The sequence below is a fragment of the Paenibacillus sp. Soil522 genome (genome assembly GCF_001428245.1).
In the GTDB taxonomy this organism is placed as follows: Bacteria; Bacillota; Bacilli; order Paenibacillales; family Paenibacillaceae; genus Pristimantibacillus.
The window spans coordinates 1-57,671 of record NZ_LMRV01000043.1 but is presented as its reverse complement, the minus strand read 5'-3'; the positions used below and the strand labels follow the sequence as shown (position 1 = coordinate 57,671).

Here is a 57,671-nt window from a genome sequence, read left to right as displayed (position 1 = left end):
GATGCAATAGTTCTTTCCCTTTGTATATGCCAAGCACAATGTTCGTATTCCCGACATCAATGACGAGGATCAAAGCGGTTCCCCACCCTTCTTCGCATTCAAATCCAGGCTAATATCAAGCGCATGGAATGAATAAGTCAATCCGCCTACGGAAATGACGTCAACACCGCAAGCCGCAATGCCATTTATGGTCTCCAAAGAAACGCCGCCCGACGCCTCCACAATCACATGCGGAGATGCCGCTTTGATGCGGGTTACGGCTTCCTTCATCATGGCAGGAGCCATATTGTCCAGCATTATGATGTCGGCTCCGCAAGCAAGCGCCTCATCTACCTGCTCCAGCGATTCCGTCTCCACTTCAATTTTCATCGTATGCGGAATTTTGTGTCGTGCAGCTTCGACCGCCGCACGAATGCCGCCGGAGCCTTTAATATGATTGTCCTTAATCATAACCGCATCATACAAGCCGAACCGATGATTAGCTCCGCCGCCCACACGTACCGCATACTTCTCCAGCATCCGGTGTCCCGGCGTTGTTTTACGCGTATCCACCAGCCGAACCGGCAGTCCCTCAAGCGCATTAACGAAAGCGCGCGTCTTGGTAGCAATGCCTGACAGTCTTTGCATTAAGTTAAGCGCAAGCCGCTCGCCAATTAGCAGGCTATGCGTACTGCCTTCTACTGTGGCAAGCACCGTACCCTTATCCACATACTCGCCGTCCTGCACCTTTGCTTCGAACACAAGCGACGAATCCACAACCTCAAATACGAGCCTGGCGATCGGAAGCCCTGCAATAATGCCGCTTTCCTTCACATGGATAACCGCTTTTGATCGCGATTCTCTAGGGATCGTCGTCTCAGTCGTTATATCCCCGCTGCCAACATCTTCAGCGAGCCAACCGCGAATTTGCTCGCGTACTGCAACATCATAACCGCCTGCCGTCCATTCAAACATTCTCAATTCGCTCCTCCGTCAGTCCATATAGACGGTGCAACACCGTATGCTTTCTCCACATCACATCGTCGCGTACCGGGAAATCCTCCCGGTAATGCGCACCGCGGCTTTCCTCCCGCGATAGCGCCGCTTCCGTGGTCAGCATCGCGCAGGTTAGCAAATTAGCAAACTCATACTCTTCGCGCTCGGTCAAAATCGATTGATAAATCGGCAGCTGCCGCTTCAACTCCTCAAGCCCCTTCTCAAGCCCCTTCGCATCGCGGCGCAAGCCAGCATAGCGCACCATAATCTTTTGCAGCTTAAGCCTTCTTTCTACTACAGCCTGAATCGGTGTACTGCTGCGTTCTGTTTCATTATCAATAACAGGATCAACCGTATTGCCCGGAAGCTCATTAATACGCTTCACGATTCTTCTGCCGAATACGATCGCCTCGGAAAGCGAGTTGCTTGCAAGCCGGTTAGCACCATGCACACCAGTCGACGACACCTCACCGCAAGCAAACAAACGCTTAATATTCGTTTCCCCATTTAAGTCGGTTTTCACTCCGCCCATCATATAATGCATAGCGGGAGCTACCGGAATCCAGTCCGATGTTAAGTCAAGACCGTATTTCAAGCAATATTCATAAATCGTAGGAAAACGATGCTTCACCATTTCCGCCGATTCATGCGTAATATCAATATAAACGAAGGTCGATTTCGTCTCTTCCATCTCGCTGACAATCGCCCGTGCCACAACATCTCTAGGCGCCAGCTCCAGCTGCTCATGGTAACGGTCCATGAAACGCTCGCCTTTAATATTGCGAAGATAAGCGCCCTCTCCGCGCACAGCCTCCGAAATGAGAAATCTCGGTGCACCCGGGTAGCAAAGCGAGGTCGGATGGAATTGGATAAACTCCACATCCTGAATGTAAGCGCCTGCCCGGTAAGCCATCGCAATCCCGTCTCCTGTTGCAACCTCAGGATTTGTTGTATAGCGATACAGCTGTCCGGCTCCGCCTGAACTTAAAATGACCGCTTTGCCTTTGACGAATAAGCGTTGTCCGCCCGGCTTCTGTACGATTGCGCCGCAGCATACGCCATCCTGCGTAACCAGATCGATTACGAAATGATCATCCCAAACTTCAATTTTCGGATTAGCAACCGCGGTTTCCGATAAAGCCCGTACGATCTCGAAGCCGGTAGCATCACCGTTGGCATGCAAAATACGACGCTGGCTGTGCGCGCCTTCTTTCGTGAGCGCAAATTCGCCATTCTCCAAATCGAATTGCGTACCCATCTGGATCAGGCTTCGAACACCCTTCGGCCCTTCATGAACGAGTACATCAACCGCTTCATTCGAACACAAGCCGGCGCCCGCTATGAGCGTATCATCCCTATGGTAAGCAGGCGAATCCTCATCCGATGTAACGGCAGCGATACCGCCTTGGGCATAGCGTGTATTGCTGTCGAGCAGCGACTTTTTAGTAATCATAAGAACGGAATTATTTTCGCTTGCCCGTATAGCGGTAAAAAGACCGGCAATGCCGGCCCCAATTACAATAACGTCTTTTTCAATAACAGGCAGCTCACTTAGCTGCACATCGACTAAATATCTGGGAATCATCATGGCTCCTCCAAGCGTAAACGGCAAAAGCCGTCTTTGGCTGCGTTGCTTATGTTTCGCGCTGAAATATAAGCATGCTAAATAGAGATGAAACGAATTAATTCTTATATTTCATATATAGGAGCAGCGCATACTACTTCACAAGCAGCATGCGCTCCAAGGACAATCGGGCTTGATCCGCAACATGCGGCGGCACATAAATTTGAGGCTGCATCGTTTCCAAGCATTTCACAAGCTTCTTCAAATTATTAACCTTCATGTTCGGACAAACCAAATATTTTGATGCAAAATGGAATGTCTTGCCCGGACTGTCTAAACGAAGCTGATAGCCTGTACCATCTTCAGTTCCTACAATAAACTCCTGGCACTCCGATTCCTTACAGTATTTAATAATTGCGGTTGTACTGCCGACGAAATCGCCAAGCTCAACTACTTCCGGACGGCACTCCGGATGCACAACAAATTGCGCGTTCGGATATTTCGCTTTCATTTCCTCTACATCTTTAACGGTAAGCATGTCATGCGTGTTGCAGTAGCCTTCCCAGATAATCATTTTCTTATCGGTATTCTGCTGCACATAATGTCCGAGGTTTTTGTCCGGTACCCAGATGACTTCATCGCCTTCTACCGAATTGACAACCTTAACCGCATTCGCCGATGTACAGCAAATGTCAGTCTCTGCTTTAATTTCCGCAGACGAGTTAATGTACGTAACGACCTTTGCATTCGGATGCTGCGCTTTAAGCTTACGCAAGCCGTCAACGCTTACCATATCTGCCATCGGGCAGCCCGCACGCTCGTCGGGAATGATAACCGTTTTGTTCGGTGCCAAAATTTTCGCACTCTCGCCCATAAAGTGAACGCCGCAAAAAACGATAACATCGGCATCCGTTTGGGCTGCCTTCTGCGCAAGCAGGAAGGAATCCCCACGGAAATCGGCTACCTCTTGAATTTCATCACGTTGGTAATAATGAGCTAAAATGATTGCGTTCCGTTCTTTCTTCAACTGTAACAGCCGTTCACGCAGCTCTCGGTTTTGCTCCGCCTTGCGTTCCAGTGCCAGTGCTTCCACAGTAGATCCTCTCCTCTTATGAGGGATGGGGGATAATTCCCATTCCGATTTACAGCAAGCTCGACTTTGTGAATTGATGCACAAACTTAGAAAGTCGCTTACCTATAGTTTAAACCAAAAGGCATAAATTCATTTGATTAAGATTTAATTTACACGTGGTAGATGCTACTGTCAATGTATTAAAGTCCTTTTTAGGGCGGCAACTTAAAATTAATTATGAAGAGGGCAGACTCAGGGCATCGTTCGACATAAATGAGTCTTCAAAATTAAAAAAAGTGCCTCAAACCGTCATTGGAATGAGACCCTCCTGTCACTTACCGCTTTACCGGATCATAAGGCTGCCCAAGTTCCCCATGAAGTTTATTCTCCAATAAGAGGGATATAATACGTAATTTTCCACTAACGAAATACGTTCAAGGCAGCAAGGATATGCGCGGTGGAAAATATAAGCGTTGTATAATGTGCTGTCCAATGTCCGGCTAATAAGCTAAATCATAATAAAAAAGTCGTCCTGCTACTTAATTCAAGTAGCAGGACGACTTTAATTGCCATTGGCAACAAATATTTACTCGTTCTTATCCGGATCTTCCGGGTTTTCTCGCTTTTCAAGGACAGGAGCTTTAATCTCTGCGTCTTCACGAGTCTGAATGCGTACCTTAACGTCCCCAACCGTCTCAACAATCGGTTCAGAAGCCGGTTCAGTTGTAGTTGAAGCTCCATCCACTGGTGTACTGCTATCCAAAGAACCCGTCTCAACCAAACGTTTGATTTGGTCAAGTTCAAGCGTTTCTTCGCTAAGCAGCGTTTGAGCAATAATATGCATTTCCTTGCTCTTCTCCGTCAATAGCTTCTTCGCACGATCGTAGCAGCCGGAAATAATATTTTGCATTTCTTGGTCAATTTCGTATGCAATCGCATCGGAATAGTTCTGTTCATGACCAATATCACGACCGAGGAATACTTGACCTTGTGAGCTTCCGAACTGCATCGGTCCAAGCTTATCGCTCATACCGTATTCCATAATCATGCTGCGCACGATACCTGTCGCTTGTTTAAAGTCACTGTAAGCCCCTGTTCCGATCTCGCCGATAAACAGCTCTTCGGCTACGCGGCCCGCAAGCAAGCCTGTTATTTTATCGAGAAGCTCTTGCTTGGTTACAAGCATACGATCTTCTTTCGGCAGCATAATGACGTATCCGCCAGCTCGGCCGCGAGGAATAATCGTAACCTTGTGTACCATATCGGCATGCTCCAGGAAGTAGCCTGCAATGGTATGTCCCGCCTCATGGTAAGCGACAATCCGTTTCTCACGATCGCTGACGACACGGCTCTTCTTCTCCGTACCGACAATGATACGATCGATTGCATCGTCAACTTCGACCATAGCGATATCCTTCTTATTGCGACGAGCAGCCAGAAGCGCTGCTTCATTCAGTAAATTTTCAAGATCAGCACCGCTGAAGCCTGTCGTACGCTTCGCAATAACCTCAAGCTTAACATCCTTCGCAAGCGGTTTGTTGCGGGCATGCACTTTAAGCACTGCTTCACGGCCTTTCACGTCTGGACGGTCAACCGTAATTTGACGGTCAAAGCGGCCTGGGCGTAGAAGTGCCGGATCCAGAATATCCGGACGGTTCGTTGCAGCTATAATGATAATGCCTTCGTTAGCGCCAAAGCCGTCCATTTCAACGAGCAATTGGTTGAGCGTTTGCTCACGCTCATCATGCCCGCCGCCAAGACCGGCACCGCGCTGACGACCTACAGCATCAATCTCATCAATAAAAATGATACATGGAGCGTTTTTCTTTGCGTTCTCAAACAGGTCACGTACACGGGATGCGCCGACACCGACGAACATCTCTACGAAATCGGAACCGGAGATGCTGAAGAAAGGCACGCCCGCTTCCCCTGCCACTGCACGAGCAAGCAAGGTTTTACCAGTACCCGGAGGACCAACGAGCAACACGCCCTTCGGAATGCGAGCGCCTACCAGATTGAATTTCCGCGGATCCTTTAAGAAGTCCACGACCTCAATGAGCTCTTGTTTCTCCTCGTCAGCGCCAGCGACATCTTCAAATGTAATCCGCTTCTTCTCATTATCATAAAGACGCGCTTTGCTCTTTCCAAAGTTCATCACTTTGCCGCCGCCGCCCTGAGCTTGATTCATTAAGAAGAAGAACAGGACAAAGATAATGACAAACGGGATAATGGAAGTGAGGAATGTAAGCCAAATGCTTGGCTGGTCCATTTCCTTGCTCTCCAGCTTAAACCCGAACTGCTCCTGCCAAGCGAGTATCTTCTCCTCAGCTTTGACGCTTACCCTGGATACGAACTGGTCGCTGTCCGCGCCTGCAGGCTTTGTATTATATTTACCAGTAACAAAATAAGTTTGATTCTCATACTTAACACTCAGTTCCTTAACATTGCCCGATTCAACTGCAGCACGAAGCTCGTCATATCGCAATCCAACTGTCGTGTCATTTTGGCTGCTGATAAATTGAAAAATCCCAACGGTCACCAAAAAGATAATTAAATAAAAACCAGTATTACGGATGATCCGATTCATCCCCAACCTCCTCTCAGACGCTTAAAATATTTTACCATAGCATGACTTTCCATAACAATAGAGGTATACGGAGAAGGGCATGTACGGGTGAATCGCTATTATTTCTCATAAATCTGCGGTTTCAAAATACCAATGTAAGGAAGATTGCGGTATTTCTCTGCAAAATCCAGTCCATAACCGACAACAAACTCGTCCGGCAGCGTAAAGCCCTTGTAATCCGCCTCCAGTTCAACGGTGCGGCGCGCCGGTTTATCGAACAATGTTACGACGGTGACCGATTTCGCATTGCGACGCTCTAATACATCGATTAAATAGCTGAGCGTAAGCCCGCTGTCGATAATGTCCTCAACGATCAGAACATCACGGCCTTCGACCGAAACATCAAGGTCTTTAATAATTTTGACGACGCCGGACGATTTCGTGGATTGCCCATAGCTGGACACGGCCATAAAATCAAGTTCAAGCGGCACCGTTATTTCCTTCACCAAATCCGCCATGAATATAAACGCGCCTTTAAGAACGCAAATAACAAGCGGATTACGTCCGCTAAAATCCTTGCTCAGCGTTTCGCCAAGCTCTTTTACCTTATCACTAATCTGCTGCGCGTCGTACAATACTTCTTGAATATCGTTTTGCAAAGTAGAAATCCCCCTACGCCTTAACTATGTTTATGAGTGTACCCGTGCATCTTATTCGTTGCTGGCCCTTATGAATAACACGTCTTTTGTGTGCGGCTCCATAAGCGCGTGGCTTGATCTGCGAATGCCCGGAATCCAGAGCAATTTCCCTGCTGCATCGAACAGCAGCGGATATAACTCTCGCTTGAGCGGTGCGATTTTCTCATCAACGAACATATCTTGCACTTTTTTCGAACCATTTAATCCTAAAACCTGAATTCTGTCGCCTGGCAGCCGATTTCGAATGACGAGTGGATACGTCAATTCCGAAGCATCGAAGCAGGCTTCATAACGTGAAGCAGGCTTACGGCTATCTCTCACAGATGCATAGTCAAACTCAAATGACCACCCGCTTTGCTCAACTGTCAAGCGATATGTATTCCTCTCTACCTCGCACGAGTAGTCGTCTGCACCGTTTAATGCGTGCTGCGATATACGAAGCCATCGCATCCTATCGTATTCACGAGCGCAGCGAATACCGGCGCCAGCATCGATTCGCCATGTTGCTGGCGCATGAGCGGAAGCGGCAAGCCGCATCGTCTCAATCTGTTCGAAGGATATCTTTTCCGTCTCCTTAGAAAGATAACTTAATATTAGTTTAATCAATCTCCTTTGTAAAGCGATGTGGAGACCGTGCAAATCGACGCAGCTTATCGCGCATTCATTGGGGGATCGTGTAACGAGCTGTGCGAATAAGGCTTCGGTTTGTTTCTCCATCCACTCGTCTTCCGCTCCCGCTACTTCAGCAAGACGCTGAAGTGACTGGGACAACTGCGGATTATGCCGGGATAAATACGGTAAAATATCTAACCGAATGATGTTTCGGAAATAATGGCGTTCCTTGTTACTGCTATCCACGCAGTACGGGACATGATGTTCTTCGCAGTAACGCAGAAGGTCTGACTTGTTCATACGAAGCATGGGGCGAATAAGTTCCACGTTTTTTTCTCGTCTTTTGCTAACCATTCCAGCTAACCCCGTTAAGCCCGTTCCACGAATGACACGCATAAGAACCGTTTCCGCTTGATCATCCGCGTGATGGGCAAGCGCAATTCGTGACGCCCCGTAACGCTCCGCGATTTCATGCAAAAAAGCATACCGTTTCTCGCGAGAGGCAGCCTGTCCGTTCATTCGCGTTTCTTCTATATAAGAAGGCATGTCGAAAGTGACGGTCTCGCAAACGACCTCCAACTGCTCCGCGAAAGCCCGAACAACCGCCAGCTCATGTGCCGACTCCTCTACGCGGAAACCGTGATTCACATGAGCCGCTATGACCGAAATGTACCCTTCCTTCGCAATGGCAGACAGCATATGCAAAAGCGCCATTGAATCCGGACCGCCGGAAACCGCTGCCACAATGCAGTCGCCCGCTGACCAAAGCCTGCGCTCCGCCGCCGCTTTCTCAAGTTCGTTCCGCAGATTCATATGTATTTACCCTCACCTTCATTTCCCCGCTCTTGACTAACCTTACAGTACATTGCGCAGCAGCCAATATACCGAAGTCCCTAGCAGCACTGCAGATACAGCAACAAGCCCTTTCAGCCACCCTGGCGTTGCAGAAGATCTATGCGTATCCCTTCTGTGCATTAACGCACGCCATGCTGCTGACGCGTCTGAGGCGTCCGTGAATTGACCCGTGAACGCTTTTCGCAGCCAGCCGGCAATCGGCTTCAAGGCCGGACTCGACTCGGCAATTTGGATAAGCTCGCCCGCAGACCGATTTTGCGGCAGCAGCTCCATCGTCAGCTGATGCAGCCGTTTCGATTCATGCAGCTTTATGCAAAGTACGCCGAAGGAAAACAAATCATATCCGGGGTCAGCCGACCGTGAGCCTTCATTCCAGTAGCCGCGGTCATAGATCTCCGTAAACTGGCGGATTCCTTTGCCTACCCCCGTCACGCCGCCGTAATCGACGAGCTCGACACGACCGTAATCTGCGACGAGCACATTTTCCACCTTCAGATCACCGAATACCCAACCTGCATGATGGAGCTTAGCCAGTTTGCTAAGCAGGTTCAGGCCAACTAACGGAAACCATTCCGGTCCCTGCTGCTTTAAATAGTCGTCCAGCGTCGAGCCAAGCACATAGCGCATAATATAAAAAGGATATTCCCGTCCGTCCGGCCCATACAAATCGTCCACGTCAAATAGAAAAGGCTCGTGCCCGTGCTGCTTCTGCTTGGCAATCGACTGCAATACGTTAATTTCCGATTGCAGGTCGACCGCATCCATACCGACCTTCAATGCATACCAGCTGCGCTCGCGCTGTACGAGATATACTTTACCGTTTGCGCCCTCCCCAAGCAACCTCTCAACCCTGTATCGACCCTGCTTCCACTTGCCGGTAACCACCATGCCGCGGCGAAGATCAACTTTAAACGACGTAGTCACTCATCATCCCATCCGTTCCGTCTCTGCTCTGTCTACCATAATCGCCCTGGCGATAAAAATCAATTACATGCATTATCGCAGGGCCAGTCGGCGTCGTCCCGCCCATTTGCAGCCTCGGGAAAATCCCATACACGCCATTTAAGTGGCTTGTCCAGCCCAAATCCATCACGCAATCATCACCATGTCTTGAGCCTGGAAAATGAAAAACGGAAATCTCGCTTTTTCCTTGCCTGGCCTGCAGACTAAGCATCAAATCGCGAATGGCCTCCTCCACCGCTGCAAGCTTCGGCTTCATACTCGCACTCGCATCGATGAGGAGCGCTACTTGCAGGCTTGATGTCTCCCCAAGCTCATCTATCACGCGAACGACGTCAGCGCGCTTCTCCGGCGGGAGCGCCTCAATCGATCCGTTGCCAAGCACCTGCTTCAATTCCTTCTGCACCGCCAGCTGAATCGTCTGTACCACCGTCTTACGCGTCATCATCTGCACAGTCTGCGACAGCTGGCGCATATTCACCATCCTGCTTAATCCGCCGCCCGCGCGCGCAATCTCGTCAATCTCCGCAGCGCCAAGCTCGCCCACATCTCCATGATCCAATACGCCTACCACATTGACCGAAATCCCATCCGATTGCGCATGCGCAGCCGCAACCACCGGACTAAGGCCCACATTGGAGCAGCCATCCGTAATTAATAATATTTGTTTCATGATTGTTTACCCTCCTCAAGTGTTTGTGTAACAAACACCGCTTCGTAAGCATAGGCTTAATGTTTGTGTAACAAACACCGCTTCGAAAGCATAGGCTTAGTGTTTGTGCAACTAACACCGCTTCGCAAGCGTAAGGCTTCGCTACAGCCTTCTATCTAGCTTTGCCTTTTTTGAGAGGGATAAACAGCTAGACTAGTAAAAAAAATGATAAGTTGAACATATAATTCGTACTAGACCGGAGCGGATTGCGAATATCTTATCAATCGTAACAAGCTAGCGGAATGATTAACAGGAAAAGCTCAGACTGTTGAGAAAATGCTCATTCACCGCGAACTTTCTCAAGCAGTCTGAGAAATTCCAGATAAATAACGCGCGAAACCTATACATAAGCAAATTAAATGGAACTTTTCCTGTTACCTGATATGATTCCGAATACAGTCAAACGTTTCGAATACACACTGGTGTCATACCGTTACACCCTCATATCCCGCTCACCATAACGAAGCTTTGCGGTCAAACAGCAAAAAGAAGCCCTTTGGCCGCCAACTGCGAGTCGCCGACAAATAAAAGGCTTCAGCACGCTCCATGAATAATGCTGACATCCGCTCACTAACTTTAATGACCATCACTCACTTTTCCAATAATAATCGTTAGCTCACCGTCCTTGGACGCTCCATGCGCGTCACCCCAGGGAAGCGGAAGGACGCCCACTCCGGCAAATGCTTATCGATACGCGCTACGAGCACGGTCATATCATCAACGATTTCACCATCATGATGGCGAACGACCTTCTCAAGCAGCGCATCTGCCATTTCTTGCGGATTTTCCGTCGTCAACTCGCTAATCATGCGCTTCATCCAGAGCTCCTTATTAACGGCAAGCCCCGGCGCATCATAAATGCCATCGCTCATCATGACAAGCGTATCCCCGGACTGCATTTGCATAGATACGAAGTCGACGTCGATATCTTGAATAATGCCAATAGGCAAATTGTTCGCCGTTATCGGAATGACCTCACTTCCTCGTTTAATAAAGCTCGGAGTCGAGCCTATCTTCATAAACGTCGTCTGAGCCGTATACAAATCTACGATCGCCAAATCGACGGTAGCGAATACTTCATCGGATGAACGCAATAAGAGCACCGAATTAACAGACTTCACGGCCAGCTTCTCATCCATGCCAGACTGCAGCAGCTGCTGCAGCAGGGATAAAGCCGCGCTGCTTTCCTGCCGCGCCCGCTCGCCATTGCCCATGCCGTCGCTAATCGCAACGGCAAATTTACCATTGCCCAGCTCAACCATACTGAAGCTGTCGCCCGACAGCAGATCGCCTCCCTTGGCAGCGCCAGCAATGCCAGTATCCACCACATACTGCTTCGCCGAGCCAAAGGCTACCAAGGTAGGCTCTCCGTTCCTCGTTGGCGGATGCTCTGACTTGACCGCAATATGCTCGCCCAAAATATCACTAAGCAGCGGAGCGATAATTTTACGGCATTCATCAAAGCCTTGCCCAAAAGCGTGGTACACCTCTATATCCACATTCCCCTCCTCCAAGCTTACGATATCAATTCCTTGCACCGATAAGCCGAGTCCTTCCACCGCCTCTCGAATTTGCTCTTCCTGCAAATGCAGCGTCTGCCCCTCCCTTTTAATTTCTTTTGCCAAATCCTCCATCACTTGCGACACGCCCTGCAATTGGTCGGCAACAAGTTGACGAGAGTCGTATATTTGCTTCTTCCAGTGCATATTATTCTGGTAAAGCTCGTACTGCTGACTCATATCCTTCAGCACCTGGGAAGATTTTACGCAATGCGCCGACCAGGCGCGCGGTATCTCCTTAGCGGACGGAACGCGGTTTTCCTCTACCGTGGACATCATATCGGTCATCATTTTGTACGTGTGGAAAAACTTGTCCTCCCAGCAAGCGTTTTGACGGTGGCAGCTGGCGCAGCTGCGCTCAGCAACCGCATTCATAAAATGGCTAATCTCATCCTCCCTGTTCATCGTCGTTACACTTTTGTTTAGCTGGCCAAAACTTTGTGAAAGCTGCTGGAACACCTCCTTGTATTGCGATACACGGTCCGCGGTCACCTCGCGCACCCGCTTCGCATATTCATGCTGCGACTTGGCATGCTCATTCGTACCCGGCACATACCGTGAAATGGTACGGATCATGCTGCGCGGCGTCATCATAAGCAGCGTTGCCGCAGCTACTGACTCCCAGGTTGAGCTCATAACATCAGCCTGGCTTCCTACATATATGGATAAAATCGATGTCCCAAGCAACATTCCGAATGCCGCTGCCATTTTGCCGCCGTCACGCAGCAAGCCAGCAAGCAAGCCCGCAAATGCGAGTAAGCTCATTTGAACGACTGCACTAAAGTCAGCCAAGCTTAGAATGAGTCCTGCAACAACACCGACCGAAGCGCCCAGCGGAGCGCCGCCTGCTAAAGCAAAAAGCAGCAGCATATAGCGAGACATAACATGTTCTGCAGACATGCCATAAAACACCCAACCGACCGCCCCTGTCATAACGGAAGCGAGCAAAATCATTAGACAAATGATTTCTTCATTTTTGAGTGATGCTGATTTTTTGGTCATCGTTAGGACGGGAATAGCCTGTGTAAATACAAGAGTAAGCACAAATCCTAGAGCTGCCTCCACAACAACGAGCATAAAGTTGTACCAGCTAAGCTCGTCCCCAATAAATACACTGAACAACTGCACCAATAAGGTCGATGCGAACACTAGAATCGGTGCAGATGACAGCTCCGCCTTCTCATACGCCTCCAGTCCCTTCAAGAAAAGAAACAAAACCGCAATCTCCATCGCAATCCACATCGGCGCCGGATCGGCCGCCAGCCAGCTGCCAGCTACTAAGGACACCGCCACCCACGGATAAATATCCCTTCGCATAAAATAAATAACGGCGAAATAAGCGACGGCGAACGGCATAAGCGATTCGAGTATGACCGCTCTTCCAAGTAAGAAAGCTACACCTACAAGCAGAACTGTCCACTTCTTAGCCATAATGACCTGAATGAATCGACGCCCTGCCACCCACTCCCGTCCTTTCTGCATAAGCATCTTAACTAGACCTGTCCGTTTCACGCCGGGAAGCAAAACTGTGTTTTCCTTTTCCATGCACAGACACCACCATTCAGATTGTAATGTGTTTTTCATTATAGGAGGTTGTCCGTATGAAGTTTGTCAGTTAGCGTAACAGGGTTGAAAATTTTTTCCGACAAATATAATTGGCATTGCAGCCATTGTCAACATGCTGTCAAACATATGCGCCGTATAGGTTTGCCTCATCTTCACAAGTTCTCCAAACAAATTACCGACAACAAAAACCGTGCCGCCTATTTTCCAGATTATGGCGAATATACGTTAAAACCTGTCGGGAATGATGGAGGATGCGAGAAAAGTATTTTTTTTCAGTAATCGAGCCATTTATAAACGACATTGCCCGGGTTAAACATAACGCTATCCAATCATTCTCCAGCATATACGTAGGTTTAGCGTCCTGCTTCGACAGCATTTTGTAAGCGCTTTCTGTTTTTGAAGAACAACACCCATCATCCAGACGCAAAAAAAGCAGAACCGCGTAGGTTCTGCTCCATTTATAAGGTTATGACGATTCAGCTTATACTCGCTTGGCACCGCGTCCGCCGCGTTTGCCCTCCGTATTCTTCTTCAAAGAGGAGATGCGCTCTTCACTGTCTTTCAGGAACCGTGACATTTTATCCTCGAATGACGGTTTACCGTATGCCGGTCTGCCAGACGATTGCTTGTTGAAGGGACGTCCGCCACCACCACCACCGCCGCCGCCGCGGTTGAAACGTTCGCCACCACCACCACTACCGCCAGTGCTTCCACCGCCGCCTCCGCTATGACGCTCGCGTTGTTGTGGCGCAGGTTGGCCTTCCGGCCGGTCAATGGCTTGCTTAATGGAAAGTCCGATCTTTCCGTCTTTGTCCACGTTGATCACTTTTACTTTCACGACATCGTCGATTTTCAGGTGATCCTTCACGTCTTTGACGTAATTATCAGCAATTTCCGAAATGTGAACAAGACCTGTGACACCTCCCGACAAGTCGACAAATGCCCCAAAATGCGTAATGCCTGTCACTTTTCCCTCTAACTTAGCGCCCACTTCAATTGCCATAAAATAAAATGTTCCTCCCTAAAAGTTATGCGAAGCAAAACTGAAATCATCAGCATAAGCTAAAGTTTTGCGAAAACGCTATTAACGTGATTATAACCGAACCGTTCAAGTAAGGTCAACAGACGTTCACCCGATTTAAAGCCCTATTTAATCACTAAATATTAGCTGCTCACCCATCTTTACCATACCTAACTCTTTCGTTGCTAACTGCTCGATATATTCCGGATCGTTTAACCGTTCAATTTGACGATTGAGCGCTTCGGTTTCTTTAGTATACGCATCAAGCTGCCCTTGAATAGTAGTTAGCTTAACACCTGTGGCGCTCTTCTGCTGCATTTGGCCAAAAATCGTATAACCCGCCCAGCCCATAAATAGCACGATGAACATCATCCACAGTTTGAACCGGCGTTTTGTGCCAGCATTCCCTGGCGTCTTGTTTAGAGCTGCTGCCATGAGCGGTGTTACCTCCTAAACCATTTGCTCCACAATCGGGCAATTAGTAGTCCAATTCTTCGCAGCCTCTCGGCTACTTGCAACTTGGATACATAGGGCGCCAGCCAGCGTCCAATCGGACGAATGGCAGGTCGAACCATCCAAACAAGCAATTTCCAAAATGGACGAATCAATTGTATCACAATTTTTAATATGAAAATAGTGAGCGCAGACCCAAATGCGAAAATAACCATTACCAATTTATAGAGCAATAAGATCGGCTTGACAATAAGGATATCCAAGCATTTGAGCACGAACGAAATCAGCTTCCGCACCGCTCCTATGAGCCATTTTACGATTACGATAACGAGTCTGCTCAATAGCAAATAATAGATCACGATACCGGCAGCCAGTCCGATAAAAACGTACGCCCGCACCTCGCCATTGTTGCTTGCGTACAGCACCCGAAAGACGACTAGCGCCGCCGCCATCCAATAAATGACGTCAAGCACCGGCAGCCACCAGCGCGGAAACCTCAGCTCATTCGACAGGACCCGGTAGCCGTCGAACACCGTTCCCATGCCAAGGCCGGATAACAGCATGACTGCCATCGTCAACCCTTGCATACTTAGCGTCACTTAAACAGCTTCCCGAAAAGCCCTTTTGATTTCGAAGAGGTGTTATTTCCGTCCAAATAGGCGAGCGAATGGACGAGGCCCTCGATAGCTACCAAACCTTGCTCGAGGCTAAGATGCTTCATATGCAAATTATGGCCCTTAACCGCCAAGAAGCCAAGCTCTGTCTCGAGTAAAAACTCTTCGCTGTCGAAGCTTTCCACATTTAAGACTCCGGTAAGCTCCAACAGCTTGCGATTTAGCATTTTGACTTCCTGACGCTTCTGCCCCTTGCCTTGGTCAACCATAGACTCGTCCTCCGCTTCTTCGTTACATGTCTATGCGTAAACGGCTACCGCCGTCCTATGGCGGCGCGGCATACGTTTCGCTGTCAAATATAAGCAGAGTATAAGCGCGCAGCTTAGTCTGCCTCATATTTTAAGACTAGCTTATGGGGGACGGACGAGAATTAGAACCTCTTCTGCTTCATGACGATTATGTAACAGATATGAAAAAAGCTGCCTGCAAGTGTTGTGCTTGCAGGCAGCTTCGATGTTATTGCTGTTGTTCCCAGTCGAGTGTATTCTCGCGCTGGCGTTGCTCTTCTTTCACCAAGGTATACAGCTCTCCGGCTTCGTCCTTACGGGTCGTCTCCGCAATTCGCTCAACGCGTACGGTTACGATTTTTTGACCGTATTGGATTTGGAGCTCATCTCCGACCTTAACGTTGCTGCTTGCTTTCGCTTCGCGGCCGTTAATCCAAACCCGCCCCTGCTCGGAAACATCCTTCGCAACGGTACGGCGCTTGATCAATCGGGATACCTTTAGAAATTTATCTAATCGCATAAATTACTGGATTGCTTCTTTCAGCTTGTTGCCCGCTTTGAATGCAGGAACTTTCGCTTCCGAGATTTCGATTGGTGCGCCAGTTTGCGGGTTGCGTCCTGTGCGTCCAGCACGTTTACGAGTTTCAAAAGTACCGAAGCCGATCAATTGTACTTTATCGCCGCCTGCAAGAGCATCCGTTACTTCACCCAGAAAGCCGTTAAGCACTGCTTCTACGTCACGTTTAGTCAAACCGCTTTTTTCTGCAATGTTGTTGATCAGGTCTGTTTTGTTCATTATAAAATCCTCCTAATTAGTTACCGATATTTGTGGTCAACGCCGTAGCGCCGCCTTTGCCTTCAAGTTTACTCTCACGAAGAATACTTATTCTGCCTTGTAGCAAATAAATCCTGCCGCTTTTTGAAATTTTTTTGCGGCTGATGGGGAATAAAGGCGATTCATGACGAAATGAAATCTAAAAATGATGCTTAGCCTCTTCCCACCAACGATCCATTTCTGTTAAATCAGTCTGGTCAAATTGCTTCCCTCTTATACGAAGCTGCTCCTCAATATATGCAAATCTATTGCGGAATTTTTTGTTCGTGCGGGAAAGCGCCTCTTCCGGGTCGGCATGGATGAAGCGGGAGGCATTGACAACCGCAAACAGCAAATCGCCAAGCTCCGAAGCCTGTTCCTCTTCAGATTGTGAAGCTATCGCTTCGCGCAGCTCTGCGAGCTCCTCTTCGATCTTGTCCAGAACCGGGCCAAGCTCGTCCCAGTCAAAGCCTACCTTAGCCGCTTTTTTCTGAAGCTTGTAAGCTTTCATAAGAGCTGGCAGATCCGGCGGAATGCCGTCCAGCACCGATTTGCGGTCCGCATCGGTCCCTTTCATCCGTTTTTCCTCAGCCTTCATCTGCTCCCAGTTCCCTAGCGCCTCTTGCGAATTGCTGGCATCCAGATCGCCAAATACATGCGGATGACGGAAAATAAGCTTCTCGTTTAGTGATTGTATCACATCATAGACGGAAAAAGCGCCAGTCTCTTCTTCCATTTGGCTATGAAGCATAACTTGCAGGATAACGTCGCCGAATTCCTCCTGCATGCCGTCCGGATCATCGTTATCGATTGCTTCCAGCGCCTCATACAGCTCTTCGATGAAGTTTTTGCGAATCGACTGATGCGTCTGCTCTTGGTCCCACGGACAGCCCTCGGGGCTGCGAAGAATAGAAACAATTTCATGCAGCCGCTCGAAGGAGCGGTTGCGCAGCGACGCATCATCAGAGCGCGGCACCCAGATTAGCGATAGATTGCCATAGCCCGGCGTGCGATCAAGCTCGTACAGCGGAACGCGAATGATCTGCTGCTCGGAAGCAACGCCAAGGGCATGTCCAACGACAACCTCGTAATCATCGGGATAACGCTCCATAAGGGCAAGCTTAACATCGGATGCCGTAAAGGCGTCATACACCTGGCCAATCAATGTATGCAGCTGGGGCTGCAATAAGGATGGCTGCAGCTCTGCGGCATCAAGCAGCGCAAAACCTTCGATCGGATCGATGCCGAGACTGACGAAAGCTTGATCAAGGAAGCTCTCGCCGCCGATGATTTGCAGAGCAATACCCGCTTCCGGGCATTGCTCGCGCAGCAGCTGAATAGTGCGCTCGGCTACCATCGGGTGACCGGGAACGGCGTAAATGAGCGTTTCGGAGCTTGTACTCTTCGCTTCGGCAATCAGTGCCTCTGCGATCGCTTTGTACACGTCGGGAAATGACTCATGCTGCTCGTACAGCGTATCAAATGAGGTATATGCGATGTTATTTTCCTGAAGCATCGACATCGCAGGATGCTGGGCAGTGCGGACATATATGCGCTCCGCCGCCTGCAGCCTGCGCCATACGCCAAGCGTTAATTGATCCGGGTCGCCCGAGCCAAGCCCGACGATTGTAAGATGTGGAGTTGCCAAGTGGGGTGAGCCTCCTTTAAGATTGAATTTTTTTCTAGACAAGAACTTGTTGAGAGAGCATGAATGTCAAAATCATTATGTAGTTGGCCGGTTATATTACATATAAATAATAGCGAAAAAAATTTCGTTGTTATTAAAGATCACGAAGTTTCGTATGTAAATACCGAAAAATATTTTCTTTATTTTGCCATAAAAAGTAATAATGAACCAATTTTCCGAAGCATTAATAACATAGCGTAAAAATGTTGCTTTATTCAAGACAAATTAGGTTAATTTGCGAAAATAAAGAAAAAGGTTTTCTTTCTTTCAGTAAAAACATTTTGAATGGCTAGTCCTTCGCCGGCGGAATAAGCCGCCAGCGCCGTAACCGGGCGGCCAATACGCCGCCGCCCGGCAGCGCGCGCAATTCGCGCGCGCTCACAGCGCCGCCGCGCAATGCCGCGGCGCCAAAGGCGCAAGCGCCGACGGCTACGCACGTCAGCGCAAGCGCAGCTGCTGCCGCCCGAGGCGGCAGCCCGCCAAGCGCGGCGCTCAGCGCTCGCTCGGCGACAACAAGCGCCGCGGCCATGACCGCGAGCGCAAAGCCCGTGGCTGCGGCCGCGCGGCCAGGCGCCGGCCTTCGCCTATCTGCGTGCGGATACCCGCTCGCGCTTCCGGTCTCCCGCTCTTCAACACTCGCTCGATCCTCGGCCCGGCCTTCCATTCGCTTCTCCGCTTGCGGATACCCGCTCGCGCTTCCGGTCTCCCGCTCTTCAACACTCGCTCGATCCTCGGCCCGGCCTTCCATCCGCTTCTCCGCTTGCGGATACCCGCTCGCGCTTCCGGTCTCCCGCTCTTTAGCCCGCCCGCTCGCCGCAGCACCGCTCTGCCCCGCTCCCCAGCTTCCGACGAGCGAAGCTCCCGCTCCGGCAGCTTTATAGCGCACCGAAATCGCGCCAAGCAATGCGGCCGCGCTTAATGCTATGACGCCGGCAAACGCCGCTCCCTCGATGCCGTAAGCGGGCACGAGCACAATGTTAATTACGCCCTTGAGCAGCGCCGCGATAAGCAGTAATACAGCCGGAATCCGCACAGCGCCGAGTCCCTGCAGTACCGGTGCGGTCACTGCATTAACACAGCCCGCAAGAGCGGTGCAGCCAACCAAAGCAAAGGCGAACGTCCCCTTGGAATCGGCGTAAAGCATCACATTAAGCGGCTCTGCCAGAAGCGCTAAGCCAATAGCCGCAGCCGCACCGATTGCCCACGCCGCCCGTTCGGCAAGCGTGAGCTGTATCCGGAGCTGCCCGTAAGCGCCCCGAATGCGGGCGAGCGCGAGACCGGGCACAAGCGCGGCCGCAGCTGCGCCTGCAACCATAACGACCAGCTGAACAAGCGGCTGCGCCCGGCTGTATATCCCGAACAGAGCCATCGCGTCAGCCTCGGACTCTCCCCCGGCCTGCAGCAATCGCGGAACCGTAAAAGCATCCACAACCCCGAGAGCGGGGACGACAACCGCACCAAGCGCTACCGGCAGCGCAATGGCTGCAAGCTTTCTCATCTCCGCCCTAATTACGCCGGCCGTTCGGACAAACCGCTCCCGGCTGCGCTTCCGCCATAAATATACGGCAAGGATGAGCAGGGAAGCTATTGCTCCAAATGCCGACCCGCTCATAACGCCGGACGCCACGGAAGCATCCGCCCACCCGGCTGACCAGCTCATGGCCAGCACGAGCAGCATGACGCCAACGCGTATCGTTTGCTCCACGATTTGCGATATTGCCGACAGCCCCATCCGGCCCAGCCCCTGCACATAGCCCCGCAATGCGGCAACGAACGGGGTCAGCAGCAGCGCGACCGAAACCGAGCGTACGGCGGCAGCCGTTTCAACATCGCCGATCCAGCCCGCCACCTGACCCGCTCCAGCCCACATAAGGCCAAAAGAAACGATGCCCGAAAATCCAAGCAGCAGCAAAGCCGCGTATAATGTTCGCCTGATTCCCTCCGTGTCGTACCCCCTTCGCAGTCTTTCCGCGATTAGGAGGGATACGGCCGTCGGCAAACCTGCAGTTGCCAGAACGGCCGCCAGCTGATAGAACGGATATACCGCATTATATATCCCAAACACCCGGTCGCCAGCCAAATTTTGCAGCGGAATTTTTTGAAAAACACCAATTAGCTTGGACAATAGAGCCGCGCCGGCCATAAGCACAACACCATTCATCAGAAGCCGCTTCGAGCTTCGCGAAGCCTGTACGCGGCGTTGGGCCGCCAGCTCCCCCGCTGCTCCGGCCTTTTGCTTGGCCTTCGTTTGCTGAAGCGCAAGCGGCGATTCAATACCAGCGGACACCTCACCGTCCGCTACCGCTGCAGCTTTTTGTCCGCCCGCCAGTTGGGGCGTCTCCGCTGCATGCCTCTTTTCCCCCGGCTTGCGGTTCATCCTCCCACACTCCTGCCTATCCTTCGATTGCTATTGGTTTCTATTATACCTCATAATCGTAAACCTTGAAAAAGCTTCCCTGATCAAGATTTCTCCCGATCAAAGAAGCTTCCATTTATTTCTCTTCTTGTTACAGTCCTCATACCCTTACGCAATGATTTTGTACCTTCCGTTTTCACGCGGGGCTGCTCACGAGCCGTACTATTGCTCCATTTGCTTCGCCAAAAAACCCGCTGCCGTCTCGGCCATCTTCGTTTCCATATTTGCCATTTTCACCGAATCGTCCTTGCTTAGCAGTACAACGGTACCGATCGGATCGCCTCCCGCAATAATAGGCGCGATTACGAAGGAGCTGTACGTTTCCTGCGAATCCTTCACAATCTCAAATGCGCCGCCGCCCGTTTCAGCCATCGTCTTCCGGTTTTCCATACAGCTTTCCAGAACAGCGCCTACCTGCTTATCGAGCAGCTCTTTCTTAGAGGCACCGGCCACAGCTATGATGTTATCCCGATCCGTAATCAATGTAATGTGGTTCGTGCCCTCAAATAACGACTCTGCATATTCTTTGGCAAAGTCGCCAAGCTCGCCGATAGGAGAATATTTTTTCAAAATAACTTCGCCATCACGGTCTACAAATATTTCTAGAGGGTCACCCTCGCGAATACGCAGTGTACGGCGGATCTCCTTCGGAATCACCACACGCCCGAGATCATCGATGCGACGTACAATTCCAGTTGCTTTCATTTCTTGTTGCCCCGCTTTCCTAGAGGATTTTGAATCGACTGGATTCTTGCAGTTTGTTTATAACGAAGAAGAAACATCCTTCAAAGATTTTGAATCTGACCATAGTATTCATCCGCTCCCAAATTCTTATACACGGACTACAATTCCAGCCAAATGTTCCATCTCTTTGATGCCAAGGCTGCCGGTAAATCGCTCTTGCCTCGGCGTCCCCGCTTCATTAATGATCCTTTTTCAGCATTCCCCGTTTCCTCTTTTTGCTTGCACGCGCTTAAAGGTTTTTAGTCCATCCCTGCTTCATTCAGCGCTTCGGCCTTTAAACAGAAAACATCCTGCCGCTCCGGAAAGAGCTGCAGGATGCCGAAAAAACATAACGGTAACGATGATGCCGAGCGCCATAAGGAACCTCCGCCTCGTTTTCGGCAGCGAAGCTGCCCCAGCCTCTTGTTCCCCATGTATGAATGGTTCCTTCTCCATGCCAGATGCAACCATCTATTTTCCTCCTCCGTCATTTTGAAACCGTTAAGCGCTTTTACCCCAGTAGGACGCCGTTTACCATTTTCGTTTGTTCTTATTGTCTAATGCTTAAGCAGCTGTGCCAGCTCCCGCTTCAACGACAGAAAATCCGGATGCTCGCGCACCTCGGGTGTACGGCCTTCTGGGAGCTCCACGCGGTACTCCTTCAATATGCGGCCTGGACCCGCCCCCATAACGACAATGCGCTGCGACAAAAATATCGCTTCGTCGATATCGTGGGTAATGAAGAGAACCGTCGTCTTCTCCTTCTCCCAAACCTCCAGCAGCATCTCCTGCATCTCAAGCTTCGTCTGCGCATCGAGCGCGCCGAAAGGCTCATCCATCAAAAGCACCTTTGGGCGATTCGCAAGGGCGCGCGCAATCGCAACCCGCTGCTTCATACCGCCCGACAGCTGCTTCGGATATGCTTTATCGAACGATTCCAGCCGAATGACCTTTAGAAAATAATTCGATATTTTTCGGCGATCCAAAATCGGCACACCTTTGAGTTTCAAACCGTACTCAATATTTTCACGAACGGTCAGCCACGGGAACAGCGTATAGCCCTGAAACACCATGCCACGGTCGGCGCCCGGTCCGATAATGCTTTCTCCGTCTACTGTAAGCGATCCGCCGCTTGGCTCATCAAGGCCTGCCACCATCCGAAGCAGCGTCGATTTGCCGCAGCCGGACGGCCCTACAATCGTAAGAAATTCATTTTCTCCGATGGTCAGGTCGATGTCGCGAAGCGCCTCAAACCGACTTTTTTTCGAATCGTACACCTTTTGCAATCCTTGAATCTCAATTGTTCCGTTTGTCGGTTTCGCAGCCAGCATAAGAGCACTCCCCCAATTTTATAAAAAATAATGAAAAGCCCGGGAGAAAATCTCCCAGGCTTTTATCCTTCCGTGTTATACAGCCTGGGAGCCGCTTAGGGCAACCACTTGCTATACGCCGTCTCTCGGACCAGAACTCTAACCGTTTGCCCACCCCTGCTTGCTGAGTGCTGCAAACCGTTCGATCGGAACCCTAGACAGCTTGTTGTTCCCGCGATTAATCGTTGGCGAGAACCGATATTCAATTGTGATAAAACCTAACGTTTATTCGTAGTATAGTGCCGTATGTACGGGTCTGTCAATTGTTGTGTCAGGTTTTATTACACGTACATTAGATTCCATTATATTTGTCAGCAAAAAAACGGATGTCGACACCCTTCGTTAAACCGTATAGGCTTTCCGGTAGGAGGAAGGGTTGATGCCGTACATCCTCTTGAAGCTTTTGCTTAAATGATGCTCATCGGTGAATCCGCACTGCTCTGCAATATGAGCAAGCGTTAACGAAGAATTGACAAGCAGCAGCTTCACCTTGTCCATACGGAGGTTGGCAGCGTAAGCGCTCGGCGTCGTTTGAAACTCAAGCTTAAACAGTCTGGTCAATTGGACTTGGCTTATGCCAAGCTCCATCGCTATCGATTTTAAAGCAACGCCCGCTTCCGCTTGCTGCTGAAGCATATGTACCGCACGCTGCAAAATCGGATTCTCGGTATATAAAAGATCGAGCTTCCGGTTAAAGCTTTCGAACTGATAGACATACAACAGATCCCTCAGCAAATGATTCTTGTAGTCAGGCACCAGGCTGGCATTCACATAGCCGGCTTCACGAAATAGGGAAAGCGTAGAATTCATTCTTTTGTTATTCAGCAATTGAAACTTTCCTATGGGAGGAGAGGCGGAATGATTTCCGCCATTTACACTGGCGTCATTCCGCCATTGGAAGCCGATTAGATGAAAGGACAGTCCTTCTGTTTTACGGTAAAAAGTCATATTCGGCGGACAAAGCACCATATCTCCTTTTATCGCTTTTTCTTTTAAGTCCCCCATCTTAAAATCAAAGCTGCCGTCTTCAACAATGAACAAGGCCCAGTGATCATAGGTGTCCTCTTTCTTTTGAAATTGCGCTGCCCCCTTCACATAAACATGGTAAATCAGCACGGGCTCAAGAAAGTGAGTCTGGTCCACCGCCGCCACTCCTTCAGTGAAAATATATACAAGGAATTTGAAGATTTTATCCATTATATCATGCAAATTTGCACGATATAATTAAATTAATTACAAGAAGGAGGAGAGGCTAATGAAAACTGCTCCACTGGAAATAACAGAATTAATGAACCGTTTCAATGAACAAGGATATTTGATTTTACCTGACGTATTATCGCAGGATAAGGTGGACCGCTTGAATGCGGCTATCGATGAAGTGATCGCCGAGGAACAGGAAACGCTTGCTTATAATATTTATAATAGCGTTTCCAGACACCCGGAGATTGCTTCGTTGATCGATCATGAAGCGATTCTTCCCTTAATCGTTAATTTGCTCGGGCATAATATTCAGCTGCATATCTCCCATTTAACGGTAAGAAAGCCCAATCCAAACGATGTGATAACAGCTACGCACAGCTTCATCGATTGGCATCAAGACGGCCCTCATCCGCAGTTTCCGGTCATTGCAGGCTTAACGGCTACCTATTATATTAAAGTGTGCTATATTTTGAGCGATATGTCGCAGCCGAACCGCGGTAATACAAAGGTCATTCCAGGCAGCCATAAGAAGCCATACAATCCGAACCACAAGGATGTACGCCTGCAATTAGACGGAGAGGTTCAGGTGTGCGGAAAGCCGGGGGATGTATTTATTTTTGCGCAAAATCTTTGGCATGCCGGCTCTGCGAATCAATCCGAGTTCATAAGAAAACAGCTGTTTATCGGATACAGTCCGATCTGGATGCGTCCAATCGATTACCATCAGGCAGACGAGAGTCTCTTGAAGGACGCCGATCCGATCCGCCGACAATTGCTTGGACAGATTAGCGATAATAAATTTAAATATTATGTTCCTGAAGATTCGATGGTACCGCTCAAATCGATGCTGATCGGCCATTCTTGATAAAAAAAACAAGGACCGTTTACACGCAAATTGAACTGTGACCCGCAAGAGGGTCGCAGTTCAAGAGGCGCTTTTGCTGCCTTTTTTCGTTATTGCGCTATACCGTCAAATATTTGCGAATAACCTCGTCATCCAGCGACTCCAAGCCGCCTTCCCAAACGACTGAGCCCTTCTCCAGCACGTAGAAATAATCTCCGACGCTCTTCACAAACTCCAAGCTTTGCTCCACCAGAAGCACCGCCGTCTTGCCCTCCGCTTTAATCAAACGAATAACATCCCTTATATCGTCCACGATCGAGGGTTGGATCCCTTCGCAGGGCTCATCGAGCAGCAGCACCTCCGGCTTCGAGGCAAGCGCCCTTGCGAACGCAAGCTGCTGCTGCTGTCCGCCGCTCAGGTCGCCGCCGCGGCGCATGTACATCGCCCGCAGCACAGGGAACTTTGCGATCGCCTCTTCCGGAACAGCCGTTACCTTTACCCGCGAGGCCTCCAGGCCGAGCAGCAAATTTTCGTAAACCGATAGCTGGGCAAATATTTCACGCCCCTGCGGCACATAGCCGATTCCGCTTTTTGCCCGCAGCCCCGGCGCCTTCCTCGTCAGATCCGATCCGTTATAGGAAACGGAGCCTCCGCGGGCTTTCAGCAGTCCCATAATACTTTTCATAAGCGTTGTCTTGCCAACGCCGTTACGCCCCAGCAGGCATACGACCTGCCCCTGCTTTATCTTTAGCGATACGTCCCGCAAAATAATACTTTCGCCATAACCGGCCTCAAGCTGTTGAACGGCTAACATCAGCATCCCGCCTTTTCCCCAAGTACACTTCCGCTACGCGGTCATCACGTTGAACTTCATCCATCGTGCCTTCCTTCAGCAGTCTGCCTTCGTGCATGACCGTAACCTTGCTTGCAAAATTACGAACGAATTCCATATCATGCTCTACGACGACAATTGAACGCATACGGGCAATTTGATGCAGCAGCTCCCCCGTTTTATCCGTTTCCTTGTCCGTCATCCCTGCCACCGGTTCATCAAGCAGCAAAATTTCCGGTTCCTGAAGCAGCATCATGCCAATCTCCAGCCACTGCTTCTCGCCATGCGATAAGCCGCCGGCGCGCCAGCCGGCTTTATTCTCCAGACCAATCATCACGAGCTGCCCATCTATTTTCGCCCGATCCTCCTCCGCCAATTTGGCGAACAGCGTAGCGAATACGGTACGCTTCTGGCGCATGGCAATCTCTAAATTTTCAGCAACGGTCATAGAGGGAAATATGGAAGGAGCCTGAAACTTGCGGCCAATGCCAAGCTCTGCAATTTGATGCTCCTTCTTTTTTGTAATATCCACCTTGCCGCCGAATGTGATTCGCCCGGAAGTTGGCCTTACTTTACCACAAATGACATCAAGCATAGTCGTTTTACCGGCTCCATTAGGACCAATCAGAAAGCGCAGCTCACCTTTTTCCAGCTTTAAATTCATCCCCTGAACCGCCTTAAACCCGTCAAAATCAACCGTCACATCATCACACAGCAGGATTGCGGACTCCTTCATGCTTCGGCTCCCTCCTCTTTTTGCGGAATTTCAGTTGACTAACCAAACCAGCGATGCCCTTCGGCATAAATACGACGACCACCACGAACAGCAAGCCCATACAAAACAACCAACCCTCCGGATACGCCGTACTGAACTCGCTCTTCGCCCAGTTCATGAGGATCGCGCCAAGCGCCGCGCCGATAAGCGTTCCCCGTCCGCCAATCGCTACCCAAAGCACCATTTCAATCGACGGCACAATACCCAGCATGGATGGTGAAATAATGCCCACATGAAGAACGAACAGCATGCCAGCTATACCGGCAATGGCCGCTGATATGGTGAATACGACCATTTGATACACCGCCGGATTATAGCCGATGAAGCGAACGCGGTTCTCGCCATCGCGAATGGCGCGCAGCACTTTGCCGAAGCGGCTGCCGATAACGAAGCGGCAAAATAAGAATATGCCAATAAGCGCTGCGACCGTAATATAATACAGCACGCGCTTCGTTTCGGGAGATCCGATCGAAAAGCCAAGCACCGTCTGGTAGCCCGTAATGCCATTTGTCCCGCCCGTAAAGGCTTGCTGACCAATGAGCAGCGTTGTCGTAATAATGACGAGCGCCTGCGTCAAAATCGTAAAATATACGCCGCGAATCCGGTTGCGGAACGTAAAATATCCGAGCACGAGCGCGAGCAGCGCCGGTATCGCGATGCCCATCGCAACCGCAAACCAGAAGCTTTGAAACGGCTGCCAAAAAAGCGGAAGCTCCTTAAGGCCGCTCCAGCCCATGAAATCCGGCGGCCTCCCTCCGCTAGCTACCAGCTTCAAATACATCGCCATCGCATAGGCGCCGAGTCCAAAAAAAATGCCGTGCCCTAAGCTCAAAATTCCCGTGTAGCCCCATATAAGATCAAGCCCGAGCGCCACTATAGCAAAGGCTAGAAATTTCGCCAGCAAATTAAGCCGAAAATCACTTACAAATAGCGGCGCCGAGAATAAAGCGGCTGCCGCAGCGGCGTATCCGATCAGTATCCATATTCCCTGAGGAGTAAAGTTTTGCAATCGCATAAGCGTTCCGCCTTTCTTATCCTAATCCAGTGACCGCGACCGCATCGCAACGAGCCCCATAGGCTTCCATTGCAGAAATGCGACTATGCATACAAACACAAGCACTTTGCCAAGCGATGCATTCGTCCAATACTCAAACAAAGTATTGAACATGCCGATTCCCGTCGCCCCGAGCACCGTTCCGACGAGCTTGCCAACGCCGCCAAGCACGACGACCATAAACGCATCGACGATATAGTAGGTGCCGAGCGAAGGACCGATTGGACCGAGCAGCGTCAGAGCACAGCCCGCTATACCGGCAATGCCGGAGCCAATGGCAAAGGTCATTGCGTCGACACGCCGCGTCGATACGCCAAGACAGGCTGCCATGTCACGATTTTGCATAACCGCGCGCATTCTTCTTCCCTCATGGCTGCGGTAAATGTAGAAGTACATCGCAATAAGGCAGGCAGTGACAAGCGCGATAATAAAAAGCCGTTTATACGGAAGCAAGGTTCCATCTATAATCTTTAAGCCGCCATTCAACCATGCCGGGCTCGTAACCGCAACGTTCGGCGCGCCGAAGATGGACCGCGCAAGCTGCTGCAGCACGAGACCCACACCCCATGTCGCAAGCAAGCTATCGAGCGGACGGCCATACAAAAAACGAATGAGAGACATTTCAAGAATAAGGCCAAATACGTATGCAATGGCAAAACTAACCGGAATCGACAGCACGTAGTACCAATCGAACATCGATTTCGGCAAATATTCTTGAAATAGATTTTGCGTCAAAAATGTGGAGTAAGCTCCAATCATAATAAGCTCGCCATGCGCCATATTAATGACCTTCATCAGACCAAACGTTATCGCAAGCCCTAAAGCAACCAGCAGCAATATGGAGCTAATGCTTAAACCATTAAACAGCTGCAGCAAAAACACTTCCATATGAACGCTCCTTTCAATAAAACAGAAGGGAAGTATTCGAAGCGAACGAATACTTCCCCAGTTATTGCTGCGTATTAGACTATCGCTTGCTTATGAATTATTCCGTAGGCTGAATGCTTGCCGCCCAATCATAGCCCTTCAGGTATGGATCCGGTTTAACCGCTTCGCCCGAATCCCACAATTCCTTGAATTGGCCGTCGGCCTGCACTTCTCCTATACGAACCGTTTTGTAAATATGCTGCGTATCGCCGTCAACTTTCACCTTGCCTTCTGGAGCGTCCCACTCCAGACCTTTAGCCGCCTCCTTCACTTTATCCACTTCCGTAGAGCCAGCCTTCTCAACTGCGGCTGCCCATAAGTACACCGCCGTGTAACCAGCCTCGATTGGATCTGCGGTTACGCGCTCGTCGCCGTATTTCTTTTTGTAGTTTTCGACGAACGTTTTGTTCGCAGGCGTATCCGTCGTTTGGTAGTAATTCCATGCTGCCAAATGGCCTACCAGCACATCGACGCCGATACCGCGAATTTCTTCCTCCGCGACCGATACAGACAAGGTCGTCAAGTCCTTCGCCGTAATGCCCGCATCCTTCAATTGTTTAAAGAAAGCAACGTTGCTGTCGCCGTTCAATGTGTTGTAAACGACATCCGGTTTAGCTTCTTTAATTTTGCTAATTAGCGTGCTGTAATCGGTATGGCCAAGCGGAGTATATTCCTCGCCAACCAATTCGCCGCCTTCTGCCTTCAACTGCTCTTTAATGATGAGGTTTGCGGTACGGGGGAATACATAATCTGATCCGAGCAAGTAAAATTTCTTGCCGCGGTTTTCAAGCAGCCACGAAACCGAAGGAACGATTTGTTGGTTGGTCGTTGCGCCTGTATAGAAAATATTCGGGGAGGACTCAAGACCTTCGTACTGCACCGGGTACCAGAGCAAACCGTTCAGCTCCTCGAATACCGGCTTCATTGCTTTCCGGCTTGCGGACGTCCATCCGCCGAATACCGTTGCGACTTTATCCTCGGAAATCAGCTTGCGGGCCTTCTCCGCAAAGGTCGGCCAATCCGAAGCGCCATCCTCAAGCACAGGTACGATTTTCTTGCCCAGCACACCGCCGGCCGCATTAATTTCATCAATAGCCATCATCTCCGCATCGATAACCGATACCTCGCTAATCGCCATCGTGCCGCTCTGCGAGTGAAGAATCCCTACTTTAATTTCCCCTTCCGTGCCCGCTCCCGAATTAGCTGCATTTGTTGCCTTTACTGTTTCTTCATTTGTAGAAGCCGTTTTTTTATTAGCACCACAGCCTGCCAATACTAGTGTTAATGCCACAAGCAACAAGCTAAACTGATAAAACATGCTCTTTCTCATCTTCCCACTCCCCAAATGTTTATATTTATCTCTATTTTCCGAACATTCTTTTGGAATCAACTTCCAACGTTCGTGGGTTTATTATAGATTGGCTGTCGTGGATATGTCAACATACTTTACATTAAATTAGTTTTCGGATAAGCTGTCTCCCAGAAACGGTCTATTCACAAGAATAAACACCTCGTTTTTGTTACATAAGATAACATATAACTAACATAATATTTCTATTTATGCTTTATGGTGTATTTATATGTCATATATTTTAACATTAAAGGCATGGAAAAACCCACCTAAAGGCCTTCGCTTCCAGGTGGGTTCATCTCTAGAACTATAATTGCAATCGGGTCATAACGGTAATACGTATCAAAATCATTATAGAACAATGTATTATTATTAGATGCGTTCAATCCTCTCCAGACGCCTGAAGAAAAAGACCCCTTAACCGGCGAATGGTTAAAGGGTCTGAAGGGTTGGTCCTAACGCTTATTTTGCTGCAGGCGCCTCAGTAGCCGGCGTTTTTTCGTCAGCAGGAGCATCGCTTGCAGGTGTCTCCTCTTCCGTTTTCGGAAGCTTAATTTCGATCTCTTGCTTTGGAAGCTCGTCCGTCATGAACTTGTTCATATGCGTGTAAGAGACGGTGCTTTTTACCGCATCCTTAACCGTTTCGCTCAATTTATCGAAGGTTGGCGAATCGCGCTTCTCGACAAGAATAACATGGTAACCGTACTCTGTTTGTACCGGGTCGCCAATGATGCCGATCTCTTGCTTGTAAGCAGCCTGCTTAAATTGTTCAACCCAATCTCCGTTCATCTTATCTGCATAAAGCCCGCCTGTTTCCTTAGAGCCCGGATCATCGGAATATTCTTTGGCAAGGGCAGCCCAGTCGCCGCCTGCAGCCAGCTTTTCCTTCACTTCTTTGGCGCGGGCCAAAGCTTCTTTATCTGTACGAAGCTCCTTCTCCTCTTGCGTAGCAGGGTCTGTCGTCTTCGTCGAAACCAAAATATGACGTACCGTAACCATCGCATAGTTCACTTTGTTCGTCTCGTATTCGGTTTTCATTTCTTCCTCTGTTACTTGGGAATTCATATGCGCGACAACCTTCGATGTCAGCAGCAAATAGTTTTCCATATCTTTATCTTTCAATTTCTTCGCGTCTACAGAAGCCTTCAATTCGGCATTTTTCGTCAACGCATCTTTATATTGCGTCATTTGCTCTTTGACGTCTGCTTTAGCCTTCTTAATCGATTCCTCAGAAGCCTGGCTTCCTAAAATTTTGTAAGAAATATACTGCTGGAGCAATTGCTCCTTAAATTGCGGTATTTCGATCACTTGCGCATAAGTCGGTTGCATAACTGTAAATACATCCAAATACTTGTTGAATTCCTTATCGGTTACATTGCCGCCTTTATATGTTGCAACTTCAGTCTCTTTCGCGCCGCATGCCGCCATCGTCATAACGAGAACCACTGCCATAATAAGCAGCGCGCCTTTGCGCCATGCCGATTTGCGTAAACTGTATAACATGTTGAATCCCCTTTCATCTTATGAACTTGTTAGTATTGTATCAGAAAAGGGAAGCAGAAAGCGAATATTGTCTATGGCGTCACATTTTGCAATTCGTTCGTATATAAGAGAACATCCTTATAAGCTTGCAAAAATTGCTCAATCATATGAATTTTCTGCTCCATATTCAATCCCTTGCCCCGCAGCAAAATGCTCGGGTTCGGCTCCTGATCACTGCCCTGCTTAAAGCGGTTCTCGTGCTTCAGGCACAGCTGATCGACCTTTTTCCGGTCAATCCGACGCTTCTCGGCAGCCGCGAAGCGAAGCAGCAGCTCATCGCCCTTGCCGCTAATTTGCTCAATGCCATACAGCGAGCCGTATACCTTAAGTCTAGCGACCGCGAGCAGGTTGCTTACCGCCTGCGGCAAATCGCCAAAGCGGTCCACAAGCTCATCAATCACATCATCCGCTTCCTCAAACGTACGAATGGCAGCAACTTTTTTATAAATCTCAATTTTTTGGATGCTGTCGTAAATGTAATCGGATGGCAAATAAGCGTCGATGCTCACATCGATCAGTGTGCTAACCGGCTTAACTTCTTTTATTTCTTCACCGCTCATCTCCGCTTTGCGCTTCGCAATCTCATCGGCCAGCATTTGCGAGTACATGTCGAAACCTACGGAAGCAATAAAGCCGTGCTGCTCCGCGCCAAGCAAATTGCCCGCTCCGCGTATCGACAGATCGCGCATCGCAATTTTGAAGCCCGAGCCGAGCTCGGTAAATTCTTTGATCGACTGCAAACGCTTTTCCGCTACCTCAGTAAGCACCTTATCCCGTTGGTAAGTAAAATAAGCGTAAGCAATGCGATTCGAACGCCCTACCCGGCCGCGCAGCTGATAAAGCTGGGAGAGACCCATTTTATCCGCATCATGGACGATTAACGTGTTGACGTTCGGAATATCTACGCCGGTTTCGATAATACTCGTGCTGACAAGAACGTCCGACTCTCCATCGAGGAAGTCGAGAATCGTTTTCTCCAGCTCCTGCTCCGACATCTGCCCATGGCCGACCGCAACTCTAGCACCCGGAACGAGCGCGTTGATTTGCTCCGCCATTTGATAGATACCCTGTACGCGGTTATATAGATAATAGACTTGACCGCCGCGCGCAAGCTCCCGCTCAATCGACTCCCGAACGAGAGACGGGTTGTATTCCACCACATAGGTTTGCACGGGGAACCGATTCTCCGGCGGGGTCTCAATAACTGACAAATCCCGCACGCCAAGCATCGACATATGCAGCGTTCTCGGAATTGGAGTGGCTGTCAGCGTTAGCACGTCGACATTCGTTTTCAGCTTCTTCAGCTTCTCCTTATGGGACACGCCAAAGCGCTGCTCCTCATCAACGATCAGAAGCCCTAACGATTTAAAAATAATATCCTGCGACAGCAGGCGGTGCGTCCCGATGACGACATCGACCGTACCCGCTTTCAGCCCTTTCATCGTATCGTTCTGCTCTTTGCGCGAGCGGAAACGGCTAAGCACCTGAACATTGATCGGATAACCTGCAAAGCGCTCGCGGAACGTCTCGTAATGCTGCTGCGCCAAAATCGTCGTCGGCACAAGCACCGCTACCTGCTTGCTGTCCATCGCGGACTTGAAGGCAGCGCGAATCGCAACCTCGGTTTTTCCGTAGCCAACGTCGCCGCATAGCAACCGGTCCATCGGTTGGGACTTTTCCATATCCTTCTTAATCTCTTCGATCGCTCTGAGCTGGTCGCGCGTCTCGTCGTAAGGGAACATCGCCTCGAATTCGTTCTGATACGAGGTGTCTTGTCCAAATGAATAGCCCGGCGCCGACTGCCGCTCCGCGTACAGCTTAATCAAGTCATCGGCGATATCCTGTACGGATGCTTTTACCTTGCTCTTCGCCCTTGCCCATTCGCTGCCGCCAAGCTTATTGACCTTTGGCTCTTTTTCTTCATTGCCAACATACTTCTGAATCATGTCGACTTGCTCGATCGGAACCGACAGCTTATCGCCGCCAGCATACAGAATGTGCAAATAATCTTTATGAATGCCTGCAATCTCGAGCGTGCCAATGCCTACATACTTACCGATACCATGATTATGGTGAACGACGTAGTCACCGACCTTGAGCTCCGTATAGCTCTTAATGCGCTCGGCATTGTCTACTTTCTTATCCAGTCTTCGTGCTTTCCGCTGCTTCTGCGAGAACATCTCGCCTTCTGTAATGATAACCAGATGGGAGGAAGGCATTTCAAAGCCCGACTGTAAATTACCCTCCAGCAGTGTAGGCGTTTCAATATTATAATCGTCGAGTACGCGGCGCATCCGTTCCATGCGCTCCGCATTGCCGGCAAGCATTATCACCGTTGCGCCCGTCTTGCGCCAACGATCCATTTCCGCCTTCAGCACATTCATTTGCCCATGGAAGTTTTGCATCGAGCGGCTGGTCATGTTCAAAATATTTTGCGGCTGCGAATGCGGAATTTGTCTAAGAAATAAGGATAGAAACAGTGTCGGAAACGGACGATGGTGCAATATTTCCTCCGTATCGCGCGCAAGAGCAAGGTCTGGCAGCGACTTGCCGTTTTGCAGCAAATGCATCGACCATTCCGCCTCATCCCGCTCCAGCTGCTTAGCTGTCTCTATCAATCGCGTTGGCTCGTCTAGTATGAGCAGCGTATCGCTCGGCATATAGTCGAGAATCGTTTGCCGCTCCGGATACAGCAACGAAATATACTTATATATTTCCGGAAAATAAACATGCTCGCGCAGCTTTTCAAGCTCTCCGCCAAGCTCGGTACGCAGCCGATCCTTCGCCGTACGATCCGTCATTTTATCCAGCTGCTTATCAAGCAGCTTCTGCGCATGATTTGCCGCAATTTCCATTCGTCGGCTATCGGCCAGCAGCTCCTGGCATGGCGGAACCACGTAGCTGTCCAATCGGTCGGAGGAGCGCTGATCCGCAGGATCGAAGGTGCGTATGGAGTCTACATCATCACCGAACCATTCAATCCGATACGCCTGAGAAGCCGTTAACGGATAAAAGTCGACAATACCGCCGCGAACGCTCATCTCGCCGCGTAATTCCACGCGGTCGGATCTCGTATAGCCAAGCGCCGTCATTTGACGCAGGAAAGAATCAATTGGCAGCGAATCACCGACGCTGACCGCGATTTGCGCTTCCGCCATAACGCTGCTTATAGGCAAGTAGCGCCGTACCCCCGAGAAGGGCACGACAACAATCCCGCGAAAGCCTTTGGACAGCTTAGTCAGCACATCCATTCGCTGCGCAAGCGTCTCGGGACTCGAGATCGCCGCTTCGGCAGCAACCAGCTCATTCGCGGGATACAGCAATACATTTTCTGGAGAAAGACATTCCTGCAAATCCTCCGCAATCTTCTGCGCAGAGAACATGTTGTGCGCCACAACCAGCATGGGACGCTCTACATCCTCCTGCAGCGCTGCAATGAGCACTTGCCTGGAAGAGCCTGCGAGACCAGATATCATCTGCTCACGCATACCTTTACGAATACCGGATATGACGGACTGAACGTCCGTATCCGCGGCAAAAGCATTAATTAACGCTTTCAACGTTTGCGACACCCCGTTTCTATACACAATCGGAGAGTGATACGATCGCTCCCTGTACATTGAAAAGAAGCCTCAGCCACCCGCTAAGGCTCAAATTATTCACTTGCCGTCATTGAAGAGGATTAGCTACCAAATGAAGCTCGGGGTTCGCGTCAATCGCCTCTCGGCAATAATCACAAACCACTTTTACCGTCACATCTCCATTTGGGTTATACGCTATTATATCGCTGCGCTCCTCGGGGGTCAAGAAATGGAAACCAAGCTGATGCTCGGTTATATTTGACCCGCTGAGGGATCCAATTGACGTTTTGCAGTGCCGACAAATATAGTTTACAGCCATATGTATGCCTCCTAAAGGGTCGTTATACCCTTCAGTATGCCCGCATTATCGTATCTTAACAGATTAACGGTTAAACTTTGCCATCGTCTCCTCGAATGGCGCCTTCAGCCTGAATTCAATCGCATCACATGCATCTTCTATCATCGCATCCAATTTCTCACGCTCATTCTTCGGAAAGGACGAGAGCACATAGTCTGCTATGTTCATGCCGGGCTGCGGACGGGAGATTCCCATTCGAACACGGTCGAACGTCTGTGTGCCCAAATGCTGAATAAGCGATTTGATGCCGTTATGTCCGCCCGCGCTGCCTTGATAACGAAGCCGCAGCTTCCCGATCTCGGTATCCAGATCATCATAAACGATTAATCCGTCTTCAATACCGGCTTTAAAATAATCGAGAAACGACCGTACGGACTCTCCGGATAAATTCATATATGTCATCGGTTTAATCAGGACTACCTTCGTGCCCTGCACGTTGCCCTCTCCGATTAAAGCCTTGCATTTGCTTTGCGTTACGCTGATGCCCCAACGTTTTGCCAGCTCATCAATGACCATAAATCCGACGTTGTGCCGGGTTCCTTGATAAGCGGCACCAGGGTTCCCCAGTCCTGCAATCCACCTCATTGCTTGCTCCACTCCTTTACGGACAAATGTAACATAATCTATAGCAAGCGTAAACGGCTGATGCCATTCTTTAGCAGCAACGCTCCTTTCGCGCTAAAATTGATGCGTCGAATCCATGCACCAAACTGCGAATCGCAAAAGAACGCCGCCCTATACAAGGACGGCGCCGGATCAAGCTGGCTGCGGTTATATAAAAAAAAGGAATTATAGACTCTTAATGCCTTCGAGCTGCGCTTCCTTGGAGCGTGATTCCGCCTCGATAAGCTCCACAGCCGCATCCTCTGCTTCTTCCTCAGTGAGCTCCTTCTGCGGTGCAAGAATCGTCGCCACTACCAGCTCCGGATCAGCAAACGACTCGACGCCTTTAGGCAGCTTCAAATCGCTTACGAGTAAGCTCTCGCCTATCGCCAGTGATGATACGTCTACTGACACAGCATCGGGAATATTGCCCGGCAAGCATTGTACCTCCAGCTCATGCAAAATCACTTGGAGAATGCCGCCCTCCCTTACGCCCGGAGAATCGCCGTCAGCGTGAATGCGAACGTTCGCCCGTACGTTCTCGTTCATATTAATTTGATGGAAATCAACATGCAGCACTTGCCTTGTCATGGAATCACGCTGTATATCTGAAACCAAGACAGACGTCTTGCCATGTGAAGGAATATTAATTTCGATAACCGCATTCGGATGGGAGTGAAGCAGCGCCTGTAGCTCTTTGCCATCCACCGTTACTTGCGCGGCCTCCATTAACTGCTTTCCGTAAATAATGCCGGGTATTTTCCCTTGGAGCCGCAATTGGCGCAGCTCACCTTTCGTCGTAATCGTTCGTTGATCCGCATTCATAGCAATCGCCATATTGATTACCTCCCAAAAGTTTTGTGAAGCATAACTAGCTTCGTAAATCATTTCCTTATAACTTACCCACACGAACCGGATATTAAACTTTAATGGGCGAACATGGACTTCTTTTTCACCAAAACCCATTCAATGACTTAACAGCGCGCAAAAAAAAGGATGCAGCAACAAATTCCCGGATCTGAATTCGTCGCTGCATCCTTTTTTTCATCCGCTCTCGCTATTGCTGTTTCTTTTCTTTCTTCGCTTTGGCACGCCCGCGAATCTTCTCAGCATAGCCTGGCTTGTTAACTTGACGCTCACGCGCAATAGCGAGGTCGCCGGCTGGAACATCCTGCGTTATCGTAGATCCGGCCACAACATATGCGCCATCGCCGATCTTCACCGGAGCAATCAGGTTAACGTTGCTGCCGACAAACGCATTGTCGCCGATCTCCGTAATGAATTTATTGTAACCGTCATAATTGACCGTAATCGCTCCGCAGCCAATATTAACGTCCTTGCCGACCTTCGCATCTCCAACGTAACTCAAATGCGACACTTTGCTTCCATCGTCCAGCGATGCATTTTTCAGCTCAACGAAGTCGCCGATTTTACAGCCGATGCCGAGCTTCGAGCCTGGACGCAAATTGGCGTAAGGCCCTACAGAACATGTATCGCCAACGATTGATTCTGCGATAACCGAATATTTTATCGCGACGCCGTTGCCGATTGTGCTGTCCGTAATGTCGGCTTGCGGTCCGATTACGCAGTCTTCGCCGATAACCGTTGAACCACGAAGCACTGTGCCCGGATAAATAACCGTATCGGAGCCTATTTGAACCCCCGCTTCAATATATGTCGACGAAGCATCGATCAAAGTTACTCCGCCGAGCAGATGTTTACGGTTGATGCGATCGCGCATGAAGCTCTCCGCTTCGGCAAGCGCAACGCGGTCATTCACGCCAATCGCCTCCGCCAAATCAGCCGTGTTATAGCCTTGAACGGATTCGCTGGATTCACGGAAAATACCGATGACATCAGTCAAATAATATTCGCCCTGTGCGTTATTGCTCGTTACCTTAGCGAGTGCGGCAAACAGCTTCCGGTTGTCGAAGCAATACGTGCCCGTATTGATTTCCTTTACCGCCGCTTCTTCCGGCGAGCAGTCCTTTTGCTCGACGATGCGCTGAACGGTTCCGTCTTCGCCGCGAATAACACGGCCGTAGCCGGTTGGTACTTCGAATGATGCCGTAAGAACGGTTGCCGCAGCGCCGCTGGAAGCATGCAGCTCAAGCATTGCGCTAATCGTCGACGCTTGCACGAGCGGTGTATCACCGCAAATGACGATCGTTGTGCCTTCTTCTCCGCCGAGCAAGCCTTCCGCTTGACGCACCGCGTGGCCTGTACCCAGCTGCTGCTCCTGCAGAACGTATTCAGCTCCATCCCCCAAATACGATTTCACTTTTTCCGCTCCGTGGCCAACGATGACTACAGCGCGCTCCGCAGCTGCTTCCTTCACCACATCAAGCACGTGACCGACCATTGGCTTCCCGCATACCGGATGAAGCACTTTATATAATCTCGATTTCATACGCTTACCCTGTCCTGCGGCAAGCACAATCGCCATAACCTTCAAATAAAAGACCCCCTAGACTACTATGAATTATATTTTTGTTAAACGCATCGCGCAAGCGACTGACGCCGTCCTTTGCGTCATCATTTAAAAATACCAGCTTATCTATTATACGATGATGTTCCTATAATGCAAAAAAAAGAAAAGAGAGCCTTCGCTCTCTTCTCCAAACAACCCCAAAAATCATGAAATGCCCTGGTTAAGCTCCTTCTTCAATCGCAACTTCTTCTGCTGCGCGCTCATATTCTGCGAGAACAGCAGCCTGGATTTTCTCCCGGGTGGTCGAAGAGATCGGATGCGCGATATCCCGAAATTCTCCATCCGGAGTACGTTTGCTTGGCATTGCAACAAACATACCATTGTTTCCGTCGATAACACGAATATCGTGAACAACGAATTCATTATCAATAGTAATGGATGCGATCGCCTTCATACGCCCTTCCGAATTTACACGGCGGAGTCTGACATCAGTAATTTGCACTTGTGTTCACCACCTTTGTCTATCAGAGACTTGGTGTATACTTCCACGTTTTTGTGCCAATTCCTTCTACATTTTTGGTAAAATCATGCTCTGTTTAAAATATTTTTTTAAAATTGAATTTTTTTCGTTTTCATTCGACATTTGTCGATGCAATGACTTCTATTTCGACAAGAACATCCTTTGGCAGCCTTGCCACTTCAACGGCCGAACGAGCCGGTTTATGCTCTCCGAAATAGGAAGAATAAATGCCATTTACCGTTACGAACTGATTCATGTCCTTCATAAATACGGTCGCCTTTACAACATCCTGAAAGCCGGCACCCGCAGCCGCAAGCACTGCCTCCAAATTGCGAAACACCTGGTGAGTCTGCTCCTCAATGCCGCCTTCTACAAGCTGTCCTGCCGCATCGAGCGGAATTTGTCCTGAAGTGAACAATAATCCTCCCAGTTTAATCGCTTGCGAATAAGGTCCAATCGCCGCAGGCGCTTTATCCGTTGCGATCACTTGCAGTTGTTGCTTTGTTGTCATTATGGTCCCAGCCTTTCCTAGCAAGATAGATAAGCTATCATCCACACACGCATTTATCCCTTAAAATAATTTCCCGGAACAACTGTCGTTTGCTTCGTCTTCATATCAACCGCGGTTAGCTTAGCGAGTGATACATAATCCTCAAGAAGCCGCTCCTCTAATTCTACCTCTCCGGATTCTACGAATACGCCAACGCCCGCTACGGTAGCCTTAAATTCGAACAGCAAATCCATCATTCCCTGGATCGTTCCTCCAGCCTTCATGAAGTCGTCAATAATAAGGACGCGCGACTGCTCCTTAAGCGCCCTGCGCGCTAGAGACATCGTCTGAATGCGCTTGGTCGATCCCGATACGTAGTTAATGCTAACCGCTGAGCCTTCCGTAACCTTATTATCACGCCGCACCATAACAACCGGTATGTTTAAGCAGGCAGCTGTTGCAAAAGCAAGCGGTATCCCTTTCGTTTCTACTGTCATAATGACATCGATCTTCCGATCCGCGAACGCGGTTGCAAACATTCTGCCGACATCGGCCAGCAGCTCAGGTTGGCCTAGCATATCCGTTATATACAAATAACCGCCTGGAAGGACCCTTTCAGGCTGCTCTAACTGGCGGCATATGCTTGTCATAATGGTAAGAGCCGTTGTTTCCTTCATCTTCGGCGTAAACTTTACTCCGCCTGCAGCTCCCGCATGTGTATGAAGCTCACCAATGCCTTCTTCCTCAAACACTTCCTTAATGATTGCCAGGTCCTCACTAATGGAAGACTTTGCCGATTGGTAACGATCAGCAAATGCTGTCAGTGAAATTAACGCGTGGGGTCGACTTAACAGGTATTGGGTCATTTCTACCAACCGTGAGCTCCGTTTCAACTTCTTCAAACACATCTCCCCCCACTAAATCCGAATAATATAATGTCAATATAACATTTTTATACGGATTTAATCAAGAAAAACGTCAGTCCTATGTCAGCATTCTTACCACATAGACCTCTTTGCAAAAGCCGCGGAGCCCATTGTAAATACGTGGAAGCTTGGCTTCCTTCGATACGAGACCGAACACCGTCGGTCCGCTGCCAGACATTAAGACGCCATCGGCGCCAAGCCGGATCATGCTCTCCTTCAGCTGCATCACCTCGGGATAGACGTCCAGCGTAACCTTCTCCAGCACATTGCCAAGCCCCTCGCAAATATCGGTAAAAGAGCCCCGTTCAAGCGCACCCACCATGTTTGAGATGGAAGGATGCTCTTTAAGCTCGTTTGCACGAAATCTGCCGTATACGTCGGCTGTCGACACATTGATCGGCGGCTTCGCCAATACGACCCAGCATTGCGGAGGACCTGCGATATGCTCAAGCACTTCGCCGCGCCCGCGGGCAATTGCTGTGCCGCCTGTCACGCAGAATGGAACGTCGGAGCCGAGCTCCGCGCCAAGGCGGCACAGCTCGTCTTCCGGGATTTGCAGCTTCCATAGCCGGTTCAGCCCCCTAAGCGCAGCAGCGGCATCGCTGCTGCCGCCAGCCAAACCTGCAGCGACAGGAATCTTTTTGTCCAAATGAATATATACGCCTTGCTTCACATCGTAACGATCTTTAATAAGCCTGGCCGCCTGAAAGGCCAGGTTCTTCTCGTCTAGCGGTATGTAGCCTACTTGGCTTGAAATAATGATTGCATCTCTAGGCAGCTCTTCCATTTCAAGACGATCTGCAAGGTCAACCATCGTCATAATCATCTCGACTTCATGGTAACCATCACCGCGTTTGCGGAGTACATCGAGCAATAAATTAATTTTGGCAGGAGCTTTTTCATAAATTTTCATCCGATAAGTTCACCCGTTCGTTCGTATGCTTAAACATCATTATATCAAACGAACGCAATAAAAGCTAAGAGATGACAATCGACTGATTTCCGATTGCCAACAGCTTAGCTTTTGTATGAACAACTATCAGAACACAATTAAGGCTGATTCGTTTTGGCAGCGGCTTGTTCTGCAAGCTGTATCGCGCGTTTAATCATATTTCCGGCATCCTTCGCACGAATGCTTCCCCAGCCCTCCTGCTGCACCGTATCGTAAAACCCAAGATCCTTAGCCAGCTCATATTTTAATTCCTCTGACATCACTCCACGTTTTCTGCGGCCCATTCCCATTACCTCCAAATCCAATTTAACAATAACCAAGTATAAACGGCTGTCACTATTGCACAGGTAGTATGCTTCAATTCGGACTTCGCCATTCATGGCAGTATGTATCCACTCCACTACACTTCACTTTGCTAAATGAATAAGGGGCAAGGCTGCGTAAGCGCAAAAAAAAAGCGCAGAAGCTTTCTGCGCTAATATGCCTCACTGGGCGATATATAATCTATTGTTGCAAATGGGCGATTCGGACTTGACCTTCATCATTGCATACGGTCACTTCCACCGACTCTGTCAGTATATCCGCATAACTGTATGAGACACGCTTGAACGCATGCTGCTCTTCATCCAGCTTAACAATGAAAACAGAAGGGTAGGTTTCTTCCAACGTGCCGGTTCGTTCGATGGTCTTTCGTCGGCCACCGTTCGCTCGAAGACGGATTTTGGAGCCAACATGAGCTTCCAAACTGCGTTTAATATCCAATAGCGCATTTTTTGCCATTGTCCACTACCACCTCTTTCCTTGTCCATTATAACCAAAAAGAGGAGGGTTGTCAAACAAAGCAAAATATTATATCAGCCGGAATATTTATTTGTCAACGGTGATTTCACCCATTTTAAAAAAAACCATGCATAAGAAAGCAAATTATATACATATTAAGAAGTTGCTTCAAATTATGTGTTTACAGCTGACGCCTTCCCCTTTGGCGGAAAAGCCCCGGTCTCATCTGCTCTGAAATATAAGCATCGTATCTGGTTCCAAATTATACGACGCTTATATTTCAATAAAATCCATGCTTGAACAGCGCTATTTTGCATGTAAGGAGGTAAAGAAACCATTGGTTTCAGAACCGTTACGCCTTCAATACAGAAGAGGATGATGTTATTTTGGGCTTCGGTAAGCCAACGCGAAAACGTCCCATCGTCTCTATTCCGCCAACACCGTCAATACCGCTTATCGTGCCATGAATGACGTCGCCTAAGTTTATCGTGTCCTTAATCGACGTATAGCTTGCTTTAATGGCGATATAAACAGGATCGAGCGCATGAATCAATATACGCCCCGGTGAGCTTGCGAAATTGGAGCCCGCCTGCAGCAATGCTTCAAAATGCGATTGACAAGCGCCTGCAATAACGATCAGTCCGTCGCGGTTCCGCTCATAGTCACGTGCTACGCGGACCGCATTAACGAAATGCTGTGAATTTTTGTAGCTGCTTAGGCTAAACAAGTCCATTTGCGCACGGCTTTTCAGCACGCCGTCATGACCGGTAATGACGACAATATCCGGTTGGATTTGCGGCAGCAAACGGTACAGCATATCAGCCATTTGGGATTCATGCACGTGAAGGCCATGCGAAGGGACTCTCATCGTATTGTACAGCTGCATGCTCTTCTTCAAATAATTACCATCTCCGTCGAGATGAAGCACTTTCCCTGGCACTTCAAAAAACGGCTGGCTCTGCTGCATCGCATGCCGAATACTATCTTCGTTCTCAACCGCTTGACGTTCTCGTTCCGAGTGCATACGTCTTAAGGAATCGTTTACTTTAATCCGAACTTGCTGCACCGCACTTGTCGATTCTGGATCGCGTATGACCGATAAATCAGGAATCGGAGCATCCGCAAGCAATCGGTAGTCCGTGCCCTTCAGAACGGCCGTATGTGTACGAACAGCTTCAACCTTGAATAGCACGTCACCGCCATACGATTTGCGGACGACCAGGTCCCCTTGCTTCATGCGTAAATCACCTCTTCCTCTATCCTATGGGCAGATAGGGCGAATGGTGAGTATTTTATGCTTAACGGCCTAACCGCCCCAGCCCGCTTCCAGCATGCTCCGGCTAATTCGCGCAAATTCCTCAAGCGACAACGTCTCGCCGCGCCGTGTCGGATCAATTTCGTTCTTCAGAAGCAGCTCCGTTAATGCCTCGCGCCGGTCTTTGCCTACAAATGCCGTCAGATTGTTCGCCAGCGTCTTCCGGCGCTGCGCGAAGCTAGCTTGAACGACCCGGAAGAAATGATCCTCGTCAGGCACATCTACAGCCGGCTTATCGCGCAAGGATAGCTTGATGACAGCCGAATCGACATTTGGCTGTGGAATAAACACCGTATGCGGCACCGTACAGACGACCTTTGGCACGCAATAATACTGTATGGCGATACTAAGGCTGCCATACTCCTTGCCACCCGGTTTAGCGGCCATCCGCTCAGCCACTTCCTTCTGTATCATGACGACGATGTGCTCAAGCGGCAGCTTCTCCTCGAGCAGCTTCATCAAAATCGGCGTAGTCACGTAATAAGGCAAATTGGCAACGACACTGACGCCTGAAACGCCGGCAAACTGCTCTTCGAACAGCTGCTTCAGATCCAGCTTCAGCACATCGCCATGAATCACCGTTGTATGGCGCTCCTCGGCGAGCACATCCCTTAGAATCGGAATAAGCCGATTATCGATTTCTACGGCCGTCACCTTCCCGGCGGCCTCGGCAAGCCGCTGCGTGAGCGCGCCAATACCAGGTCCGATCTCCAGCGCGCCCTTTGTTTTATCAAGCTCGGCAGCCGCTACGATGTTGTTCAAAATATTTTGGTCAATGAGAAAGTTTTGTCCTAAGCTCTTCTTAAAGGAGAAACCGTATTTGGCAATGATTTCTTTGGTCCGTTTGGGCGTAGCCACCTCTACCGAAGCCGATTTTACCGCTGTCTTGCTTTGCTCATTCTGCTCTTGTCCACTCATCCCGCTATCCCTCCAGTTCCTCTTCCATTTGACGGAACGCCTCCGTAAACTCTGCTTTGGAAATTCGAAAGCTTGTACAACGCTTAAAAAACTGTTTTCCGTTCGCATAACCGATGCCGAGCAGCTTGCCCATAACCAGACGCCGATTGGACGCATCCGGGTGGACGATCAGGCCTGCATTCATCAAGTCTTCCCAGTTAATTTCTCCCGCTCCGTCCGTCGACTCCGTACGCAGCTCCGAGAGCGCTGTGCGAATCGCTTCGGGACTCGCGTTTTCAATACCGATATCCCCTTTGTACAAAGCCTTTTCCTGCGGTAAAAAAGCATGCTTGCACCCGGGTGCGTGACGAGCGACTATTTTGCGAATGCGTTCTCCAGCATGGTCGGGATCTGTAAATATAATGACGCCGCGACGTTCGTTTGCCAGCGCGATTCTTCTCAGCACATCCTCACCGATGGCCGAGCCATTCGTCTCTATGGTATCCGCATCCACCGCCCGTTTTATTGCTACAGTGTCATCTTTACCTTCAACGACAATGATCTCTTTGATCACTAAGATCATTCCCTTCTGCATAAATTCTAATAGGTCCGCAAACATACAAAAAGAAGAGGCAGTGCCTCTCCTTATGATGGCATATTTAATTAAATATTACGATAAAATGATGATAACCCGATCATTAGCTTGCTGTAGGTCTATTCGGCCCCAGCACATATACGGTTATGCCTTTCTTTCTGCCGAACTTATTAGCAATTTTTGTGCTGTCAAAGTATACATCGATTTTGTTGCCTTTAATTGCGCTGCCCTTATCCTCAGCCCGGCGGAAGCCAATGCCTTCAATGTATACCCACCAGCCAATCGGAATAACTTTAGGATCAACGGCTATAGTCCGTCCCTCTTGCACGCGTGCTCCTGATGCTGTAATTCCGTACTGCGGATGGCTTTCATCCTTACCTGTAGAAGCCACGCCTGCTGAATAAGCAGTCAACGTGACGTTCTTAAGTACCTTCCTCGCCTTAAACGTGATACCGCTCTTCGAAAGCGAAGCAATGCTTGGGCTTCTGTTCGAGAGAACCGTTACCTTAGGCTCTTCCTTCTTCGTTCCAATAGCGATAACCTGATCAACAGCAGACGTCTCGACAACCTTGCTGACCATCTTCTTCGATATGAGAACTCCGTCCTCATACTGCTTCTCGATATGCTCTACAATAAGACCTTCCTTACCGGTTTGCACGAGCTTTTCCTTGCCCGCTTCCAGTGTCGGATCCTTCTTCTTCACGATTGAGAATGGCATCGCACGTTCCGTTTCCGATACCTTCGTATCGACGCGCACTACTGTTACCGTCAACTCCGCATTTATGGCGGTATTAAGCGGCGGTACTACTTTATCTTGACTACGAACTGGAATATGTAATTCCTCGATCGCTGCCTTTACTGTTCTCTCTGTCGTGTACACAGTAGAGGTCTTGCCATCAGCTTTCACAATTACCGGAACCGCATGAGTTACCTCGATACGATCTCCGTCCTTTATTGCCGCATTAAGCGGTATAGACACCTCATCATGTGGTCCAATTGCGATAGCTTGTTCATCCAGTAGGCGTTGCAGGACCCATTGCTTCGTTTCCACAATGGTTTCTTGTCCGTTCACTACTACGGAGACGCTTTTGACAGCCGTTCCGTACAACAACACCAAAAACATGAAAGTCATAGCGATTGAGATAGTAGCACTCAAAAGAATCAAACGCAAGTTTTCACGCTTCCATCGCAATGCGAAAGACATGCTGGATGATCGTTTCCCATGGGTGTCCTTAACCTGGAGTATTCCCACTTCATCGGTCCTCCTTCATAGCCCCGCCGCCAAGTTTATGCATGATACAACTGACGCGACTATAGTATATTGGCGTGCAAGCACGCAATCCAGTACTGCTACCGAACCTCCCACCCCCATCTTTAATCCCTATGTCGACAAATTCCCGATTATTCGAAAATAAAAAGAAGCCGTCGACAGAGGATCTGTTTCGTGGCTTCCCGGGTATTACTACTCTGGGATACGGAAAAATGGATGCACGAGGTTGATCACTCTCTATAATCGCTTACGAGGTTAGCTGACGGATTCGGGCAAGAGAGTCGCCCTATTCGTTACACAATGCTCATGGCAAAGGCTCCGAAATTCACCCCTGAAGAATTCAAAATGCGGTACATATTCCCGCAATCGGTTCCCCCGCTCTCCAAATGGAGATTAAGCGCAAACTGGAAATCCAATACAAAATGTTATGCTCTGAGTTGAATCATACCCTCATACGAGGTCAATTGTAAAGATACGATAAAAGACGATTTAAGCGAAAAAGGAGAATAAAGACGGAAAAAATAAGCGATAATCGATATAAAAATTAGTTTTTACGCGATAAAGGTCTTAAATTCTCCTCATTTCTCTCTTTCTCAGACAATACCAAAACATTTTTTACCGTTTTCGGTCGTAATTGCACCTATTTCTTCCACCGTTTTGCCTAATAATTCCGCCGCTGTCTCTGCTACTAAGGACACATAGGAGGACTCATTTCGCTTTCCTCTGTACGGGTGAGGGGCCAAATATGGAGCATCGGTTTCAATCAAAAGCCGGTCGAGCGGAACCTGCTTAAGCACCTCTTTGGGCACCCTTGCATTTTGGAAAGTAACAGGTCCTCCGAATGAAATATAGAAGTTCATATCCAGGCACCGCTTTGCGGTTTCCCAGCTGCCGGAGTAGCAATGCATGACGCCTCCGACATCGGCTGCATTTTCCTCTTGGAGAATGCGGACAACATCCTCGTGAGCATCACGATTATGAATAACGATCCTCTTCCCTACTTTACGCGCCAGACGGATTTGCTCGCGAAATACACGCTGCTGAACGTCTTTAGGCGAGGTATCCCAATGATAGTCAAGACCGATTTCTCCGATCGCCACAACCTTCTCATGCGCACACAGATGTTCAATCCATTCTAAATCCTCCGGAAGCATATTTATGCTATCCACCGGATGCCAGCCGACTGCTGCGTAAATGAACTCGTACTGCTCAGCGAGCGCGATCGTCGTCGGAATCGTTTCACGGTTAAAGCCTATATTGAGAAGCATATGCACACCTGCATCCTTTGCGCGCTGAATGACTTCGTCGCGATCCTCATCGAACTGATATGAGTCTAAATGGGTATGTGTATCGAAAAGTAATGTCATATTGATGTCAGGCTCCTTCAGTCGAGTTTAAACAATTTTTTCAAAGAATCAGATATCCGGTTCATATTTTTTTTGAGCGGCTCTTCCGGGTAGTACAAATGATATTGTCCCTGATGCAGACCGGTAATAGAGCGAATAATGTCGGATTTGGTAGAAATTTCACTTATTTCATCCTGTCCGTCTAACAACAAAATCGGCGCTTTTTCTTTTTTTTCGCCATCTTTTTTATCCGGTCGATATACGTCGTAAGGCAGGTCAAACGGGAAATCAATCTCCATATGATAATCCGGATTCATTCCAATAGAAGAGAAGCAATCACTAATTTCATTTAATAGCGTTTCATCTGGGTTTTCAATGGTTATATACTTATATAAATGACGGTGCAGAAAGCGGTCGCACAGATCGCTTAGCAGCAGATCCTGCTCCTCCGCCCATTGCGTGAAGGCAGTCTGAATGAGTGCTTCATCCAGCTTTAGATAGTCATGCACCGTCATCGTATTACGAAGCAGCACCTTAATTGAGCTTGGCATCCAATCAAATACATAGCCACCCACATAAAGCTCCTGCGCTCTACGAAATATTTGACGTAAAATAATTTCAGAGCTTCTTGTAACTGGATGGAAGTAAATCTGCCAATACATTTGATATCTGGACATCAAATAATGCTCTACGGCGTGCATTCCGCTCTCTTTTACTACAATTTGCCCTTTATAAGGACGTAATACGCGCAGTATCCGCTCTAAATCGAAAGTACCATAATTTACACCGGTAAAATAAGCGTCTCTAAGTAAATAGTCCATGCGGTCAGCATCCATTTGGCTTGAAATGAGACTTACGACGATGGGCTTTGGATATGTCTTTTGAATAACAGCCGCTACCTGGGCGGGAAACTGTTCCGATACAGCCCGCAGCACACGATTAATTTCTGTATTCTCAAGCAATATTTTACATGTCCACTGTTCGTGATCCGTGTCGAATACTTCTTCTAGGGAGTGGGAGAACGGACCGTGACCGACATCATGCAGCAGTGCTGCACAAAGTGAGACCAGCCTTTCCTCGGCAGGCCAATCGGGATAGCCGCTGCGTTCGAATTGAGATATAATTTTACGCGTTATTTCGTAAACGCCGAGCGAATGCGAAAATCTGCTGTGCTCAGCGCCGTGGAAGGTCAAATAGGAAGTTCCTAATTGTCGTATCCTGCGCAGCCGCTGAAACTCCTTCGTGTTAATCAGATCCCAAATCGTCTGGTCCTGCACATAAATATAATGATGGACAGGGTCCTTAAAAACTTTCTCTTCGGTCAGCTGTTGTTTCATCAGTTCTCATCTCCTTTGTTCATATTTTCGACACAAAACATGAGACTAATGTCGAACGATGTCGTAAATCAGTTTCCAAAAAGTCGAAGCTGTTGTATTCTATTACAGAGTAATACGAGCCTTATAACTAGTCAAATACTTGTTCCTACGGCTCTTCCGGGGAATATTCTTGGTTGACTATTATGGTAATCGTTGGTATTATAGTAATCATAAAAGTAAAAACAATGTCGAACGATGACGAAATACATTTTGAAAGGGGCAATAATAGATTATGATGAAATCTACTGGTATTGTTCGTAAGGTTGATGAGCTGGGACGCGTCGTTATACCGATCGAATTGCGCCGTACGCTCGGTATAGGCGAAAAAGATGCACTTGAGATCTACGTAGATGGCGAGCGCATTATGCTTAAGAAATACGAGCCTGCATGCATCTTCTGCGGCAATGCAGAGAACGTATCTTACTTCAAAGGAAAAATTGTTTGTCATGTTTGTTTGTCTGAAATGCCAACACCTGTGACAAAATAAAAAAAATCGGTTATACTGTACTTATCAACTTGTTAATTCTAACCTTTTTTATACTCCTTGATACCTTCCTGCGCTTGAACCCGGCCAGGAAGGTCTTTTTTTTGTCTTCTTCATGCCTTTTCGACAACTTTCTATCTATTTACTTCATTATACACTTCCCGCTTCGCCAAACCGCGATCTACAGCTACCCTCTTAATCGCTTCCTTCCGGTCATATTGCTCCTCATAATGAGCGACATGAGCGGCAAGGTCAAGCTCTGACCACCAAATGTCGGCTGCTTGCAGTTCGCTTGCGCCAACTCCTTCTGCCCCTTCTACCACAATGCAAAATTCCCCCTGCGGCGGATGCTCCGCAAACCACCCGATACATTCCGATACAAGGCCGCGAACCGCTTCTTCATACCGCTTCGTCAGCTCTCTTACACAGGCAATTTGGCGATCGCCCAGACATTCCTGAAGAGCATCGAGCGTTTTGCTAATCCGATGTGGAGATTCATAAAAAAGCAGGGTTCCTTTCTGGGCCTGCATATGCTGCAGCCACTTCATTAATGATTTTCGCTCGCGCGGTGGAAACCCGGCAAATAAAAACCGGTCAGTCGGCAAGCCGGACATAATAAGAGCGGACAACGCGGCATTCGCACCGGGAATTGGAATGACGGGGATGCTTTTTTCAACTGCTTCTTTCACGAGATCTGCACCGGGATCAGAAATGGCAGGCAATCCCGCATCGCTTACTAGTGCAATCGATTGTCCCTCCAGCAGCAATCTGATTAGCTCAGGCCCGCTTGCCCGCTTATTATGCTCATGATAGCTAACGATACGTGTACCGATTTCAAAATGCGTAAGCAGCTTCCGCGTTTGCCTGGTATCCTCCGCGGCTATCAGCTGTACTTCCTTAAGGATGCGAATCGCACGAAAGGTCATATCCTCTAAGTTACCTATAGGCGTTGCGACCAAATACAGACTGCCTGAGCTTTCTTTAGTAGCATCCGAGAAGCTTTTCTGTATATTCAAACAATCTGCACCCCATTCTCATATACCATAATAGGCGGAAGAAGCTTAATATCAGGCTTTCCATCCCGCATAGCTTCTATTAATACCATATTGGCTTCAGCATTCGCATGTGGATGAACAAATTGAATCCGCTTCGGCTCAAGCCTCCATTTGCGCATCATTTCCACGATATCAAGCAAGCGTGATGGACGGTGAACCATAGACACCTTCCCCCCAGGCCGAACGAGCCGTGAGCATGCTTCTGCAACATCATCAAGTGTACAGTGGATTTCATGCCTGGCAATCGCATAATGTTCATTTTCATTCTGATCGCCTGCCGTTACCGGCATATAAGGCGGATTAACCGTTACCGCATCATATACTCCATTTCCCGCAAACTTCGGATACAATCTTAAATCCTGCTCAATGACCGTAATTTGCTCCGTCAGCTGATTGAGCATGATGCTTCTTCTCGCCATATCCGCCAGCCTCGGTTGAATTTCAACCGCATCGATTTTCGCGTTTGTCCGAGTGGTGAGAAGCATAGGAATAACGCCGTTTCCAGTACATAAATCAACGATGCGCCCGTGCTTCGGCACGCTTGCGAACCGGGAGAGCAGCACTGCATCGAGCGAGAAGCTGAACACTTCCCGGCTTTGTATAATTTTCAGGCCTGATTCCGTCATTAAATCATCAAGCCGTTCATTAGCTGCTAAAGTTATTTGTTCTGACACGATTTACGCCGCTCCTTTTTAATAATTGGTAATTCATTGGAATGATTTCAACTATGGTTCTATCCATCGTAAAAGGCTGCGCCTATGATTTGCTTATATTTTAATAAAAATACCGCCCTTTGCGGCAAGGACGGCATGTCGATACGGATTCCACTATTTATTTAGAAAGGATAGACAGAATAAACAGTCACCCTCCGTCCGCAAATGCCCGTAATATACGTTGCAAATGTGGAATCCTTCGTGATACAACCGGGTTAAATTATCGTGGCCTTCCCCAATCGCAACGCCCGCTTCTGCGAGTGCATTGTCGGTTAGGACTTGTACCTCTTTATTCGCTCCCGATTTTTTCCCTTTGACTGGAGCTTCAATGACTTCACGCTCCAGCTCTGCTTCTCTCTTAAACAGTTGACGAAGCTGGTTGTTCTCTTCACTTAGACGCTTATTGTCTTCAAGCAGCTCTTTAACCTTCTGCTTCAAATCCGTTAGCTCCTTATGGAAAACACCTACTTGATTATCCAGCTCGTCCATTTTTGCGAAAATATCGTTCTTCTCCAAGTTCCCACCCCAGAGCTTCAAGCGTGAGTGTAACCTCACCCGTGAGAATCGCACTCTGCCGCTTATTTGATGACGACATCATCCATCGGCAGTTCTTTCGGTTTACCTGGTGTATCAAATAATTGCACATACACGCTTTTGGCGGATGCGTTAATGCCTGTAACCTTACCTTCCCCATATGAGGTGACAACAAGCTTGCCAATAGCTGGAAGCTCTTCACGAACGCTTTCGTAATTGTCATGCTCAAATTTCAGACAGCACATGAGTCGCCCGCATAATCCGGATATTTTTGTCGGATTAAGCGATAGATTCTGATCCTTGGCCATCTTTATCGATACGGGCTCAAAATCGCCAAGCCAAGAGGAGCAGCATAGCACTCGTCCACATGGGCCAATTCCGCCCAGCATCTTCGCTTCGTCCCGAACGCCGATTTGCCTTAGCTCGATTCTAGTACGAAATACGCTGGCTAGATCCTTAACTAGCTCACGGAAGTCGACTCGCCCTTCTGCCGTAAAGTAAAAAATAATTTTATTACGGTCAAACGTAAATTCCACGTCTACCAGCTTCATACGAAGCTGATGTCCTTTAATCTTTTCAAGACAAGTGGTAAACGCATTTTTGGCTGCAGCACGATTTTCTTCGACGACCTTAGCGTCTACATCGCTTGCAATGCGAATCACTTTCTTAAGAGGGAGAACAACATCCGATTCACCGACTTGCTTCTGTCCCACCACCACTTTACCGTATTCGATTCCGCGTGCTGTTTCAACAATAACATGTTGCTCCTTATCCACGGGATGCTCGACCGGATCAAAGTAATAGATCTTGCCCGCTTTCTTGAAGCGGACACCGATGACATTATACAAGAATTAGCCCTCCTGTAAGTTTACCAATAGTTGCTCAAATGCGAGCTGAGGTGTAACATTCGCGCGCATACGTTTACTCGCTTCGAGCGTATGCTCTATGCAGGACACCCAGCCTGCAAACGATCGATCAAAAGCATGCTTGCCTATCCATTCCAACTGATCTATAAAAACGATGTCGTCCTGCCTTCCGGCCTGGAACTGTATCAAATCTTTAAACCAAATAACTAATAACGACAACAGCAATTGTGTATGCTCCACTAAATCCGTTTTGAAAAGCTGTTGTCCAGCAGTGATCATCGCCGCGGTGAATCGGGTCAAACTCTCCTTACCTAATTGTATCACTAGGCTTCTGATTTCTGCAAACTGATTCTGTTGGAGAAATTGTCTAGCACCATCCAAGCCCGATGTTAATTGAACAACGGTCCGTGCCAATGTAGGCGGTGCACCCTCATCTATAAGCGTCTGCAGCATACGCCCGGGCGACATCGGCAGAAACGGCACCCACTGTGTACGAGAGCGAATGGTAGGAATAACGGCCTGTCCGTTATCCGTAATCAATATAGCTACGACCGGTGATAAAGGCTCTTCCAAAAATTTTAGCAAGCTGTTCGCAGCTTGCATCGTCATTTTGTCGGCTTGCTCGATCATATATACCTTACGCTTCGTACCGCTATTGCGATAGGCGAAGTCACGCTGCAGCTCGCGAATTTGGTCGATTTTTATCGATTGTCCGTCAGGTGCAATCGTTGTTATGTCCGTTTGATTACCGTGCTCAAACTTTCTGCACTCCAAGCACTCTCCGCATGCATCGGCACCGCCTGCCGTACAGAATAATGACTTAGCAAATTCGCGCGCCATCGCCATTCGTCCCGTTCCCGAGGGCCCGTTAAACAAATAAGCGTGAGAAATTTTACCGCTCTTCAGCGCATGCGACAAAATTCGCTGCGCCTTCCATTGGCCTTCAATTTGTTCAAGGCTCATAGCCGTTCCTAACCTTTCCCTGCTCACTTCTCATCAAAATAACAAATTGATAAGAAGACCTCGTATCTCACCGATCTTGTTAAGCAAGTCGATTCTTCCTTGCTCACTATCCAGCAAATCCTCGGCCATTAAGACGAGTGTCGTATCTATCTCATCCAGCAGTTTATATCGTTTAATGCGTCCTCTGCGATCAAAGCCTTTGACTTCCTTCAACACGACGCCGCGTCTGATTGTATCCTCCAAAAACTGCTTGATCATCTGACGATATAATTTCAACTCTCGTACGGTCATCACTTTAGCAAGACGATCGCCTTGTCTATGAATGTCCTGCAGCTTCTGCTGAAGCTGCTCCTGTGTGCGATCTGCATCCTGCTGTACCATGACATCGGAAAAGCTTCTTGACTGAACCTGCTTAGCCGATGCATCGTTGCTTGCGCGATTTTGCCCTAAGGGCCGGAAGCTTTGATCAATTTTCATCGTATGCCACACCCATTCAGAAATGCTCAAACCTCTCGACCGGTACGACGAATACGGCCGCGCCGCCAACCTGTACTTCAACAGGGAAAGGAATATAAGAATCCGTTGATCCGCCCATCGGAGAAACAGGGGTAACCAGCTGGTCACGCACCTTGCAATTGGCATTTATCACTTGTAGAACCTCATGCACCCGCTCATCCTCAATACCAATCATAAATGTCGTGTTCCCTGCTCTTAAAAATCCGCCCGTACTTGCAAGCTTTGTTGCTCTAAATCCTTCACGCACCAGTGCGTTAGACAACCGGTTGCTATCCTTATCTTGAATAACCGCGATTACTAATTTCATCTTCATTCCCCCTTGACTACTATTAGAATAGGTTATTGAGAGCTTACATCCTCATTCTTGTCATATTCCGCCAACGATCGCCATCTGTAAAGAGACGATCGGAAGCACTCATTTAAGTCTATATCTTAAAATTAGACATCAATAACAAAAAATCCTGCAAACCGGGCATCAATTGCCGTTAATACGTCATTAAACACCAAATCCGGGCTTTGTTCGGCATTTATTAACACCATTCGATTTGGATTTTGATGCAGCAGCCGCATGTAGCCTTCTCGTACCTTTTCGTGAAAGGAATGCTTTTCAAGATCTAGACGATTGATCTCTCTATCTGACGCTTGGGCGATACGCTCCAGACCAACTTCCGGAGTCACGTCCATGTAAATGGTCAGATCAGGCATAAGCTCTTGGATGGCAAACTGATTAATGGCCCACACCTCATCCATACCAAGTCCGCGTGCATGCCCTTGATAAGCCAGACTGCTGTCAACGAAACGATCGCAAATAACGATCTGCCCTTGCTCTAATGCCGGTACAACCTTTTCCACTAAATGCTGTCTTCTAGCAGCCGCATAAAGCAGCGCTTCGGTTCTCGCATCCATGGTGACATGCTTACGATCCAATATAACGGCACGAATCTGCTCAGCAATCGGGATGCCTCCAGGCTCTCTCGTCGTAATGACCGATTTTCCCCTTTGCAGCATCTTATTCGAAAGCCGTTCAATCAGTGTCGATTTGCCGGCTCCTTCGCCGCCTTCAATGGTAATGAATACACCTTTTTTCAAGCTAAGGCTTCTCCTAACGTTTAACTATACTTTCTTCTATCTTAACAAAGCTATTAACAAAGCGGTACCCCTTGTACAATGAAGATTTACTTCGAGCGCAAAATCAGGTTGGTTCACCTTCTGATTTTCGGTATATAGAAATGGTCTCCATTAAAGGATCGGCTGCTCCTTGAAATTTCGCCCCCATTGCGGAGAGATTTTGAATGTGTGCAATCATTGCCGCAGTTATCCTTTCCCCGGGGTGTAGGATAGCTATGCCCGGTGGATATGGCGTTACCATCTCTGCCGATATATGGTGTTCAGCATTGCTCAATAGTATTCGCTCACTTTTTTTATTATTAAACCTGGCTCTTGCAAACGAAACAGGCTCCGATACGGCCATAGCCTTATGTTCTGTTAAATTCGTTGGATCAGAAATGTCCGTATCCCTTTTTTGAAGCGTTATATGCTCTATACGATCCCCGCTAATCGCCTCAATGGCCTGCTGAAGTCTCTTAGTATCCTGAGATGAGGTTTGGATGCCGAACACAAGTACTACATAACGTGAATCAGCCATCTCTGCAAAGCATCCATGCTGCTCCAAATGCTTCTGCAGCTCATACCCGTTTAGCTTGCCGCTGCTGTCATAGAGCACGACCCGCAAAGGGTCCAAAAGCAGATCTGATACCGCATCGGCTGTTGTATTATTGGATATCTCCATTTCGCGTACCGCTGTTCCTTGTTGATGAATCCATCTTCGAAAGCCGGCGGCTGATTTTAAGCTCTTATCAAACATAGCGGCTCCCAAAGCGTCAATCATTGCTCGGGAAATATCTATCGATGCGAGAATCGGAAAAGACGGGCTTGAGCTTTGAATCATCGCTAATGACTGACGCAGCATGTCTCTTTGTATCCTGCTGCCTTGTACGTGCAGCAAAGCTCCCATCGTCAAGGTTGGTAACGTCTTATGTGCCGATTGTACGACTGCATCGACCCCTTCCGATAAAGCGGAAGGGGGAAGTGACGAATGAAAGCGATAATGCGCACCATGCGCCTCATCAATTATTATTGGCTTATTATGCCGATGGACAACGTCAACATATGGCTCCAGCTTTACGCTCATACCATAATAATTCGGATTAGATAAAAAAACAGCTTTTGCCTCTGGATATAAAGCAAGTGCTTCTTCTACTTGCTGTACCGCAGGAATCGTCGCTAGTCCCGAATGCATTTCGATTTGCGGGGAGAGGAACACCGCTTTTGCTCCTGCAAGCTTTAATCCGTTTATTATCGACTTATGTACATTGCGCTGCACAATAATAACATCATCCGGTTCGCATAGCGTAAGCAACAACGCGATATTGCCCGAGGTGCTTCCTCCCACCAAAAAATAAGTCTCATCTGCGCCAAATGTTTTGGCCGCTAATTGCTGCGCTTCCTTTATAGATGCCTCAGGATGATGCAAATCATCAGTCGACGAAAGCTCCGTCACATCAAGCTGCATGATCTTATAAAAATATTCAATTAAATGATGATTTGCTCGGTCACTCCATAGCTCTTGTTTCAACGCTTGTCCCCCATGATGTCCAGGAACGTGAAACCCGACCGGCTCTTGTCTGGCATGATTAATAAGCGCTTCAAATAGCGGGGCAAAAAAAGGCTTCATTTTAATAAGACATTCCTTTCAAGTAAACATCCATTTCAATCAATATCTCTATTGTACTCGAAAAAATAACAAAAAAAGAGCAGCTTCTGTAACCAGAAACCGCTCATGCATTTTCGCCTAAAAATATTTGCTTCATCTGATGAATGAAAAATGGGTATTTCGCATCCATTACGTCTGTTCGTACCATTTCCTCTTCACAGGTTTCGCATATAAAGCCAGAAACAATTCGAATACCTTGGCCCTCAGCCTTCTCTTCAGTGCAAATTATACATTTATAATCGCAATTATCGTCCATAACTATCCCCGCTTTCTGCTCTTTCCTATATAGCTATTATTATGTCACACAGTCTATCTTTTTATACTTGTTTCATAGCGCATTTCAAATATTTATATATCGTATGCCCAATATGGGCTAATGGTTACTGTATAACAAAAATGTTTCGTCAAAACTATGGACAAACTGCTAATAAATTCCGATATAGTTAACGAGAGTTCCTGTAATTTTGAGAAGGAAGGACGTTGCTTCATGCGCGAGAAATTATCCGAACAACAAAATGCCACTATTTATCAATACCAGCTTATTAAACGAAAAGTCATTCGTCCTGAGCTCATTCAAAGTCATATGCTAATTGCAGCCATTTTACTTGCTTTTCAAATGCTTATCTATCAAATCGACGGCTTGTTTTCTTGGTTATTCGGGTTCGCAGTCGTTCAGATTATACATATCGCGATTATTTTGCTTACGTTTATCCGTGTAGACGAAGCCGCGGACCGAAAGTGGATTTGGCGAATTACACCTCCATGGATCGGATTCAAGCCCGCTAACGATATTAAGCTGCTGTTATTCCGCCGTGTTCATCGTCATATGTTCTGGATTGGTCTATGCGCCATCGCAATTTTATACCCTTGGATTAAAGAGTCACTAATGATCAGCATTGTAAGCTGGCACTTATGGCTGCTAATCCCCCGCCTGCTTCTCTCCTTCTCTTTCCGTAAAGAGCAGAAGGACGGCATACTTAGACTTCAATCTAAAGAAGTGTCATATTACCGCCGATAACCACAAGGCCTTAGAAGCTCATATAGAGCCGTTTAAGGCCTTATTAAAATGCAACATACCTGAATAAACAAAAAACCTATCGCATTACATGCGATAGGTCTCTCGTGCTTGGCGACGTCCTACTCTCCCAAGACCCTGCGGTCTAAGTACCATTGGCGCTGAAGGGCTTAACGGTCGTGTTCGGTATGGGAACGCGTGGTTCCCCTCCGCCATCGCCACCAAACGTAGCGTGTTTGCACGCTGAAAACTGGATACGAAAG

The 57,671-nt window shown here is 48.6% G+C and carries 58 protein-coding genes, 1 rRNA gene and 1 riboswitch (1 of these 60 running past the window's edge); of the genes, 3 read left to right on the top strand and 56 right to left on the bottom strand.

Going from position 1 to position 57,671, the window contains the following annotated elements; genetic code table 11:
* The 22 genes from ASG81_RS13690 to ASG81_RS13580 form a co-directional block, all read right to left on the bottom strand.
* On the bottom strand, positions 1 to 73 hold the 5' end (the start) of the coding sequence (locus ASG81_RS13690) for a type III pantothenate kinase (RefSeq protein ID WP_056634844.1). The gene continues 701 nt to the left of window position 1, outside the view; the window shows 73 of its 774 coding nt (coding positions 1-73); its start codon is at positions 71 to 73; the stop codon falls past the left edge of the window.
* The gene (gene nadC, locus ASG81_RS13685) at positions 70 to 954 is read right to left on the bottom strand and encodes a carboxylating nicotinate-nucleotide diphosphorylase (protein WP_056634841.1); all 885 of its coding nucleotides are present in this window, start codon (positions 952 to 954) and stop codon (positions 70 to 72) included. The genes ASG81_RS13690 and nadC overlap by 4 nt, the downstream gene beginning before the upstream one ends.
* On the bottom strand, positions 947 to 2,560 hold the full coding sequence (nadB, locus tag ASG81_RS13680) for an L-aspartate oxidase (protein WP_056634838.1): 1,614 nt from the start codon (positions 2,558 to 2,560) through the stop codon (positions 947 to 949). Before nadB ends, nadC begins: the two co-directional genes overlap by 8 nt.
* A gap of 133 nt (positions 2,561 to 2,693) precedes the next feature.
* Positions 2,694 to 3,632 (bottom strand): quinolinate synthase NadA, encoded by a 939-nt coding sequence (gene nadA / locus ASG81_RS13675; protein ID WP_056634835.1) that lies wholly within the window; start codon positions 3,630 to 3,632, stop codon positions 2,694 to 2,696.
* A 565-nt stretch (positions 3,633 to 4,197) separates the two neighbouring features.
* The gene (ftsH, locus tag ASG81_RS13670) at positions 4,198 to 6,198 is read right to left on the bottom strand and encodes an ATP-dependent zinc metalloprotease FtsH (protein ID WP_056634832.1); all 2,001 of its coding nucleotides are present in this window, start codon (positions 6,196 to 6,198) and stop codon (positions 4,198 to 4,200) included.
* Positions 6,199 to 6,296: 98 nt separating this feature from the next.
* A complete protein-coding gene (gene hpt / locus ASG81_RS13665) occupies positions 6,297 to 6,836 on the bottom strand; it encodes a hypoxanthine phosphoribosyltransferase (protein ID WP_056634829.1) in 540 nt (179 codons plus the stop codon).
* A 51-nt stretch (positions 6,837 to 6,887) separates the two neighbouring features.
* Positions 6,888 to 8,300 carry a tRNA lysidine(34) synthetase TilS gene (tilS, locus tag ASG81_RS13660; protein ID WP_056634827.1) on the bottom strand — a complete coding sequence of 471 codons (1,413 nt, stop codon included), beginning with the start codon at positions 8,298 to 8,300 and terminating at the stop codon, positions 6,888 to 6,890.
* A gap of 42 nt (positions 8,301 to 8,342) precedes the next feature.
* Positions 8,343 to 9,266, bottom strand: a complete 924-nt coding sequence (locus ASG81_RS13655) for a serine/threonine protein kinase (RefSeq protein WP_056634824.1) — start codon at positions 9,264 to 9,266, stop codon at positions 8,343 to 8,345.
* Positions 9,250 to 9,975 (bottom strand): vWA domain-containing protein, encoded by a 726-nt coding sequence (locus tag ASG81_RS13650; RefSeq protein WP_056634820.1) that lies wholly within the window; start codon positions 9,973 to 9,975, stop codon positions 9,250 to 9,252. Before ASG81_RS13650 ends, ASG81_RS13655 begins: the two co-directional genes overlap by 17 nt.
* 650 nt (positions 9,976 to 10,625) lie before the next feature.
* A complete protein-coding gene (gene spoIIE, locus ASG81_RS13645) occupies positions 10,626 to 13,118 on the bottom strand; it encodes a stage II sporulation protein E (protein ID WP_056634817.1) in 2,493 nt (830 codons plus the stop codon).
* A gap of 502 nt (positions 13,119 to 13,620) precedes the next feature.
* Entirely contained in the window at positions 13,621 to 14,142 is a 522-nt protein-coding gene (locus ASG81_RS13635) for a S1 domain-containing RNA-binding protein (RefSeq protein WP_056634811.1), read from the bottom strand.
* Positions 14,143 to 14,289: 147 nt separating this feature from the next.
* Entirely contained in the window at positions 14,290 to 14,595 is a 306-nt protein-coding gene (locus ASG81_RS13630; RefSeq protein WP_056634808.1) for an FtsB family cell division protein, read from the bottom strand.
* An 8-nt stretch (positions 14,596 to 14,603) separates the two neighbouring features.
* Complete coding sequence (gene yabQ, locus ASG81_RS13625; RefSeq protein ID WP_235548863.1) at positions 14,604 to 15,212, bottom strand: spore cortex biosynthesis protein YabQ; 609 nt, start codon at positions 15,210 to 15,212, stop codon at positions 14,604 to 14,606.
* The gene (yabP, locus tag ASG81_RS13620; RefSeq protein ID WP_056634805.1) at positions 15,209 to 15,496 is read right to left on the bottom strand and encodes a sporulation protein YabP; all 288 of its coding nucleotides are present in this window, start codon (positions 15,494 to 15,496) and stop codon (positions 15,209 to 15,211) included. The genes yabQ and yabP overlap by 4 nt, the downstream gene beginning before the upstream one ends.
* A 247-nt stretch (positions 15,497 to 15,743) precedes the next feature.
* Entirely contained in the window at positions 15,744 to 16,034 is a 291-nt protein-coding gene (locus tag ASG81_RS13615) for an RNA-binding S4 domain-containing protein (protein WP_056634802.1), read from the bottom strand.
* A 3-nt stretch (positions 16,035 to 16,037) separates the two neighbouring features.
* Positions 16,038 to 16,310, bottom strand: a complete 273-nt coding sequence (locus ASG81_RS13610) for an HU family DNA-binding protein (protein WP_053373361.1) — start codon at positions 16,308 to 16,310, stop codon at positions 16,038 to 16,040.
* A 178-nt stretch (positions 16,311 to 16,488) separates the two neighbouring features.
* Entirely contained in the window at positions 16,489 to 17,976 is a 1,488-nt protein-coding gene (mazG, locus tag ASG81_RS13605; protein ID WP_056634799.1) for a nucleoside triphosphate pyrophosphohydrolase, read from the bottom strand.
* Positions 17,977 to 18,304: 328 nt separating this feature from the next.
* Positions 18,305 to 20,392, bottom strand: coding sequence for a polysaccharide biosynthesis protein (locus tag ASG81_RS13600; RefSeq protein ID WP_056634796.1), 2,088 nt, complete (start codon positions 20,390 to 20,392; stop codon positions 18,305 to 18,307).
* A 201-nt stretch (positions 20,393 to 20,593) separates the two neighbouring features.
* Entirely contained in the window at positions 20,594 to 21,136 is a 543-nt protein-coding gene (spoVT, locus tag ASG81_RS13595; protein WP_056634793.1) for a stage V sporulation protein T, read from the bottom strand.
* A gap of 294 nt (positions 21,137 to 21,430) precedes the next feature.
* Complete coding sequence (locus ASG81_RS13590) at positions 21,431 to 21,625, bottom strand: hypothetical protein (protein ID WP_056634790.1); 195 nt, start codon at positions 21,623 to 21,625, stop codon at positions 21,431 to 21,433.
* An 86-nt stretch (positions 21,626 to 21,711) separates the two neighbouring features.
* Entirely contained in the window at positions 21,712 to 22,485 is a 774-nt protein-coding gene (locus ASG81_RS13585; protein ID WP_155971515.1) for an ABC transporter ATP-binding protein, read from the bottom strand.
* 381 nt (positions 22,486 to 22,866) lie between these two features.
* Positions 22,867 to 23,667 carry a helix-turn-helix domain-containing protein gene (locus ASG81_RS13580; RefSeq protein WP_056634787.1) on the bottom strand — a complete coding sequence of 267 codons (801 nt, stop codon included), beginning with the start codon at positions 23,665 to 23,667 and terminating at the stop codon, positions 22,867 to 22,869.
* 112 nt (positions 23,668 to 23,779) lie between these two features.
* On the opposite strand from ASG81_RS13580, the gene ASG81_RS13575 reads away from it, so the two are divergent.
* Entirely contained in the window at positions 23,780 to 24,589 is an 810-nt protein-coding gene (locus tag ASG81_RS13575; RefSeq protein ID WP_056634784.1) for a phytanoyl-CoA dioxygenase family protein, read from the top strand.
* A gap of 97 nt (positions 24,590 to 24,686) precedes the next feature.
* Here ASG81_RS13575 and urtE read toward each other — a convergent pair whose 3' ends face one another.
* The 23 genes from urtE to ASG81_RS13455 form a co-directional block, all read right to left on the bottom strand.
* The gene (gene urtE / locus ASG81_RS13570) at positions 24,687 to 25,382 is read right to left on the bottom strand and encodes an urea ABC transporter ATP-binding subunit UrtE (protein ID WP_056634781.1); all 696 of its coding nucleotides are present in this window, start codon (positions 25,380 to 25,382) and stop codon (positions 24,687 to 24,689) included.
* Positions 25,360 to 26,136: an urea ABC transporter ATP-binding protein UrtD gene (urtD, locus tag ASG81_RS13565; protein ID WP_056634778.1), complete on the bottom strand. Its 777-nt coding sequence runs from the start codon at positions 26,134 to 26,136 to the stop codon at positions 25,360 to 25,362. The genes urtE and urtD overlap by 23 nt, the downstream gene beginning before the upstream one ends.
* Complete coding sequence (gene urtC / locus ASG81_RS13560; protein WP_056634775.1) at positions 26,108 to 27,190, bottom strand: urea ABC transporter permease subunit UrtC; 1,083 nt, start codon at positions 27,188 to 27,190, stop codon at positions 26,108 to 26,110. Before urtC ends, urtD begins: the two co-directional genes overlap by 29 nt.
* Positions 27,191 to 27,211: 21 nt before the next feature.
* Entirely contained in the window at positions 27,212 to 28,117 is a 906-nt protein-coding gene (gene urtB / locus ASG81_RS13555) for an urea ABC transporter permease subunit UrtB (protein WP_056634772.1), read from the bottom strand.
* A 97-nt stretch (positions 28,118 to 28,214) separates the two neighbouring features.
* Complete coding sequence (urtA, locus tag ASG81_RS13550; RefSeq protein ID WP_056634769.1) at positions 28,215 to 29,486, bottom strand: urea ABC transporter substrate-binding protein; 1,272 nt, start codon at positions 29,484 to 29,486, stop codon at positions 28,215 to 28,217.
* A gap of 483 nt (positions 29,487 to 29,969) precedes the next feature.
* Complete coding sequence (locus ASG81_RS13545; protein WP_056634766.1) at positions 29,970 to 31,010, bottom strand: peptidylprolyl isomerase; 1,041 nt, start codon at positions 31,008 to 31,010, stop codon at positions 29,970 to 29,972.
* 71 nt (positions 31,011 to 31,081) lie between these two features.
* Complete coding sequence (mfd, locus tag ASG81_RS13540) at positions 31,082 to 34,669, bottom strand: transcription-repair coupling factor (protein ID WP_056634762.1); 3,588 nt, start codon at positions 34,667 to 34,669, stop codon at positions 31,082 to 31,084.
* 49 nt (positions 34,670 to 34,718) lie between these two features.
* Positions 34,719 to 34,949 carry an anti-sigma-F factor Fin family protein gene (locus tag ASG81_RS13535; RefSeq protein ID WP_056634759.1) on the bottom strand — a complete coding sequence of 77 codons (231 nt, stop codon included), beginning with the start codon at positions 34,947 to 34,949 and terminating at the stop codon, positions 34,719 to 34,721.
* A gap of 63 nt (positions 34,950 to 35,012) precedes the next feature.
* Positions 35,013 to 35,573, bottom strand: a complete 561-nt coding sequence (gene pth, locus ASG81_RS13530) for an aminoacyl-tRNA hydrolase (protein ID WP_056634755.1) — start codon at positions 35,571 to 35,573, stop codon at positions 35,013 to 35,015.
* 204 nt (positions 35,574 to 35,777) lie between these two features.
* The gene (locus tag ASG81_RS13525) at positions 35,778 to 36,428 is read right to left on the bottom strand and encodes a 50S ribosomal protein L25 (protein WP_056634751.1); all 651 of its coding nucleotides are present in this window, start codon (positions 36,426 to 36,428) and stop codon (positions 35,778 to 35,780) included.
* A 220-nt stretch (positions 36,429 to 36,648) separates the two neighbouring features.
* Positions 36,649 to 38,046: a bifunctional UDP-N-acetylglucosamine diphosphorylase/glucosamine-1-phosphate N-acetyltransferase GlmU gene (gene glmU / locus ASG81_RS13520; RefSeq protein WP_056634748.1), complete on the bottom strand. Its 1,398-nt coding sequence runs from the start codon at positions 38,044 to 38,046 to the stop codon at positions 36,649 to 36,651.
* Positions 38,047 to 38,242: 196 nt separating this feature from the next.
* Positions 38,243 to 38,524, bottom strand: a complete 282-nt coding sequence (spoVG, locus tag ASG81_RS13515; RefSeq protein WP_028609566.1) for a septation regulator SpoVG — start codon at positions 38,522 to 38,524, stop codon at positions 38,243 to 38,245.
* A gap of 130 nt (positions 38,525 to 38,654) precedes the next feature.
* A complete protein-coding gene (locus ASG81_RS13510) occupies positions 38,655 to 39,053 on the bottom strand; it encodes a RidA family protein (protein ID WP_056634745.1) in 399 nt (132 codons plus the stop codon).
* A 53-nt stretch (positions 39,054 to 39,106) separates the two neighbouring features.
* Positions 39,107 to 39,934 carry a pur operon repressor gene (gene purR / locus ASG81_RS13505; RefSeq protein ID WP_056634742.1) on the bottom strand — a complete coding sequence of 276 codons (828 nt, stop codon included), beginning with the start codon at positions 39,932 to 39,934 and terminating at the stop codon, positions 39,107 to 39,109.
* An 82-nt stretch (positions 39,935 to 40,016) separates the two neighbouring features.
* Positions 40,017 to 40,871 carry a 4-(cytidine 5'-diphospho)-2-C-methyl-D-erythritol kinase gene (gene ispE, locus ASG81_RS13500; RefSeq protein ID WP_056634739.1) on the bottom strand — a complete coding sequence of 285 codons (855 nt, stop codon included), beginning with the start codon at positions 40,869 to 40,871 and terminating at the stop codon, positions 40,017 to 40,019.
* A 137-nt stretch (positions 40,872 to 41,008) separates the two neighbouring features.
* Positions 41,009 to 41,194 (bottom strand): small, acid-soluble spore protein, alpha/beta type, encoded by a 186-nt coding sequence (locus ASG81_RS13495; RefSeq protein ID WP_056634736.1) that lies wholly within the window; start codon positions 41,192 to 41,194, stop codon positions 41,009 to 41,011.
* A 220-nt stretch (positions 41,195 to 41,414) separates the two neighbouring features.
* Complete coding sequence (gene veg / locus ASG81_RS13490) at positions 41,415 to 41,690, bottom strand: biofilm formation stimulator Veg (protein ID WP_053373389.1); 276 nt, start codon at positions 41,688 to 41,690, stop codon at positions 41,415 to 41,417.
* Positions 41,691 to 42,042: 352 nt separating this feature from the next.
* Complete coding sequence (yabG, locus tag ASG81_RS13480; RefSeq protein ID WP_056634729.1) at positions 42,043 to 42,927, bottom strand: sporulation peptidase YabG; 885 nt, start codon at positions 42,925 to 42,927, stop codon at positions 42,043 to 42,045.
* Positions 42,928 to 42,996: 69 nt separating this feature from the next.
* Entirely contained in the window at positions 42,997 to 43,923 is a 927-nt protein-coding gene (gene rsmA / locus ASG81_RS13475) for a 16S rRNA (adenine(1518)-N(6)/adenine(1519)-N(6))-dimethyltransferase RsmA (protein WP_056634726.1), read from the bottom strand.
* 4 nt (positions 43,924 to 43,927) lie between these two features.
* Positions 43,928 to 44,476 carry a ribonuclease M5 gene (rnmV, locus tag ASG81_RS13470; RefSeq protein WP_056634895.1) on the bottom strand — a complete coding sequence of 183 codons (549 nt, stop codon included), beginning with the start codon at positions 44,474 to 44,476 and terminating at the stop codon, positions 43,928 to 43,930.
* 124 nt (positions 44,477 to 44,600) lie between these two features.
* Positions 44,601 to 45,749, bottom strand: coding sequence for a 3D domain-containing protein (locus tag ASG81_RS13465; protein ID WP_056634723.1), 1,149 nt, complete (start codon positions 45,747 to 45,749; stop codon positions 44,601 to 44,603).
* Positions 45,750 to 45,995: 246 nt separating this feature from the next.
* Positions 45,996 to 46,177: riboswitch (cyclic di-AMP (ydaO/yuaA leader) on the bottom strand.
* Positions 46,178 to 46,360: 183 nt separating this feature from the next.
* Positions 46,361 to 47,134, bottom strand: coding sequence for a TatD family hydrolase (locus ASG81_RS13460; RefSeq protein WP_056634720.1), 774 nt, complete (start codon positions 47,132 to 47,134; stop codon positions 46,361 to 46,363).
* Between the two features lie 17 nt (positions 47,135 to 47,151).
* Entirely contained in the window at positions 47,152 to 48,450 is a 1,299-nt protein-coding gene (locus ASG81_RS13455; protein ID WP_056634717.1) for an HD domain-containing protein, read from the bottom strand.
* Positions 48,451 to 48,721: 271 nt separating this feature from the next.
* Here ASG81_RS13455 and ASG81_RS13450 point away from each other — a divergent pair, with 271 nt between their 5' ends.
* Entirely contained in the window at positions 48,722 to 48,976 is a 255-nt protein-coding gene (locus tag ASG81_RS13450) for an AbrB/MazE/SpoVT family DNA-binding domain-containing protein (protein WP_054025791.1), read from the top strand.
* A 131-nt stretch (positions 48,977 to 49,107) separates the two neighbouring features.
* Here the strand turns inward: ASG81_RS13450 and rsmI are convergent, their stop codons facing one another.
* From rsmI to ASG81_RS13400, 10 genes are all read right to left on the bottom strand, one after another.
* Entirely contained in the window at positions 49,108 to 49,989 is an 882-nt protein-coding gene (rsmI, locus tag ASG81_RS13445; protein ID WP_056634714.1) for a 16S rRNA (cytidine(1402)-2'-O)-methyltransferase, read from the bottom strand.
* Entirely contained in the window at positions 49,986 to 50,654 is a 669-nt protein-coding gene (locus tag ASG81_RS13440) for a tRNA1(Val) (adenine(37)-N6)-methyltransferase (RefSeq protein WP_056634892.1), read from the bottom strand. Before ASG81_RS13440 ends, rsmI begins: the two co-directional genes overlap by 4 nt.
* A gap of 201 nt (positions 50,655 to 50,855) precedes the next feature.
* Positions 50,856 to 51,257, bottom strand: a complete 402-nt coding sequence (locus tag ASG81_RS13435) for an initiation-control protein YabA (RefSeq protein WP_056634889.1) — start codon at positions 51,255 to 51,257, stop codon at positions 50,856 to 50,858.
* A gap of 62 nt (positions 51,258 to 51,319) precedes the next feature.
* Positions 51,320 to 52,123 carry a PSP1 domain-containing protein gene (locus ASG81_RS13430; protein WP_056634711.1) on the bottom strand — a complete coding sequence of 268 codons (804 nt, stop codon included), beginning with the start codon at positions 52,121 to 52,123 and terminating at the stop codon, positions 51,320 to 51,322.
* Between the two features lie 3 nt (positions 52,124 to 52,126).
* The gene (holB, locus tag ASG81_RS13425; RefSeq protein WP_056634708.1) at positions 52,127 to 53,104 is read right to left on the bottom strand and encodes a DNA polymerase III subunit delta'; all 978 of its coding nucleotides are present in this window, start codon (positions 53,102 to 53,104) and stop codon (positions 52,127 to 52,129) included.
* A 33-nt stretch (positions 53,105 to 53,137) separates the two neighbouring features.
* A complete protein-coding gene (locus ASG81_RS13420; RefSeq protein WP_056634705.1) occupies positions 53,138 to 53,581 on the bottom strand; it encodes a YaaR family protein in 444 nt (147 codons plus the stop codon).
* Positions 53,582 to 53,597: 16 nt separating this feature from the next.
* On the bottom strand, positions 53,598 to 53,927 hold the full coding sequence (locus ASG81_RS13415; protein WP_056634702.1) for a cyclic-di-AMP receptor: 330 nt from the start codon (positions 53,925 to 53,927) through the stop codon (positions 53,598 to 53,600).
* 131 nt (positions 53,928 to 54,058) lie between these two features.
* Complete coding sequence (tmk, locus tag ASG81_RS13410) at positions 54,059 to 54,709, bottom strand: dTMP kinase (RefSeq protein WP_056634699.1); 651 nt, start codon at positions 54,707 to 54,709, stop codon at positions 54,059 to 54,061.
* A gap of 103 nt (positions 54,710 to 54,812) precedes the next feature.
* Complete coding sequence (locus ASG81_RS13405; protein WP_056634695.1) at positions 54,813 to 56,354, bottom strand: aminotransferase class I/II-fold pyridoxal phosphate-dependent enzyme; 1,542 nt, start codon at positions 56,352 to 56,354, stop codon at positions 54,813 to 54,815.
* A gap of 103 nt (positions 56,355 to 56,457) precedes the next feature.
* Positions 56,458 to 56,649, bottom strand: a complete 192-nt coding sequence (locus ASG81_RS13400; RefSeq protein ID WP_056634692.1) for a sigma factor G inhibitor Gin — start codon at positions 56,647 to 56,649, stop codon at positions 56,458 to 56,460.
* Positions 56,650 to 56,880: 231 nt separating this feature from the next.
* Between ASG81_RS13400 and ASG81_RS13395 the strand changes: the two genes are divergently transcribed.
* Entirely contained in the window at positions 56,881 to 57,411 is a 531-nt protein-coding gene (locus ASG81_RS13395; protein WP_056634690.1) for a hypothetical protein, read from the top strand.
* Positions 57,412 to 57,517: 106 nt separating this feature from the next.
* Here the strand turns inward: ASG81_RS13395 and rrf are convergent.
* Positions 57,518 to 57,634 (bottom strand): 5S ribosomal RNA (gene rrf / locus ASG81_RS13390).
* Positions 57,635 to 57,671: the final 37 nt, after the last annotated feature.

Excerpts from the sequence above, each read along its gene's own strand:
- urtE (WP_056634781.1), bottom strand. The coding sequence starts at position 25,382 with ATGTTAGCCGTTCAACAGCTTGAGGCCGGTTATGGCGAAAGTATTATT.
- ASG81_RS13510 (WP_056634745.1), bottom strand. The coding sequence starts at position 39,053 with ATGACAACAAAGCAACAACTGCAAGTGATCGCAACGGATAAAGCGCCT.
- rsmA (WP_056634726.1), bottom strand. The coding sequence starts at position 43,923 with ATGAGTGGACAAGAGCAGAATGAGCAAAGCAAGACAGCGGTAAAATCG.
- ASG81_RS13400 (WP_056634692.1), bottom strand. The coding sequence starts at position 56,649 with ATGGACGATAATTGCGATTATAAATGTATAATTTGCACTGAAGAGAAG.
- pth (WP_056634755.1), bottom strand. The coding sequence starts at position 35,573 with ATGAGGTGGATTGCAGGACTGGGGAACCCTGGTGCCGCTTATCAAGGA.
- urtC (WP_056634775.1), bottom strand. The coding sequence starts at position 27,190 with ATGCGATTGCAAAACTTTACTCCTCAGGGAATATGGATACTGATCGGA.
- ASG81_RS13650 (WP_056634820.1), bottom strand. The coding sequence starts at position 9,975 with ATGAAACAAATATTATTAATTACGGATGGCTGCTCCAATGTGGGCCTT.
- ASG81_RS13405 (WP_056634695.1), bottom strand. The coding sequence starts at position 56,354 with ATGAAGCCTTTTTTTGCCCCGCTATTTGAAGCGCTTATTAATCATGCC.
- yabP (WP_056634805.1), bottom strand. The coding sequence starts at position 15,496 with ATGGTTGACCAAGGCAAGGGGCAGAAGCGTCAGGAAGTCAAAATGCTA.
- ASG81_RS13525 (WP_056634751.1), bottom strand. The coding sequence starts at position 36,428 with ATGGCGATTGCTATGAATGCGGATCAACGAACGATTACGACGAAAGGT.
- ASG81_RS13545 (WP_056634766.1), bottom strand. The coding sequence starts at position 31,010 with ATGTTATACAGTTTACGCAAATCGGCATGGCGCAAAGGCGCGCTGCTT.
- ASG81_RS13585 (WP_155971515.1), bottom strand. The coding sequence starts at position 22,485 with ATGCTGGCTGCGAAACCGACAAACGGAACAATTGAGATTCAAGGATTG.
- urtD (WP_056634778.1), bottom strand. The coding sequence starts at position 26,136 with ATGAAGGAGTCCGCAATCCTGCTGTGTGATGATGTGACGGTTGATTTT.
- urtA (WP_056634769.1), bottom strand. The coding sequence starts at position 29,486 with ATGAGAAAGAGCATGTTTTATCAGTTTAGCTTGTTGCTTGTGGCATTA.
- ftsH (WP_056634832.1), bottom strand. The coding sequence starts at position 6,198 with ATGAATCGGATCATCCGTAATACTGGTTTTTATTTAATTATCTTTTTG.
- yabG (WP_056634729.1), bottom strand. The coding sequence starts at position 42,927 with ATGAAGCAAGGGGACCTGGTCGTCCGCAAATCGTATGGCGGTGACGTG.
- ASG81_RS13460 (WP_056634720.1), bottom strand. The coding sequence starts at position 47,134 with ATGACATTACTTTTCGATACACATACCCATTTAGACTCATATCAGTTC.
- ASG81_RS13395 (WP_056634690.1), top strand. The coding sequence starts at position 56,881 with ATGCGCGAGAAATTATCCGAACAACAAAATGCCACTATTTATCAATAC.
- ASG81_RS13610 (WP_053373361.1), bottom strand. The coding sequence starts at position 16,310 with ATGAACAAAACAGACCTGATCAACAACATTGCAGAAAAAAGCGGTTTG.
- ASG81_RS13590 (WP_056634790.1), bottom strand. The coding sequence starts at position 21,625 with ATGGTTGCATCTGGCATGGAGAAGGAACCATTCATACATGGGGAACAA.
- ASG81_RS13600 (WP_056634796.1), bottom strand. The coding sequence starts at position 20,392 with ATGAACCGCAAGCCGGGGGAAAAGAGGCATGCAGCGGAGACGCCCCAA.
- mfd (WP_056634762.1), bottom strand. The coding sequence starts at position 34,669 with ATGTACAGGGAGCGATCGTATCACTCTCCGATTGTGTATAGAAACGGG.
- ASG81_RS13415 (WP_056634702.1), bottom strand. The coding sequence starts at position 53,927 with ATGAAATTAGTAATCGCGGTTATTCAAGATAAGGATAGCAACCGGTTG.
- urtB (WP_056634772.1), bottom strand. The coding sequence starts at position 28,117 with ATGGAAGTGTTTTTGCTGCAGCTGTTTAATGGTTTAAGCATTAGCTCC.
- holB (WP_056634708.1), bottom strand. The coding sequence starts at position 53,104 with ATGAGCCTTGAACAAATTGAAGGCCAATGGAAGGCGCAGCGAATTTTG.
- spoVT (WP_056634793.1), bottom strand. The coding sequence starts at position 21,136 with ATGAAAGCAACTGGAATTGTACGTCGCATCGATGATCTCGGGCGTGTG.
- ispE (WP_056634739.1), bottom strand. The coding sequence starts at position 40,871 with ATGAAAATTTATGAAAAAGCTCCTGCCAAAATTAATTTATTGCTCGAT.
- ASG81_RS13535 (WP_056634759.1), bottom strand. The coding sequence starts at position 34,949 with ATGGCTGTAAACTATATTTGTCGGCACTGCAAAACGTCAATTGGATCC.
- tilS (WP_056634827.1), bottom strand. The coding sequence starts at position 8,300 with ATGAATCTGCGGAACGAACTTGAGAAAGCGGCGGCGGAGCGCAGGCTT.
- nadC (WP_056634841.1), bottom strand. The coding sequence starts at position 954 with ATGTTTGAATGGACGGCAGGCGGTTATGATGTTGCAGTACGCGAGCAA.
- ASG81_RS13495 (WP_056634736.1), bottom strand. The coding sequence starts at position 41,194 with ATGGGCCGCAGAAAACGTGGAGTGATGTCAGAGGAATTAAAATATGAG.
- ASG81_RS13450 (WP_054025791.1), top strand. The coding sequence starts at position 48,722 with ATGATGAAATCTACTGGTATTGTTCGTAAGGTTGATGAGCTGGGACGC.
- ASG81_RS13630 (WP_056634808.1), bottom strand. The coding sequence starts at position 14,595 with ATGGCAGCAGCTCTAAACAAGACGCCAGGGAATGCTGGCACAAAACGC.
- ASG81_RS13575 (WP_056634784.1), top strand. The coding sequence starts at position 23,780 with ATGAAAACTGCTCCACTGGAAATAACAGAATTAATGAACCGTTTCAAT.
- nadB (WP_056634838.1), bottom strand. The coding sequence starts at position 2,560 with ATGATTCCCAGATATTTAGTCGATGTGCAGCTAAGTGAGCTGCCTGTT.
- spoIIE (WP_056634817.1), bottom strand. The coding sequence starts at position 13,118 with ATGGAAAAGGAAAACACAGTTTTGCTTCCCGGCGTGAAACGGACAGGT.
- veg (WP_053373389.1), bottom strand. The coding sequence starts at position 41,690 with ATGGCAAAAAATGCGCTATTGGATATTAAACGCAGTTTGGAAGCTCAT.
- ASG81_RS13455 (WP_056634717.1), bottom strand. The coding sequence starts at position 48,450 with ATGAAACAACAGCTGACCGAAGAGAAAGTTTTTAAGGACCCTGTCCAT.
- ASG81_RS13635 (WP_056634811.1), bottom strand. The coding sequence starts at position 14,142 with ATGGCAATTGAAGTGGGCGCTAAGTTAGAGGGAAAAGTGACAGGCATT.
- ASG81_RS13615 (WP_056634802.1), bottom strand. The coding sequence starts at position 16,034 with ATGCGATTAGATAAATTTCTAAAGGTATCCCGATTGATCAAGCGCCGT.
- ASG81_RS13440 (WP_056634892.1), bottom strand. The coding sequence starts at position 50,654 with ATGACGGAATCAGGCCTGAAAATTATACAAAGCCGGGAAGTGTTCAGC.
- ASG81_RS13420 (WP_056634705.1), bottom strand. The coding sequence starts at position 53,581 with ATGAAAATTGATCAAAGCTTCCGGCCCTTAGGGCAAAATCGCGCAAGC.